We start from the raw sequence: 57,671 nt of genomic DNA on the forward strand, positions 1-57,671 counted from the left end.
GTTTCCATTACGTAAGTGCATATCAAATACTCCGGATAAAGCATTATTATATTCTGCCGGGGAAGCACCATTATAAAAATCAGAATTACCTATCACTTGTGTACTTAATGCCGACAAGAAACCACCTCCCAAACCCGATAGATCGGCAAAATGAGTTGGATTAGGAATCTCTATGCCTTCCAATCGCCATTGAGTAAACTGCGGAGCATTTCCCCTGATAGCAATAGCATTGGTTCCTACATCTCCAGCTACTCCGGCAAATGCAGAACTCAATCTTGCCGGATCGTCAAAACCATTGGCAAATCTACTTGCTTCTTCCATACTAATCATACGTCCACCGCCAATAGCCATGGGATTTAAAGGTCTGTCTTTCTTTACTTCCGGTTGTACAACAACTTCATTCAAAGTATGAACGTCTTCATCAATCGGTATTTCTATATAAACCTCTTTAGAAGAAGTGACCAATACTTCCCTTACAATCTTCGGATAATACCCCATAAAAGAGATACGGATGTTATAACGTCCCACTGGAATGTTACGAATCTGAAAGCGCCCCAGACTATCAGTGACAGCATACAGAGATGGCTCTCCCAATATATTGACTGAAGCATATTCTAGCGGTACATTGGTCTTAGAATCTATTACAATCCCTCTGATCGTTTGAGTCGGTTTCTGTGCAAGTTTGTCTGCAGATTTTTCCTTTTCATCGGATAATGAAATGATAATGTGACGTCCTTTTATTTTGTAAACCAGTTCTGTATTCTTCAAAATCCGGTTAAGAGCAGTTTTTAGATCCACTCCTTTCACATCAATGGTAATCTTCTGCTCAACATCCAGTTGTTTTCTACTATAAGCAATTGTATATTTGCTTTGTGCTTCAATTTGCTCAAAAGCTTGTTTCATGGTAATGTCCTGCCCCGAAATTGTAACTTTCGTGTTTTGTGCGTTTGATGTGACTGACAGGATAAGGATGATTATCAAACAAACAATTTTATAATTCAAATTATTATTCGTACCTTTGATTTTAAACAAAAACATATTTTAAAAATATTGAAAAGTTAAATACTTGTTTTATTCTGAACTTGTTTGGCTTTTCTGAACCGGAAATGGCTTCGAAACAGTTTCCGGTTCTCTTTTTTATCTATTTTTATTTACCTCCTTTTTTATTAATGTGACTTGATTGGTTTGTATTGCATACGTAAAATCTCCCATAACATCCTGTAATACATGAAGAATATCTTCCAGAGTTTCATGATTAATGAATTTAATCGTATAGGGATCATTCGCGAATTTCTGTTTATCATATCTGATAGTCACATTGAACCGACGTTGAAGAGTGTGAACAATATCATTGAACGTTGCATCCTGAAATATCAGCAAACCATCTTTCCATCCGACACTTTCGTCAGTAACAGTATTCACTAATACAGATTTATCTATTTTATCATACACTATTTGCTGACTCGGTTTTAAAATATATTGGCTGTCACTCTCTCCGGATTCTATATGAACTTGTATGCTACCGCTATTTAAGGTAGTAATAACCCGATCATCCATCGGATAAGCAGATAAATTGAATTTTGTTCCGAGCACCCTGACCGAAAGTTTGTGGGTAGTGACAATAAACGGTTGAGAGGAATTACTGATTACTGAAAAGTAAGCTTCTCCCTCTAAAGTAACTACACGTGTAGCATCCTTAAACGTCGAAGGATAAGTAAGCTTAGTATCCGAATTCAGCAAGACAGTTGTACCATCCGGCAGCGTACATTGTCTCTGTTCATTGTTAGCAGTCACAATCTCAATCGTTTTTAGGTTCTGACTATTATATAAATACCATCCTACTAATAAAAAAAGAGGAATAACTGCCGCCGCATATTTTAACCAGCGACGATTGTGTTTTAAAAGCAACTTGGGCTTTTCTTCTAGTCCGATAGTCTTTTTTACCTTATCAAGAGAGTGATAGGTCTTCGCATTGGGAGCCACCTGTATCTCATTCCAGATAGTAGACAAAGCATTCTCTTTTTCCTCGCTCCACCTGTCATTAACGATCCATTTTTGTACTTTCTCTTCCATCTCAGATGGATACGAATAAGTGAAGAATTGATTAAGAATCCGATAAATATAATTATCTTTCATACACTGTATTTTGTATTATTAAAAACCAACAGTAACCTTTCCGCTTGACTCAAGTCCCCATTTCTGTGTCTTTTTATCATATTGATATTCTGCTTCTACTTTTATCGCTGCATTTTCCTTTAAATCAAATGACAAAGAACCACCTATACCAGTATGTGGAAACAAGGATTGATAAGCCGGATATGAAAAAGATTGATCAGAAAAGATATCTTGTCCCCAGACTTCCAATCGTATGTTATTAGTCAAAGCATATTGTCCTTTTATATTCATACCCATCATGTCTTGCCGGGAGATAGGCGCAGAGAAATAAAACTGCCGGCTAAACAAACCTCCTACATCTAAAGACAGCCTTTCCGAAGCTAGCCAATGTATTGAACCATTCACAGAGATATATTTGCCCATTCCCAGATAAGTAACGTTCTGACCATTTCCTATAAAGATAAGTTTCCGGGAAATAGCTTTCTGCTGAAATCTGCTGAAATCTGTCAGAGCAGAAACCTTATGAATGCTTAGCTTACTTATTTCATACTGTATATCCATCTCCTTTTCAGGAATATTTAATAATAACTGTTCATTTATATGCCCTACACTTTCTGTCTTTGCATCTACCTTCTTCTCTTTCTCCATATTTTGTGAGAATATGGAGGAGATGCACATAAACATTAAAAGAAGTAATGTCGCGATTTTCCTTTTCATGATATATCACTTTTAATTGGTCACTATATGATTAATACAACTATGTCATCAGTAACTCCCGACCTAAAAGTTTTTTTTCAAATAAAAAAGAGATGCATGGCAGAAACAACCCGCCTGATTTCCTGTAAAGCCAAACTAAGTTGATTCTCAACTGTCTTTTTTGAAAGACTTAATTTCTGGGCTATATCATCATTGGAACAACCGTTGTTTCTACTCATTTGATAGATCTTTTTTCTTTGAACCGGCATCCGGCACACAGTCATTTCTACCAGAATATTAATTTCTTTGGCAAACAGTATCTCATCTGAACTATCAGCTTCCTTCAAACTTAAATCATTGCAATTATCTATAAATGCCTCTTCCACCAATTTATGTTTTAAATAATTCAGGGCAGTGTTGCGTGCAATAGTATAAATATAAGTATTAAATGATTTCTGCGGATCAACGGTTTTCCGGTTTATCCATAAGTTTACAAAAATATCTTGTGCCAACTCTTCCGCATCGCTTTCCGATCTTAAAATTCCTTTTAAAAAATACTTAACCTTATCAAAATAAGTAATGAAAATATCTTCAAAGGCTTTATGATCTCCCTGCTGCAATGCTTTGACTGTTTCAATATCCATATAATTTTGGTATTTATGGTATGAAAAATATGAATTTCCGTCTATTAATACAACTTCATCTCCATTTTCTCCCGACTTATTTAGGCTTTTTATGCAATTCATACTTTTTATTCATTTTAAAGATTCGTCTTATTCTATCAGATTTGCATTTTTAGGATTATGCAGAGATCTTAGTTGGTCATACCTTTCTTATCTATGCTTATTTTATTCGGCAAACTACCTGGTAGTAATGGTTCAATTACTTAGTAGTAATGACTCAACTACCCAGTAGTAATTCGGCCACTACTACTGGGTAAATGAAAGTGATATTTGGATCAGGTTGAAAGAAGAAACCATTGAAATATTCCTGTTAATCTCAAAATAGGTTTATAACAGCAAATAAGCAATGCGCAATTCAAACATTGGGAAGAAAAATAAAAAGACAGACGGTCTTTTGATAAAACATTGAGAAGTTTGTATTCAATCATTGGGAAGATTAAAACAAAGACAGATGTATCAAAAGCCCTTTATTACCAAAATCAGCCCACTACACTGTTGTGTTTCCATTTTTTAAGGGGCTATTCAAGGACCATCTCAAACTGATCACATGCTCCCGTTCGATGAGCCAGATGTTTGGTTGAAGGGGAGAATCCAAATAATGGCGAATAGGTTTTTACTTTGACCGTTTTACCGTCAGGCATAAATTCAAGTATACGGAGCCAACCATCTCCTCCGTTGCCTTCCCAACCGCCACCTGATATTTGTACATTAAACATCATTTGGTGAACCTTATTTCCTGCTTTATTCCGGTCTACCCGGTAGGCGACTGCATCTTCAAATTCACCGGGTTCACCCGTATGTCCACATACAACTAAGTCAATATTTGAAGAAGGATAAATTAGTTTGTCCCAAACTCCTTGCCCCCAATTTCGGGGAGTTATTTTATAATGTTCGTTGTCTGTACGTTCTGCACTGCGCTCCTGAAGGAAAGAGTGAGTTATAAATATAACTTTATGGTTGATATATTCTTTCTTAGCAACTAAGTTCCGGGCCCATTCAAGTACTTCATCACGCGGGGCAAATTCGGATGTTATAACTAGTATTTTATCCCAATTAGGCACTTTGAACTCAAAAGCAGCATTCTCTAAAGATACCACTCCATTACGATTCGGAAAGTCCGCCACAAGGCAATCCCTCCAAGTAGAGTTTCGTTTGAAAGGGAAATATTCAGGAAAATGTGTAATACCACATTCTGAACTTTTATAGCCATAATCATGATTACCGCAAGATATTATATAAGGAACCTTGTTATCAAGACGCGCAAAGGAACGTGAAGCGGATTCCCACATTTCTTCACTTGTCTGATTAAGCATCTTCCGATTCATTGTAATGTTTTCGTTTTGTTCTACCAGATCTCCTGTGCAGAGTACAGCCTTTATGTTTAGATTGTCAATATTGTCGGCAATCCATGCTGTACAGAGTTCGAATATCGGTTGGTTAATATCGTATTTTGTATATCCTTGAGGATCTCCCAATACAATCATTGAAAATGATTCATTATTTTCAAGATGTTGTTGATCTGCGCGCTGTTGTGCTAGCGTGGGAAGTATGAATGTAAATACTGCCCAAAAGAATAAAAGTGGTTTCTTCATATTATTAGATACAATAGTTGAGAACTTAATTATTGGAATCAAAAATACGAAAAATATATTGCATTAATACTCCTATTGATGTTTTTTTCTTCAAACAACATACTGCTTAGATTTCTCAAATCCCGCATTACCAAGACATTTTTTAAGTAACTGTTCTGCTTTTAAAACTACTTTATTGACTTCAATAGATTCTGCCCGATGAGAATCATCGGGCACTTTACCTTCACAAAAGTTCCGTTTAAAGAAAAGCTTCTAAAGTCATCTAAATGAAAAATATCTCCATCTGATAAGACTTGTTCTATCCCTTCCAATACCAAGGAAAGGCCTTTTAATTAGAAATGCGTTATATTTATCCGATTTACAGATTATTATATTTTGTACTACCAAGACAAATGCTTAGTAACGTACTACTGGCATCACATCAATTCTTCACTTATTTATTCATCATTCACATCATCATCAGAATCATCATCTATATCTATCATTATATCGGGCAAGTTTTCAACGGTATAATGTGGCAATTGATGCTCAATGCCATTCTTATCAAGTTCGTTAATATATCTATTAAGTTCGTCAGCAATCACCTGTTTTTTCCCGTCAAGACTTGCCAACTGAACTCTACTTATGGAAACAAAGAAATCCGATATTTCCAATTGACATTCTACAAACTCGATTAATAATAATTGTAGACTTTCATCCTCTATACCTTCTGCTATATCTAATAATTTATTCCAATCGCACAAGTTTATTATAATCATTTGTTTCTTGTCTTTGAATAAATGAATTACAGAAAGTAAACATTTCATTATTTGCATATTGTAGGTCTGAACTCTGACTGGCGAGGCATAAGGCACAAGTATACTAAAATCAAAATCATCAATCTGCTGCTTACAGACACTTTTATTTTCATTACAAATATTATTGTATGAATAAATAAAATTCGTTATTGCTTTGTCTAAATCACCTGTATTTACAATCTTCCCATTCTTTAATGCAATAACTTTGGAAAGTGAAATATCATCGTTCATCGGTTGGTAAATATCAGATAAATTGAAGTCTGTGACATATTCATCACCCTGCAAATTAGTATGTGCAGCATAAAACAGTTTAAAATTCTGTTCATTCGAAAAATCTCCCTTGGTTATTGTTTCAGGATTATATTCTGGGAACAATATGTCATAATGATCTTTAAGTCTTCTCAGATAACCTAAACCATCTATATAATTATCAATTAAAACCTTACGAAAATATGTAATATACTCATCGTTTATGGTCATCTGACCTTTTTTCTGAAGGTTGAATGCGTAGTTAGCGAGAGCAAACGAAGACCAACATTCTTCCTCCCTGTCATGATTAAGAAAACTTGATATATAATCAGTCATATCGTTCAGTTTATTAACTTGAGCATGCTTTAGCACCAATTCTACATGATCGATATTATTCAAATAATCCTTTGTTTTCACATAAACGTTATTATAAACAGCAAATGTAGACCATTCTTTCAGTTTTTCTTCATCCTTTCTATCTTGATAACATGTCAATAAATAATCAATGGCTTCTACATTTCCACTTTGAGCTGTTTTTTCCATTACCTCTACACTTTGATAAGGATTGTAATAAGCCTCTTCTTCCGACATAAGCCTTGCATAGAGAATTTTTAATTCATCATCTCCCTGTTCAGCTCCCAATTTAATATATTCATGTGCTTTAGGAATGTTCTTAAGAATTTTATAATCCAGCCCATTTTTCTTTTTATTTAGTTCGTATACCATAATTTTCAATAGACATTTGATAGCTTCTACTGAAAGATTTCTTACAGATACTTCTAATTTTTTTTTCAGTTCATCTATGCTGACGTTAGCAGGTAAATAATGATAGTTTAGATATAGATTCCCTAAATTTTCAGCTCCAATCCCAAATTTATCCATTTGCAATTGATAGTTCTTCCACGCTTCTGCATAATTTTCATCATATTCATAAAAGTAGCCCAACATGAAAAGCGAGCTACTGTCATTCTCCCTTTTGCCTCTTTTTGCCATTTGATAAGCAGCCTGATGATCTCCATTATTCCAGTAAATGGAAGCAAGCATTCCACAAGCCCCTGCTTCGTTATGGTTAAGGGCTTCACGATACCATTTAATAGCAGTATTTATATCGCGTTCCTTTTCAGGTACAACATAATAATAATAGTCTCCCATTTCGCAATATCCTCCCTTTATTCCATCATCTATCATGCGTTGAGCTATTTGAAGTGCTTTTTCCGGTTCCTTATCGCTGTAAAGACTGGAAAGTTGTTTATAACTACGACTGTCACCCACTTCTATTCCTTTGAGTAAATATTCTTCTGCTTTCTTTATATCTTTTTCTATCTTATCCCACCCTAGTCTATATGCCTGTCCAAGATATCCATATGCTTCATTGCAACCATGTTTGAGTGCTTTCTGATAATAATGTACTCCTAATATATGATTTGTATTTACACCAGATCCCCAATTATAGCATATACCCATTTGAAGAAAGGCGTAAGGTGAAACCTGCTTATCCATCGCTCGCTTAAGGTATTTCATTGCAATATCTGCTTGAATTCCCATACCATAATATTTATAGTACATTAATAAATCTGCATAGCCTATTCCTTCATCTGAAAGTTCTTCAATATGCTCCCATGTATCCTCATCAACAAAAGTAATATCCTTGTTATTCTGGTGCATTAGCCTAAACAAATGTTCTTGTGCCTTTGTATTACCATTCTCTGCAGAACGTAAAAATGCACAAAATGCATCTTTATTCTCTCCCATTTCCAAAAGAGCTATACCCTCTTCAAAATCAAAGTCATCCTGTTGTTGTGAAGGTTTTAATTCAGGATTTCTTATTTCTGTTTTATCAACCGTAATTTTTCTGTCATCCAATATCAATTTGACATTCTTCAGCAATAGAGAAAATTTTTGCTCTGGATTAGGGTAAGCATCAATCCAGTGCTTATTTTCCAAACGCATACGTAAACCGTTATCTGTAGAAAGTTCAGAAATCACATACGGAATAACAAATTTATCTTGTTTCTCTGCCTGACTGATTTCACGTTTGACCCATTTTGATCTCAACGCATCATCCGTCAATACCACTACAACAGCATGGGAATCACGAATAGCACTAACTATTTCGTCATCATAGTCTTTCCCCGCACCTGAATTGTCTAGATTTCTAGGTGCATACCAACATCTTATTCCATTACTTTCGAGTAGGTGAGCTAATGCCATCACCACATTAACCGATTCACTTTTATAGCTGATAAATATATCATATTTCATAAGATTACTTTATTATGGTAATAGAATTAATGTATTAACCTTAACCCCAACTAAACTTTTGTTCTTTTATTATATATTCCCAAAGATAAGAAAATTAGAAGATAAAAATAACATTTATTTCTACAAATATTAAATTTGTAGAAATAAATGTAGATCCAAGCAGATTGAAGAAAACGAATTACCCGAAGGAAAAGGAATATTAAACAAAAAATGCGAACAACAATTCTGCCTTATGAATTGGTAAAACACCTTTTATTATCATTGGACTAGAAAGATAATCTTTTATTGCGATTTACTCTTTTTATATCGGGATTCACTTATATAAATAATTCCATAAATATTTAATAAATATCCTGTCAGACATATTACAGGAGCTGCACATATACGTAAATCACTGAATATATCCGGATTATAAGCGGTAAGGGTACTCCCCTCGCCGCTCATCAATATATATCCTACAATAATCAGTATTGAACCAACCAATAAAATTATATAGTTTACCTTTCCAAATAGATTTTCTGTTTCCTGTTGTTTTATTTCTCTTGTTTTCATATGTCTTTGATTATTAATTTCCGATATTCAAGATTCGAGAGAACTGGGCGTATTTCTCTTCAAAACGCTGAAAATTCTCTTTATACTTGTTCGAATCTATTTCTTTCATTAAGTCATTATAAAGATTCCACTGCCAGAATTTAGTCATGCAATCTTTTTGAGCAATTCTTATATCGCTATCATTCAGCGAAAAAATCCAATGAATAGATGATTCTGCTTCTGCCGTTAGATAGTCCAGTATAGAAACGGCCTTTTTATTTTCACTCAAAGCGGCATAGGCAGTTGCCATATCAAAGGAACCGCTTTCATATACTTCAGGCACATTGTAATTAGGGATAGCCTTTTCAGCATACGAAAGCACTTCTTTAGCTCGTGAATGTTCCCCCTTTTCTATCAATTTCAAAGCAAGCAGAGCAAATAATCTTCGATGAGAATAACAAAGTCGCATAGTTGTTTCATCTATATATAATCCGGAAGTATTCAGACCACCATATTTATACTTTCGCATCACATTCTCGTAAAGCCTCTCAACATCTACTGCAAATTTATTTTCCTCTACCACATCTCCCCACTGCTTGTAATCAAACGGAGTGAAACGATAAGCTAACCCCTCCATTACAAAATAATTGTCCAGTTTCAAGTTGCTAGCTTCACCTACGGAAATGGCCATATAAAGTGGTCGTTCCCAATTACAGTTAGCAATCATTTCCAGCAACAGTAAATCAACTTTAGTCAGCATACGCATTCCTTTCAATGAAATTTCCATTTTATCCGGCAACGCGTTTCTTAGTTCTTCCCCTTTCAAATGCCTGATGGATTGAGGAAGCATTATTCCCGAACGAAGAATGGCTTCCTTATCAAGACGAATGTGGACGGTGTCCGCAGGTATGACATGAAAATCGGCCTTTTCTGATAATACCCAATGTTTGAGGATGTTCTTTATTTCATAAGGATCTTCTCCAAAACTATCACGAGCTTCCTGCGGATGCTTTTGATAAAGTTCTTCTATCTGTTTCTTCAATTCAGGACGGATAGCGACATATTCGTTTTTACCTTCCTGATATTGATTCTTTTCCCAAGATATGGGCAATCCGGGAGCGTCATACAAAGGACATTGCTGCTGATAAATATACCAATCCGTCTGTGCGTAGCTAAGATTGCAAATACGAACATCTTGGCGTATGCCCTCCGTATCCTGATTATACCACAAAGGAAAAGTATCGTTATCACCGTTACAAAAAATAATAGGATTACCTCGATCTGGAAGAGTCATCAAATAATTGGCTCCAAAGTCACGACAAGTATAACGGTTACTTCGATCATGATCGTCCCAAGTTTGACTTGCCATTTGTATAGGAACGAATAAACAACCTATCATCAATACACTGACCGGAATAATGGAAGATTTTTTTTTGCACAATGTATCACATAAACCAGCGGCTCCCATACCAATCCAAATAGCAAAAGCATAGAAAGAACCCGCATAAGCATAATCTCTCTCACGAGGCTGGTTGGGTGCTTGATTCAAATAAAGCACAATGGCTAATCCTGTCATAAAGAAAAGAAAAAAAAGAACGCTAAACTGTTGTAATCCCTTTGGTCCACGGTTTAATTGCCAATAAATTCCAATGATTCCCAATAACAATGGTAAAGCATAAAAAACATTGTGACCTTTATTTTGACGCAAAGACTCCGGCAAAAGTTCCTGATTGCCAAGTCGCAGGTTGTCAAGCCAAGAAATACCTGTAATCCAGTTTCCGTGTTCCAAGTCTCCACGACCTTGCATATCATTCTGCCGTCCTACAAAATTCCATAGAAAGTAACGCCAATACATATAATTGAGCTGATAAGTCGCAAAATAAGTCAGGTTTTCTTTTTGTGTGGGAACTCCTTCTGCTCCTCCCGACCAACTTTTATAGAGTGCCGCCGTTCTTTCATTCCACATTCTGGGAAAAAGCATATTTTGAGTATAACATATATCCTCTTTTTCCCGGATCAGCTTATATTTGCCCTCTTCTTTGTCAGTACGATATACTTTACCCCCTTTTTGGGTTTTTACTCTATAGTACTCTCCATCGGCAATATATTCCGGCTCTGAAGCATAACTCTTTCCATAAAGTAACGGAACACTTTCATATTGATCACGGTTCAGATAGCTTTTCAGAGTAAAGATATGGTCCGGAGCATTTTCGTTGAGTGGAGTATTAGCATTAGCCCGAATCAATATGACAGCATAAGTCGTATAACCTATTGTAAGCATCAGAAGACACCATAATACAGTACGTGTCACGCGCTTTCTAAATCGGTAAATAGCTCCTATTAACAACATGAATACCAAAGCCACAAATACAATTAAGCCTGATTGAAAGGGCAAACCAAATGTATTGGTGAAAAGTAATTCAAACCAACCTCCTATTTCAGCCAATCCGGGTATGTATAGGAAGAGTATGAATGCTATTATACCACCGGATAGGGCAATCGCTGCAATAACTCCTTTTAGGGAAACCGAACCATATTTCTGATAATAGAAAACCAATACAATAGCCGAAATACAAAGTAAATTGAGCAAATGTACCCCAATAGAAAGCCCGATAATATATGCGATTAAAATAATCCAGCGGTCACCCGAAACTGATCCTGACTCGTCTTGCCAACGAAGAATCATCCAAAAAACCAAAGCTGTGAGGAAGGAAGAAAATGCATATACCTCTCCTTCTACTGCACTAAACCAGAAAGTATCACTAAATGTATAGGCGAACGCTCCAACGACTCCCGAACCCAAAATGATCATGCTATCTATCACTGACAGATTTTGCTGTTTATCTGCGATCAAGTTTCTCACCAGTCTCGTAATACTCCAGAATAGGAACAAAATACAACCGGCACTTAATAAGGCGTTCAACAGATTGACCATCCGCGATACCTGTGAAGCATCTGAGGCAAACTGAGTAAAAAGATTTCCTACAAGCATATAAAACGGTGCGCCGGGCGGATGACCGACCTGTAACTTTTCAGCACAGGAAATAAACTCGGGACAATCCCAAAAACTCGCCGTCGGCTCAATCGTCAATCCATAAACTAAAGCGGATATAAGAAAGACAAACCAACCTCCAAAATCATTCCATCTTTTGAATACTAAATCACTCATTGTTCTGTAACTTTTTTATTTGCAAAGTTACAGATCCAGTTCAACAAAGACGACTTTTTTAGCGGACGGATACAGACAATAGCTATCTACAACTATTTGATTTACAACAAATAGGCAGACAGTATTACAGACAAAATCAGACTAAAGAGATTTCACTATATCTTCCAATGATTCTTTGGAGTTCATAAGCATCAATTTCTCCGTTTTTATTCTGGAGATTCTGCGATTCAGTGTTTCTACCGTTAATTTCATCAGATCGGCAAAGTAGGAAGGTTGAACGCCTTCACGTAAAAAAGCACAGACTCTCACATCTTCCTCCGTCATCTTTGGTCCTATTTCTTTCAACTTAGAGACAAGGCCATAGACTCCCTCTTGAAGTCGTAATAATTCATTCCAATCTTTCTCTGAAAATGAAGGAATTTTGGCTGATAGAAGATTTCTTTCTTTCAACTGACGAACTTTTGAAATAACTGGAGATGTCTCGTAAATCTGCAACTGAAGAGATTGATATTTATCCTCTAAGTGATTACATTGAAGAAGTAATTTATCTGATTCAGCATTCTTGCATTGAATCTCTTCTCTGAAAGAATTTAATAAGGAATGTACATTTTGATTCTTTTTCCAAAGCAACCCTAATAATAAAGACATAACCCCGAAAACTCCCAAAGCTGAAGAAAGGATAGTTGTTGAATAGTCCTTGCTATCGTACACCATCAGTTGGCTCGCATAAGCCTTTCTCTCCATCTCTAAGGCTTCATCAAAGTTGCCGTTCTTTTGGTAGTAAAGGCTACACCGTCTGCATATTTTTGCCATCTGGTCATATTCTTCAGTAAGAGCAGCCAGTTTAATAGCTTCCTTAAAGTGAATTTCAGCTTCCTCCTTCTGTTCCAGATCACTCTCTACACAGGCCAAATAATAATATGCTTTTGATTTTTGAAGTTCGTCGCCATGCTTTTCAAAATAAGATACAGCCTGACGTATTTGTTGATCGGACGAATGACGCACATTCTTATCTTCATTGACTTGGGTACACAACAAATTATATTCGGCAAGTTGTTCTTGATTCAACTGACTCGTTTGAATATTTTCAAGAATTATGAATGCGGTATCAGGGTCCTGTTCCATCATCTGCGCAGCCCTGTTTAACCCTTGTTTTACGTTTGCTCCTTCAGGGTGACAAGCTACCAAAAAGAGTGCAAACACGTAGAGTAACATTCGGAAGTGATTCATAATAGTATTTTATCAAGTTGATTATACATTGCAAATATAAAAATAAACAGAATATCTTATTCATTATATTAGATTTGTTTTAGATAAAAGATAGCCAATCCATACATAAAAAAGCCCCTCGACTTACATATATTACTGATTCCTTTACCATTATTACTGACATACGAAGTATTTATAGAAAAAAGAATTAAATTTGTGTCATTATCCCAAATTTAGAAGAGTATGGAAGAAATAATTAGAATGGATCATATTTATCAGTACAACGATCGGGTAGGTAATGAGACAATGCACCCTTTAGTGAGTATAGTAGACTTCTCTAAGTGTAAACCCATACGACATTCACGTCAAATGATGGGTTTCTATACTGTATTTCTGAAAGAAGTGAAGTGTGGAGATATACATTATGGACGTCAAAATTATGACTATCAGGAAGGAACAATGGTCTTTCTTGCTCCGGGGCAAGTTGTTGGATTCGAGGACAATGGAAAAGTCTTTCAACCCAAAGGCTGGGGGTTGTTATTCCATCCGGATTTACTTCGAGGAACGTCATTGGCACACACTATCAAGAATTATAGCTTCTTCTCCTATGAGTCCAATGAAGCTCTTCATTTGTCCGAACAGGAACGAGGAGTGATTCTTGAATGTTTCCACAATATAAATACAGAACTGCAACGTGCTATTGATAAGCACAGCCAGACAATCATTGTTGCCAATATTGAATTGCTATTGAATTATTGTATGCGTTTTTACGAACGCCAATTCATTACACGCGCCAATGTAAACAAAGATATTCTGAGTCGATTTGAACATCTTCTGCACAATTATTTCCAGTCGGATAAGCCACAAGATATTGGTCTGCCTTCAGTGCAATATTGTGCCGACTATCTAAATCTCTCTGCTAATTATTTTGGAGATTTGATAAAAAAAGAAACAGGTAAGTCACCACAAGAGCATATACAACTCACATTGATATCAACTGCCAAAGAAAAAGTATTTGATACGAGCAAGTCTATCAGCGAGGTAGCATACGAATTAGGGTTTAAATACCCTCAACATTTTACCCGGCTATTCAAAAAGCATGTAGGTTGTTCGCCTAATGAATACCGCCAGAGCAGAAACTGATACAATAAAAATAAAAGTGTATCAAAGACAGTTGGATGTTTCATAAAAAGTATCAAACGACCTCTGACACATTAGCAATATCTCTTTTATTCTATTTAAATCGTTTCAAATCTCTCTTATCAAAAGTCCATTCCTGAGTGTAAAGCTTACCTTCGTCCGTTTCTACCAACTCATACCACGGAGCAAAATTACGGCTAATGGGATTGACTAAAATATGAATTTGCTGAGCAGGCATATAACTTTGAGCCAATAAAAAAACTTTTTTCTTTGTCTTTGGATGGGTAGCCACATCTACCACAATGACAGCATGCCCCGGAGAACCTCCTTTAATAAAGACATCACCGGGCTGTAAAGATTTATAGGAAACAGTTTGCAGTTCTTTCGAGAGAGATGCTGTACCAGCATACATAAATACTATATCCAGATATTTACGAAAGGTTTTATATGAATAATCTTTTCCTCCGGCAACATACCATTGTACATTATTACCGCTTACTTTTATCCGGTTTCCTTCCGCCCACTTCTTATATTCAGCTGGAAAACCATTAGTAAAGTTAAACTTGATTTCATCGTATTTCTTTTGTGCCCACAAATATTCCGCTCTCAAGCGTATCACTGCATCCGCACATTGTTGCAAATCCCGATTGCCTATCTCCATATCAATTATAGCATAAGCTGCCGATTGATTACGTTTTTCTTGTCCATTATATAGTTTTACTTTACTTCCTTCAGGAAATAAAGGTAATTGGCGCAAGTAGGTTGCAAAAGAATTCTCCGTATAGTTTGCACGCATATATCCGGCAGGGGAAGTAATTCTTTTTTCTATCGTTTGCGCTGATACATTCAAAAAGATCAGATAGATTATGCAACATAAATATATTCTTTTCATATTGTTTTACTTTATTCGAAGATAGAATTTATTTTCTTAATAATCAAGTATTATGCAATGAATTCTACATTTTTACTCATCAGAATACTTATTTGTATAAAATGAATTTTCCGATATTCTCCTTATATTTGCAGGAAATAACAAGAATATGCATCCACAAATTATACTGATTACCGGAGCATCATCCGGATTTGGAAAGTTCACGGCACAGATGTTATCAGAACAAGGTCACATTGTTTATGGAACGAGCAGAAAACCCTCAGAGAACATCGGAAATATAAAAATGTTAGCAGTCGATGTCACTAATATCCAGTCTATACAATACGCCATCGATAAGATAATATGGGAACAAGGACGAATTGATGTATTAATCAATAATGCCGGAATAGGTATTGGAGGTGCATTAGAATTAGCCACGGAACAGGAAGTATCTATGCAGATGAACACTAATTTTGGGGGTGTGGTAAATATGTGCAAAGCAGTACTACCATTCATGCGCAAAGCCCGTAACGGAAAAATTATCAACATAAGTTCTATTGGTGGCGTAATGGGCATCCCATATCAAGGGTTTTATTCCGCCTCCAAGTTTGCCGTAGAAGGCTATAGTGAATCATTAGCTGTAGAAGTTCACCCTTTTGGCATAAAGGTATGTATAGTAGAACCAGGAGATTTCAATACAGGTTTTACAGCAAACCGAAACATATCAGAAGTAACTATGAAGGATATGGATTATGGGCAAAGTTTTGCCAAATCTCTAAAGATTATCGAAAAAGAGGAACAGAATGGTTGTCATCCTCGCAAACTGGGCACTACTATCTGTAAAATCGTGTCTCGTAAGAATCCGGCTTTTCGAACTAAAGTAGGACCATGGGTGCAAGTCTTGTTTGCCAAAAGCAAATGCTGGCTACCAGATAAAGTAATGCTATTCGCACTACGCATATTTTATTCTATTCAATAGTTCCCCATATATACAGATAATCCTCTCATTTTCTCTTATCGAGAAAATGAGAGGATTATCTGTATATACTTAATTTATGGTTATACTTTAGGAATCAACTCTAGAAACATAGTAGAAGTCAATAAGACAGCCAATCCCACACAGACCGAAATCAATAGCCAATTAATATATTTAGCTTTCGGCTTAGTATCTGCATGTAAATTGCTAAGAAAGTATTCGCGGAAGAATAAATACAATCCCGGAATCGTCGCACTTGCCAACAAAAAATCTTCAGGAATTTGAAAGAAATAGGTTTTGGATAATCCAATTAATGACCAATGGCAAAGAAAAAGTACCAAGAACATATTTACTTTACGTGCAAATAGCAATAATAATCCAATAGTGAATACTACTACAGAGCAAGGCATTACTGGAGAAGTCATTTCCGGGAAAGTCAATCCGCGAGCCAGTGAAACAAGAGGATAAACAAATGGCATTGCTAACAATACATAAGAAAGTATATCATACTTATGAGTACGTTCAAAAGTTGTATATCCTGTAATTATATCCCAAACCCATATAACAGCCATTACTCCCCAGAACATGGCCATCACTCCGTTATAACTACGTTCCTCACAACAAATATAATAGTAAACTACCGAAATCCAGGTATAAAGCCCTATCATATAGAACTTCATAGCTAACTTCTTCCATGGGCATGGTTTACTAACAAGCAATACTGTCAGTACAATCCCGATCAAGATGATTGCTATCTGATATATCCAAGTAACAGAATTATAATATCCGATTGTTCTCCAAAAAATCTCCATATATGTAGTTTTATTGATGTCTTGTTAATGAAAAAGCCCTACCGGGAAATACAAACATCGGGAAAGTTGCTCCTACTGCCAACATAAAAATAACAGTACTGGCTATCAAAGAATTGGAAAACAGTGTTTCCATATAACCACCAAATTTATCCGGCTCGTTTACCGTCTGCAAACACATAATCAGTGAAAACACCATATTGTACGCAAATTTGCCGGGAATCATCGGAAGCAATGCAGGAATATATAGCACAGTCATCGGACAATATACCTTCTTACCCAACCACAAACTACCAAAACCAATCACCAAACCTCCAAACAATGAAGCCGTAGCAATATCTACCCCTAAATACGTCATCAGACAAAAACGGCACGCATGTCCTAAAGCTGCCAATATCGCAATCATTTTAAAGGCACGCAAAGGAGGATCGGAAATGGCTCCAAAACCAATACCCGCCACCGCTGCGAAAAATCCATCGGTTAAAATATCAAATGCTATCATATCAAACTATTTTTTACCATTAACAATGTAAACGAAAGCCCAATGGCAATACTTACTATCAAAAGTGAAGCTTCTGTCAGACGAGCAAAACCGGTTAATACATACCCTTCTACCACGTCAATCACTCCATTAATTAAAGGAACTCCCGGAACAAGATACAACACGCTGGTTGCCATAGCGATCTCCGAAGTCGTGTCGAAAATCAACGCTGTTGATGCACAAAGTGAAGCTACAAATGCCGAAACTATAAACGTAATATAATGATTGATTTTTTTCTTTTGCATCTGCTGTTTCAAGAAAAACCCCGTGATAGTAGCAGAAAAAACAATACTCATGGAACACAAGTCACCACCAAACAATTTACAGAATGAAGCATTGGCAAAACCTACCAGAATCAGAACAAATAATGGATGAATCTTGGGAGCATTAATAATCTTATTATATTTTTCGCTTAGTTCCTCCAGAGATAAACGCTTATCAACCGCTTCCCAACTCAATGCGCTCAATTCGGAGTTATGTTCAAAACTAATTGGATGTGCAGAAATATCAATAACCTCGTTACACGCCTCCTGTGTTTCTTTATCAATGATGGTAAGGATAATATTTTTGTGAAAAACACTCAACTTTACATTTACATCGAAAGCCTCTCCAATACGTTTAGAGTTGCGTACAACCCGGGAAGTATGCACTCCGGCTCCCATTAAATGAGCTGAATATTCTGCAATAAATTTACCTATGGATAATAAAGATTCGCTTGTCTTCATATAGTGATATTTTTAAATCGGGCACAAAAGTACAAAAAAAACAGATACCTTTGCCACTGCATAAAAATAAAAAACTTATGAATATTCAATTTATGCGTTAGATAAATCACACAAATAATAGAAAACGTATCTAACAAGATGATGCAGACTTATATAGAAACACCCCGATTAATTCTTCGCGATTGGAAAGAAGACGATATTTCCGCTTTTGCTCAAATGAACGCCGATCCTCAAGTAATGGAGTTTTTCCTCCAATCATTGACAGAAGAAGAAACTCTCGCTTTTTACCGGCGTATTCAAGATGAATTTCAAAATAGCGGTTTCGGGCTATATGCGCTAGAACGTAAGAAAGACCATGCTTTTATGGGTTATACCGGATTACATCAATTTAGATTTGACACGGATTTTGCTCCGGGAATAGAAATCGGTTGGCGACTAGCGCATGAATATTGGGGACATGGATATGCGCCCGAAGCAGCGGCAGCTTGCTTAGAATATGCACGTACACACTTAAACATAAAGGAACTTTATTCATTTACCTCCTTTCCCAATTACCGTTCGGAACGTGTAATGCAGAAAATCGGAATGCAACGCCTGAAAGAGTTCGGTCATCCGCTTGTGCCACCGGAACATCCTTTATATCTACATATATTATACTATATTCATTTATAGTTTGGGGCTGAACAAAAAGAAGGATTTTTCTATAATAATCTTATCTACAGACTACTTTAGCAGGGATGAAATCAATTTTTCGACCTTTTTAAGCAGCCCCAAAGAAAACACTTTATTCTGTTTTTATAATCTCCGCCGGATTGATTCGTGCCGCTTTATTCACTTGCCATAGCAACGTGCCCAGAGAAATAGCTATCACAATCAATAAAGCGATCACATAAATGAATATACTTATGGGTGCCTTTACAACAAAGTCACTTGTATAGGTATGAATCAGAAAATAAGATAAAGGCACAGTGAGGATTATTGCTCCTGCCATAATCCATATATATTTTCGCAGTAAAATCAGATACAGATTACTAAGCCTTGCACCATTCACTTTCCGAATAGCTATTTCCCGGTAACGTTGGCGGATGTCAAACAAAGAAAGTCCAAAAAGCCCCAAAACTGAAACAAAAATGGAAATAGTAGCAAAAAGTGAAAAGACAATGGCTATACGGCGGTCTTCTTTGTAAAGCCTTGCTATATCATCTTTCAACCAACGGTAATCAAGTTCCTGAGTCCGATAAATATCTTCGCGGCTTTTCTTCAGATAGTTAATCAATTCTTTCTCTTTTCCGGGTTTGCTGGCTATTTGGCAGAAAGGATTGACTCCTTCGTTGGATATCATATATACAATCGGCTTTTTACCCGCAGTCAGATGTCCCGAATAGTAATCTTTTACAATAGCTTGTACTGGCATCAACGACAATCCGCCTTCGGCTGTCCCACCATTTTCAGAAGCATACCACCAAAGTGCCGTTTCTCCTCTTACAAAAGCATCTTCCCGGCGACTATAACCAAAAGCCTTCAATGCGGTTTCATTCATGGCCACCTGATAATCCACTTCTTGATCGTTATTCGGCAATGTACCATCAATGACGGTCAGTCCATATACTCTAAAGAAGTCGGATGGTACCCACATCATTGTTATATTCAACGATGTTCCTTTATCATTAATTAAAGTAGAGATACCACCTGTAGAAAAAATCCCATCTCTGTTTACATCTCCTGCAAACCAACGTTCAATGTATGGACATTCATTCAGTTTCTGCACCATCGCATCACACTTATTTTTGCTATCTTCTCTTTCTTGGTAAGTACTATTGTCAAAATAGAGAATTTTCGACATCATATTGACATATAGGATTCCTTCAGTTCTGAATCCCGGAGATGTATTCAGCAAGAAACGAAGATGACTACTGAAATACAACGACAAGATGATAAGTAAAAGAGTAATGCTATATTGTACAAACAAGAAAAAAGTACGAGTTGCAACAGACTGCCGTGATGTTCCAATCGTGCGTATAGAAACAATGGGAGGTAGATAATTATATTTAAAATACGGATAAGCCGTTGTCAGCAATGGAAGCAATAAAAAAATAGCCAGTGAAAGTTGCCAATCAAAGTCTGTATAAGATACATTACTTTCGAGCAAACGATTAGCATATCCTGAAAACATCTCGATAAAGAACCATGCAAGAAACAGAGCGGCGACCACCATTAAAACATTTTCTGTCCATAATTGAAAAAAAAGTGTACGTCCCCGTATGCCAAATACTTTCCTGATGCCGTATTCTTTCGAACGTTTCAGCATAAAGACCAGATAAATGTTGATGAAATTGAGAATACCTGCCAACATAAGCAATAGACATACGCCGGAAAGTATCCACAAATGAGAACGACTACCATAATGCCACATTTCCGGATTTTCCCCTTTCGCAGCCAATACCTTATTCCAATAAAGCTCGCTGACGGGAATAAAATCATAGCGGATACGATATTTATCTGTCTGACGATAAATAGTACTAAAAGTATTGATTGCACTTACATCCACTCCCGGCATGAAACGTAAAAGATCAATACACATCCGTCCCCACCCAGCATCATTTTTCTTAAGTTCAAAGTTCAGGACAAGGTCAAATGTCAGCGAAGATTTACAAGCCGATTCATCCAAGATACCACAAACCGTAAGCACATGGCCACCGGCATAGTTTATCTTCTTCCCAATCGGATTATCTTTTCCAAAAGCACGTTCTGCAAATTTTCGGGTAACAAGCACGTCATTAGGTGTTTGCATCATTGTACCACTAAGAGGATAAGTAAAAAAATGAAAGAAGGTAGTATCGGTAGCCAACAATTGTACGATATAAGGTCTATCATTTATAGTAACATTATCATTATTCAAAGTAACAAAACGAGCCTGTTCTTTAACAGATTCCGGAGAATAGTAAACCGTATCCGCCCCACTATTAATCGATGCATTACCCGCATACACATTTCCATCAATATCCCGAAGCGGAATAAACACATTAGCCGCATCCACACAATGACTATTGACTATTTTTTCCTGATGTATATAGCGTACCAATATAATGGTACACGCCAAACTCAATGCCAAACCAACAATATTGATAACAGTGTACGATTTAGTACGCATAAGGAAACGCCAAGCATATTTCAATGTTTTCATCTTTTATTTTTATCGTAAGTACTTCAAATCCTATGCCAAGTTATTAAACGACTAAATACCAATATATTAAATATGAATGCTCAAATTTATATCTGTGCAAATACGCACAAAATGAGTGCGTATTTGCACAGATATTCAATAAACTACGTCATAAAAATCTTAAGGGAAACTATGCAGAGAACCTGCGAAACTTGAGTAATAAGAGGTATTACTATCTATCTTTTTGAAATCTGATCTCTCTTTCCTTTTTTATTTATAACAGACGGATTACCTCCGTATTCAATATCACCGCTACCATTAACTGTTGCGTCAAGTTGTTTGGAAACATTGCATACTATATCTCCTGAACCTGATACAGTTGCAACAACATTAACACCAACCAATTTCTCCGCATCAATATCGCCAGATCCATTAACAGCCAGAACCGCCCGTTGTGCCATACCTTTCATTTCTATATCACCAGAGCCAAAGACCTCAGCATTCAAATTAGAAACTTTCAGGTTATTCAATACGATATCTCCACTTCCTTTCACTACAGCCGAAACATTTGCATACTTCAGATTCTCTGTATCGATATCTCCGGATCCCACTATATTCAACTTTATATCAGTCCCTTGAATAAGCCCTTTCAAATCCACATCCCCTGACCCTTGAATATCGACATTTATCAATGAAGGGGAAGAAGCAATCACCTTCAAACGCCATTCTCCTCCTTGAATATTGACATTATTCTTCATATTCACTTGTAGCACTCCATCCACAGTAGATACCTCCAGCAAATCGACCAGATTATCCGATCCATAAATTGAAACAGTCGTTTGAGAACCAATACTCTGACGGTATTCAACATCCGGACTGCCAAGTACTTTAATAGAATTAAAGTTACTCACATTTTTCACCTCCCGCGTAATGTAATTTTTACTAGGAGTAACGGTCTGTGCTTTTACTCCTGTTACAGACAGCAACATAACTGCTATCCACATGAACGTAATCTTCAGTTTCTTCATCTTTTCTTTTATTAAATAGATTAATAACAAATATACGTTATATATTTCAACTCTCAATAAAATAACATGCTATTATTCCATTGCAAAACACATATAAATATACTACTTTTGTTTTAAGAACGAAAAAATAAAAATTATGGCTGATAATTATATAGAAAAACAACAAGAACAGTACGAAGCTAGAAAAGCTGCATGGAAACAAACACAGAAATATGGTAAGAAGAAAGTCGAAACTTCTCCCCAAATCAAAATAGAACAATCGTCTGAAACAACCTCAAAAACTGATATACAAAGAAAAAGAGTATTTGTAACAGGAGGAGCAGCAGGGATTGGTAAAGCCATCGTATCAATGTTCTGTCAATCACGTCATCTAGTTGCATTCTGCGATAATAATGAGGTGGCAGGAAAAAAAATAGCCAGAGAAACCGGAGCTATTTTCTATCGGGTAGATGTAAGTGATAAAGAAGCGTTGGAAAAATGTTTTTTACACATATTAAAAGAATGGAAAGATATAGATATAATAATCAATAATGCAGGCATTAGTTCCTTCTCACCTATTACAGAAACGAGTGTGGAAGATTTCGACAAAATTCTGTCCATTAACTTACGCCCTGTATTCATCCTTCCACATCTGTTAGCCATTCATCGTAAAGCACAGACCATCCCTAACCTTTACGGAAGGGTAATTAATATCTGCTCAACACGTTATTTAATGAGTGAACCTGGTAGCGAAGCATACGCAGCGTCCAAAGGTGGTATCTATTCACTAACTCACGCATTAGCAATTTCTCTTTCCGAATGGCATATCACAGTCAATTCGATTGCACCGGGATGGATACAAACACACGATTATGATCAGCTCCGACAAGATGACCATCTGCAACATCCTACCAGGCGAGTTGGTAAACCGGAAGATATTGCTCGTATGTGCCTGTTTCTTTGTCAGGAAGAGAACGATTTTATTAATGGCGAAAATATCACAGTGGATGGAGGTATGACCAAAAAGATGATTTATGTAGAGTGATTATCATACCTATATATATAAACTATGACTCATTCACTGATATACCCAAAGCATATCAGTAAATGAGTCAGAAATACATCTCCAATGCTCAAAAATACAACCTTTAGATTCTATGATAAACTGCATCAAACGGCACTCTGCCCCGCTCTCCCCATATTCCTTTATTTCCATTTCGTATTCCACAAGCTATTACCATATTTATCTCAGCACCATGAGGCAATTTTAATAATCTTTTAATTCGTCTACTATCAAAACCTTCTAATGGGCAAGTATCATATCCTTCATTAGCCATAGCAATCATAAATGTTTGAGCAGCTAACGCACAAGATTTATGAACAGTAACGCGCAAATCACCCTCAGAAACTTGAAGCATCATAGGACGAAAGATGCTTATAATATTAGCCAATATAACTCTCAAGAATCCTAATATTCCAAAAAATCGGGCATAGACAAATGGCATCAGTTTCCCATAATACAGTTCCCTGTCCTTAATACGCTTTTCCTGACGTTCTTTCGGACTATTGCGTAATACATTTCCTCTTTCAAAATCAAGAACAAAATTAGCCCGTTTTTTATACAAATCCTGACGAGTAGCAAAAACTACCAACTCTGAAGCCGTCGAAGTAGCGGGTTGGTCAAGACATGCATTTGATATTTTTGCCAACAATTCAGGTTGTGTAATGTGATAAAACTCCCACAACTGCATATTTGAACTATTGGGAGCCAATGTTGCCAATTCCAAACAATGTTTTACCTTTCCCGCATCTATTGGTTTGTCCTTATCAAATACTCGTACAGAACGACGATAGTTTAAAACTTCCTCTAAATTCATATTCTATTCATATTTATATATAACATTTTCTATTTTTCACTTAATTGTTGTACCACCACTTTCGCCATCTCTTTTGAGCTAAACGGATTCTCTCCTGTTATTAAACGACTGTCAGCAAAGACTTTCGAAGTCATCGGAATCAATGCCTTTTGATAATCAGCTCCTCTTTCTTTTAGTGCTGCCTCAAGATCAAAAGGTACTTCCTTTTTTCGTCCAACTATACTTTCTTCACACCATGTAAATCCAGTAAGCTTTTTATCTTTGATCAAAAAATCTCCATTAGATAGTTTGACATTCAATAACCCTCCTACTCCATGACAGATTGCAGCTACTATTTTATTGTTTTCATAATGGTCTTTTATGATCTTTTGTAGAACCATATTATCAGGAAAATCATACATTGTACCATGCCCGCCCGCTAAATAAACACAGTCAAACATCAATCCGGAAACTTCATCTAAACTTTTTGTACGTTGCAACATTTCTCTAAATTCAGAATCATTCCAATAATATTTAGAAAGTTTATCTAAAACCATTGGTTTTAAACTCTCAGGATCTATGGGCGTATTACCACCTTTAGGGCTAGCTATGATAAATTCATATCCCTGTTCTTTTGCGCTATGATATATGTGGGTAAGCTCACTAAGCCATAACCCTGTTTTTATATTTCCGCTAGCATACATACTAGTTCCAGTTACTATTGCCAACATCTTCAAGTTATCCATACTATATACTTTTTACAGTAATACAACAATAATACCCACTACTTTGATAGAATATTTCATATTTTTTATCTGTTTAGAACATTTTTGGAAATTCTAGTGCATTTCCCCAATCTGCAAATCTTTAGAAAACAAACTAGCACCAATGAAATTTTAGATTGTAATTCTACAAAGCGATTGTATGATAAGGTCTTAGGAAAATCATCCTTCATGTGCTTACAAACATAATGAAGATAAAAATATTTCAAAAAGCGATAACCACCAACACTAGAATGGTATCAACTTTACTTTCAGACATTTTGCAAGCTTTATTGCAGTGAGGTTTACCATCTGAAAGAAACTTTTCTTTAAACTTAGAATCAAATACTCCGGAAAACTCATCAATAGCAAAGAATATTTTTGTAATTTTGAAACTAGGTAGCATAGCGTAATAGGTTGTAAATGTTATAATTCGACACTATAAATTCACGAATATTATCGCTATCTACCTAATTTTAATAAACTATATTTAATAAAATTAGGTAGAACTTAGGTTAGATAATATGCATCATTAAACTATTTTAATTCAAAAAGTATCTTTTGACCATGGACAAGTTCATCGTGAGTTATACGATACTTATTAATTTTCTTACCATTTAATAATACTTTATCAATATAAAAAGCTCCTGCTTCGCTACGATTACTTTCAATTACCAGTTCTTTCTCTTTATACCATTTAGGATCTAACCGAATCGTCACCTTATTAAATACAGGAGTAGTCAATGTATATTCCGGTAATCCGGGACAATCAGGATAAAAGCCGATCATATTGAAGATAGCCCAAGCTGACATTGTACCTGTATCGTCATTCCCGGGAATGCCGTCTGGTCTCGTTGTAAAATACTTATCCAAAAGGCGTTGCGTTTCTTTTTGCGTACGCCATTCCTCTCCTTTGAAGTAAGAAAATAAATGAGCATAAGCAATATCCGGTTCATTAGCAGGATCATAAAGACCCTCATCAAATATCATTTGCAACTTATTAATAAACGGTTTCTTTCCTCCCATCAACTTAGCAAGACCATAAACATCATGTGGAATATAGAACGTATAATTCCAGGAATTACCTTCATGGAAACCCGGACTTGGTTCAAAATTCTCACCTTGTTTTGGATTAAAAGGAGTATAAAACGTTCCATCCGGAAGAATTGGGCGAAGCGTACCAAACTCTTTACTATAGTAGTGCTTATATCCTAAAGAACGCTTATAAAACATTTCCGCATCCTTCTTTTTCCCAAGTGCCGCAGCCATACGGGAAAGTGCAAAGTCTGCAATATAATATTCCAATGCATGAGACACTGAATTATCATATTGCTCACGAAGCGGAACGTATCCTTTCTCCATATAGTCATCATTATCAGGTCGCATCAGATTCTCTGTTCCGGGCATTGTCGCCGATTTATACATAGCTTCATAAGCCAGATCCACATCAAAGTCACGCAGCCCCTTCATCCATGTATCCACGATAACCGGAATACTCGGATCACCTTCCATAGTGAGTGTTTCTCTTCCATATAGTTCCCATTTAGGCAGCCAACCATGTTCCCGATACATATCAAGCATCGTACGCACCATCTCTATTTGACGCTCCGGATAAACCAGAGTCAGCAATTGATGCACATTCCGGTACGTATCCCAAAGAGAAAATACAGTATAGCGATCACCTTTTGTTGTCAGAATCTTATCACTCTCCATTGCCGGATATTCTCCATTCACATCCTGCAAAATATTCGGATGAATCAACAAATGATAAAGTGCCGTATAGAAAACAGTCTTCTGATCATCCGTTCCTCCTTCCACAGTTATTCGGGATAAATCATCATTCCATTTGGCACGGGCTTCTGCATGAACTACCTCGAAATTCTTTCCAGCCTGTTCTTTATCCAGATTCAATCGGGCATTTTCGATACTTACAAAAGAAACACCCATCTGCACCTCTACTTGTTCGCCTTCTTCGGTATCAAACGAAAAGTAAGTACCAATATCATCCCCTGCTATATCTTTTCCATAACGGGTATATAGTTTATATTTCCCATTATCCGAGTCCCATTGGGCCTCAACACCTGTCATCGGGCGTTGCTTCTTCCAATATCCCGTTGTAGTAGGCACTTTATTCACACGCATCACAAAATAAATAGGAAATACCGCCTGAGGATTATAGCAAAAAGTACCTAACAATTTCATTCCTTGCACCTCACATTCATTCACACGGTGAAGCATAGCACCTGTCTCATTCGTCAATCCTTCCCCTAAATTCAATAATATATGGCTTTTACCTTTCGGAAAAGTAAAACGTGTAATCCCGGAACGCGGTGTAGCCGAAACTTCCGTCTTCACATTATACTTTGTCAGATAGTTAGAATAATATCCGGGAGAAGCTTGTTCATCTTTATACTTACTTCCATATTCTTTATAATCCACATTTAGTTCTCCGGTAGTAGGCATCAGCAATAGAGAACCCAATTCCGGACAGCCGACACCACTCAGATTGACATGAGCATATCCAGTAAAAAAACAATTGGTATATTCATAAGGAGTAGACCACCAGCGAGCATCTTTATCATACTTATTGTCAGAAGAGCCTATTACGTTGAAAGGTACGACAGACATCATCCCATTCGGGCAGACGGCCCCCGGATTAGTTGTCCCGAAATTAGTTGTTCCAATAAAAGGATCTACATAATCTATCAACAAATTCTTTTTATCACTGGGTGAAGGGTCTCCCCCCTCTTTTCCATAAATAGGAAGAAGGGAGAGAGCAAGTGTGTAAGTTAATAGTATGCGTTTCATATTTAAATAATACTCGTTCGTTTAGTAAATTCAATGATATCCTTAATATACCCGAAAGCTATTCCGACAACAGTATCCGCCGCACCATAATAAACAGCTACCCGTTCACCATCTTGCAAAGCTGCACAAGGGAATACCACATTAGGCACATCACCCTGAAGTTCATAAGGAGCAGCAGGACCAAGCAAATATTCACGAGTCCGATACAATACTTTCTCCGGATGATCCTTATCAAGAATAGCAGCACCCATGGAGTAACGGAAACCGTTGCAAGTCGTGATCACACCGTGATAAAACAGCAACCAGCCTTCATCTGTGAGGAATGGAACAGAACCAGCTCCAATCTTAGTACACTGCCAGGCACTTTCAGGGAAAGGAGTTACTTTCATCACACAACGATGTTCACCCCAATATTTCATATCCGGGCTAAAGCTGATATATATATCACCAAATGGTGTATGTCCATTGTCACTAGGACGACTCAGCATAGCATACTTACCATCTATTTTCTGAGGAAAAAGCACCCCATTGCGATTAAAAGGTAAAAATGCATTTTCGCATTGAAAGAACTCTTTAAAATCAAATGTATATGCAATACCGATCGTCGGACCATGATAACCATTACACCAAGTCACCCAATAACGATCCTCAATCCAAGTAACACGAGGGTCATATTTATACTCCGACTCAATCATTTCTGTATTGCCCGCCTGGAAGCGGATTGGTTCATGATTGATATCCCAATGAATGCCATCCTTACTGAATCCTGCAAAGATATTCATCTGCACAGCTTTATTATCACAACGGAATACTCCTGCAAATCCCTCCTTAAAAGGAACAACAGCACTATTAAAAATACTATTTGATGAAGGAATATGGTAACGCCCGATAACCGGATTTTGTGAATAACGCCACATAACATCGGTACATCCTACCGGACGATCTTCCCAAGGTATTTGAATTTTGCTCATAATTATATTTTTATATTAGTTATTTTTTAGAATCATCATAAGTGAAAGGAATAAAATAAGTGATCAGGAAAGCCGGAATAGTAGCAAGCAAGACATAGATAAAGAAGTCACGGTAGCCAAGCAAATCACTCAGATAACCACTCGCCATTCCTGGTAGCATGACTCCCAGGTTCATAATTGCCGAAGCAAATGCATAATGGGACATCTGGTATCTGCCGGGAGCAATCTGTTGCATCATGAATAACATCAACCCAACAAAACCAAAACCATAACCAAAATATTCCATCGTAATACAGCTACCTATCAAATAAAGATTATCCGGTCGTACAACAGCCAGAAAAGTATAAGCCATGAAAGGAAGATTGAAAATGCAACAGAGTGAGAAAAGAGTCTTCTTCAGTCCAAACTTAGATATATAAAAACCTGCCAACAAAGAACCGAGCACAAAAGCTGCAGAACCAAATATTCCAACCAAGGCACCTATCTCTGTTGTTGTCAGTCCCAGTCCGCCAACTTCTCTTGACGAACGTAGGAACAGAGGAGCAACCTTCATGATAAATCCTTCGCCCAACCGATATAAGATAATAAAGAAAATATAGTAAATAATATGCTTCTTAGTAAAAAAGTTACGAATGACCACAATCAATTCTCTTCCAACTTCGGAAACCTTTTTTCTCTCAGTCAAATGTACCGGAACTTGCGTAGATGGTAACATTTTTATATGATAAATTCCTAATAGAACGAGTATTAACCCTATTATGCCGAAAATAATCATCCAAGAGAATGAATAAGCATCCCTATTGATTTCGAAAGAAGCTCCTTCCACAGCCCCAAAGTACTCCGACAACATACCGGCAAGAGCTACCAAACCTCCATTAGCTACCAACTTAGCTACATTGTAAAATGCTCCCTGAACTCCAATATACTTAGTCTGATCAAGTTTACTCAACTCAGCCATATATACACCATCACAGGCAACATCATGTGTAGCTCCACTAAATGCAATTACAGCCATAGTAGAAATACTAATTGCAAAAAAATAATCAAAGCATAAAGAGAATGCGACAACTCCGAAAAGCAGTCCACTTAACAATTCAGTCAGCAACACGAAAAATTTCTTCGTCCGATACATTTCCATAAAAGGACTCCATAAAAATTTCAAAGTCCAAGGCAATATTAATAGAGAAGTCCAAAATGTAATTTGTGTATCCGAAATACCCATTTCTTTATACATATATAAAGATACGAGATTAACAGCAATGAAAGGAAGTCCCATTGCAAAATAAGCTGTAGGAACCCAGTAAACCGGATTGATTCTTTTTGATTGGAAATCATTTTTTTTATGTCGCATAAACCATAGTATATAGATAAAATATTATTTTTTTAGATCATGTTTATATATTATACAACTAAGATAGTAAAACTACTAATACCAATTCCTACTTTTTTTAGAATTTTTCCCTTTTTGTTTCTATTAAAATAAAAAAGACCCTATCTTTGTCTTATAAGCTAATTTCAATAACAAAATACTTTCTTTAAACTAAAGCATGAGTGAGCTCCTAGTATATAAAGCCTCCGCAGGTTCCGGAAAAACATTTACCTTAGCTGTGGAATACATTAAATTATTGATTCTCAGCCCACGCGCTTACCGGCACATCCTTGCCGTAACTTTTACCAATAAAGCAACGGCAGAGATGAAAGAACGTATTTTAAGCCAACTATATGGTATCCAGACGAGTGACAAAGATTCCGAAGCTTACCTCGATCGTATCAAGGAAGAAACCGGAAAGACAGAGCAAGAAATACGTAAAGCAGCAGAAATAGCTTTAGGCTATATGTTGCATGATTATAGCCGTTTCCGCGTAGAAACAATCGACTCATTCTTCCAGTCCGTCATGCGTAACCTGGCACGTGAACTCGAACTGAGCCCGAACCTCAACATTGAACTAAACAATGCCGAAGTACTCAGTGACGCAGTAAACAGTATGATAGAGAAACTGGGTCCCACCTCTCCTGTTTTGGCTTGGTTGCTGGATTATATTAATGAACGGATTGCCGACGATAAGCGTTGGAATATATCCGACGAAGTAAAAAACTTTGGGCGTAATATATTCGACGAAGGTTATATTGAAAAAGGAGAAGGACTTCGCCAACGGCTTCATAGACCTGAAACAATAAAAGAATACCGTAAACAACTAAAGGCTCTGGAAACTGAGATTCTGGAGCAGATGAAAGGATTCTATGACCAATTTGAAGGGGAGTTGGATAGCCATGCGCTAAACGCTGACGACCTGAAAAATGGTTCACGGGGAATCGGAAGTTATTTTCGTAAACTGAATAACGGAATTCTAAATAATGATATCCACAATACAACTGTTGAGAAATGTTTGGAAGATGCAAAGAACTGGGCAACTAAGACATCTCCCCGTTATGCAGATATTATTGCATTAGCAAATTCTAGCCTGATGCAGATATTAAAAGATGCAGAAAAACTACGTCCTAAGAATAATCTTTTATTAAATAGTTGCCGCCTTTCTCTACAACATCTCAATAAAGTACAATTACTTGCCAATATAGACGAAGAAGTACGTCAATTGAACCATGAAAATAATCGCTTTTTATTATCGGATACCAATGCTTTGCTCCATCAACTGGTAAAAGACGGTGACTCTTCTTTTGTATTCGAAAAGATAGGAACGAATATCCGCAACGTGATGATTGATGAATTTCAGGACACTAGCCGAATGCAATGGGGAAACTTCAAACTTTTACTACTCGAAGGTCTGTCACAAGGAGCCGACAGCCTGATTGTAGGAGATGTCAAGCAGTCCATTTATCGTTGGCGAAACGGGGATTGGGGCATCTTGAACGGATTGAACAATCATATTGAACACTTCAAAGTGCGCGTCAAAACATTGGCCACGAATCGGCGGAGTGAAACAAGCATTATTCGGTTCAACAACCACATCTTTACCGCTGCTGCCGATTACCTGAACAGTATCTACAAGCAGCAGCTGGAAAAAGACTGTGAAGACTTGCAAAAAGCCTATGCTGACGTTGTACAAGAATCACCGCGAACCACGGAAAAAGGATATGTCAAAGTCTCTTTTCTCGAACCTAATGAAGAATACGATTATATCGAACAGACACTTATTAGCCTGGGTGAAGAAGTGAAACGATTACTTGCTTCCGGCATACACCTAAATGATATTACTATTCTGGTGCGAAAAAATAAAAATATTCCCCGAATTGCTAATTATTTCGATAAAGAGCTGCATTACAAAATAGTGTCGGACGAAGCTTTTCGTCTGAATGCTTCTCTTGCTATTTGTATGATGATAGATGCTTTACAATATTTATCCAATGAAAATAATCGTATTGCCAGCGCGCAACTAGCCATAACTTACCAAAATGAAGTCTTGCAAAAAGGACTGGATATAAATACTCTCTTATTAAACCCTGTAGAAGATTATCTTCCTCCTGTTTTCATTGAAAAACTAAGCGAATTACGGTTGATGCCTCTATATGAGTTATTAGAAGAACTATTCAGCATCTTCAAAATGAATCGCATCCAGCAGCAAGATGCTTATATCTTTGCTTTCTTTGATGCTGTGACCAACTATTTGGAAAGTAATTCTTCCGAACTTGACAGTTTCCTCCGTCATTGGAACGACACATTATCCAGCCAAACGATTCCTAGTGGCGAAGTGGAAGGTATCCGTATCTTCTCTATTCATAAATCCAAAGGATTAGAGTTTCATACTGTACTTCTTCCCTTTTGTGATTGGAAACTTGAAAACGAAACGAATAATCAATTAGTATGGTGTACTCCTCAGGAAGCCCCATTTAATGCTTTGGATATTCTTCCAATCAACTATTCCACCCAAATGGCAGAATCTATTTATGGGAATGATTACCTACATGAAAGGCTTCAGCTGTGGGTAGACAATCTTAACTTGCTCTATGTAGCTTTCACTCGTGCAGGAAAGAATCTGATCATTTGGAGTAAAAAGAGCCAGAAAGGAACTATGTCCGAACTATTGGCAAATACATTGCCAATTGTAGCCTTCAAGGAAGGAATCGAATGGGAAGAAAATTTTTATGAACAAGGAGAACTTTGTCCGTCAGAAGATAAAAAGGAAAAAACGTCTACCAACAAACTTACCCAGAAACCAAATAAGTTACCTATCCACATGGAATCTATGCGCCATGATATTGAATTCCGTCAGTCCAATCGCTCTGCAGATTTCATACAAGGCATTGAAGAAGATGAATCCAACGACCGTTTCATTAATCGCGGACGTATGCTTCATACCCTGTTCTCGGCTATCGAGACTGCTGATGATATTGAGCCGGCCATCGAACGTCTAATATTTGAAGGAGTTATTAGGGACGAAGAAAAGGAAGAAATGATACGGGAAGTAGCACACAAAGCCTTCTCTCTTCCAGAAATACAAGAATGGTATTCTGGAAAATGGAGGTTGTTCAATGAATGTGCTATCATATACAAAGAGAAAGGCGTACTTCAAACCCGTCGTCCGGATCGTGTCATGATGAAAGAAGGACAAGTCGTAGTCGTCGATTTCAAGTTTGGAAAAGAGAATCCTAAATATAATCAGCAAGTAAAAAGCTATATACAGTTACTCGCCAGAATGGGATATAAAAATATAACCGGATATCTATGGTATGTAGACGAAGAACGAATCGTAAAAGTATAACGGAAGAATATGGATCAAGTATATACAATAAAAAAAGTTCCTCTCATAGGAATTGCCCGCCATCGGCTTACCATTGACGGTGAAGGAGTGACTACTCTTGTAGCATTTCATGGTTGTCCATTACATTGCGAATATTGTCTCAATCCTACTTCTCTGCATCCAGATAGCATTTGGAAAAAATATGATTATCTGGAACTTTACAAAGAATTACGCCAAGACGAACTTTACTTCCTTGCCAGTGGTGGTGGGGTTACCTTCGGTGGTGGAGAACCACTATTACAAAGTGAATTTATCTATCAGTTCCGCCAGCTTTGTGGTCCTCAATGGAGAATCACAGTAGAAACATCACTCAATGTTCCTTCACATCATTTGGAGCTTCTTTTACCTGTCATCGATAACTACATTATTGATATCAAAGATACCAATAATGATATTTATCTTCAATACACCCAGAAAGAAAACACCTGTGTTTTTTCCAATCTTCGTTATTTAATTGAACATGGGAAAGCGGAACAAATGACTCTCCGTGTTCCGCTTATTCCGTCTTACAATACATTAGAAGACATAGATGCCAGTATTCAACTTTTAGAAAAAATGGGTATTACCCACTTTGACCGATTTACATATATAACACCTAATAACGAATAAAGCCATGAAACGAGGAAAGCAAACCTGTAAGATCTTAAAAGAGATTCGTAGGCAAATAGCCGAAGCCAATGACATTGAGTTCATCACTTCCGAATGCCAGTATCAAGGTGACTGCTTGGGTACCTGCCCTAAGTGTGAAGCAGAGGTACGTTATCTGGAGCAGCAATTAGAACGAAAACGAATAGCAGGTAAAGCAATCGCTGTTTTAGGAATATCTGCCGGAATACTTACGATGGTCCCTGTAAAGGCCGATGCACAACAGGTGAAAGACACAACAATAGAGGAAAAACAACGTATTACAGTTGCTGAGAAAGAGTGCGAATTACCGGGAGTTATCGAAACAGCGCCCGAATTTCCGGGAGGACAGGCTAAACTGTTAGAGTATATAAAGACAAATCTCCGTTATCCCGACCCTGAATGCTGTATATCAGGACGTGTAATTGTGCAATTTAAGGTAATGAAAGACGGTAGCATAGATGAAGTCAAAGTTGCACGGGGACTACATCCATTATTCGATCAGGAAGCATTAAAAGTAATCAGTGGTATGCCCAAATGGAATCCCGGGAAAATAATGAATCGCCCGGTAAACGTTCTGTATACTATACCAATTACATTTAAATATAAAACGAATGATTCAACCAAATTACCAAAGACTCATATATTAGAAACCGGAACAAAGGTATCTACAAAAGATAAGTTTATTAAAGTAAGAGGAAAAGTAGTTGATGTGAATGGTAATCCAATGGCAGGTGCAATGGTTTACGGAGATCAAGATAAACAATATGATAATAGTACGGATGCAAAAGGATATTTTGAATTAACAATATCCAGAGAACATTCATTACTTATCAGTTATATAGGTTATAAAAATCAAAAAATTAAACTAAATAAATACCAATCCCCTTACATTACAATTGTACTTCATGAGGCCGAAGCTGTAATAATGGGGGAAGTTGTTATTAAAAACGAGGAAAGAAAAATACCATGAAACGAGGAAAGAAAACCTGCAAGATATTAAAAGAGATCCGTCAGCAAATAGCCGAAGCCAACGACATTGAATTCGTCACTTCCGAATGTCAGTATCAAGGTGACTGCCTGGGTACGTGTCCTAAATGTGAAGCAGAAGTCCGCTTTCTAGAGCAACAGTTGGAACGCAGAAGAATTACAGGAAAAACCGTTTTTCTAATGGGTATATCGGCTAGTATAATGACTATGAATGCAAGCACTATTTCCTCGACTCCTTATGTCTCAAACTTAACAAAGCCAGTATCTAATACTGAGATATTTTCTAATTTCCCAGATTCATTAATCACCATAAAAGGAATAGTTGTTGATGAAAAATATAGACTAATGAACGGTGTGAACATCTATGAAAAGAAAAACCCTTTAAACAAAACCATGACAAATGAAAAGGGATATTTTCAGTTGAAAGTACCTTCCAAAAGTATTTTAGTTACAGAAGTTACAGGAATGCAAACACAGGAAATCAATGTGGACAAATTAGATTCCATATGTATCCGAATGACTACTGATTCTATAGAAATGATCACTGAAGAGGTACTTATGGGAGAAGTCGCGATAAATATGCCTGAATTTCCAGGTGGCCGTGCAGTCTGTATGGATTTTATACGTAAAAACTTGAAATATCCCAATCTTCATATATCAGGTCGTGTTATTGTTCAATTTACTGTAACGAAAGAAGGAAAAATTGCAAATGCTGAAGTTATACACAGTCTACATCCTCTTTTCGATAAAGAAGCATTAAGAGTCGTGAATATGATGCCACGTTGGGTCCCGGGAAAACAACTGGGAAAACCAGTTCAAGTAAAGTATAAGCTTCCAATCCTTTTTAGTAATAAATAAATAGTAACCATATATGCAATCATTTCTCCAACTAGTCGCTCACGACCTATACTCTAAAATAGGAAACGACCTCTCGCACACAGTACTTGTCTTTCCTAATAAACGTGCAAATCTATTCTTCAACGAATATCTGGCAAGTGAATCCGAACAACCCATTTGGTCACCTGCCACAATGAGTATCAGCGACCTGTTTCAGAAAATGTCCGTCCAGAAAGCGGGAGACCCGATTCGTCTGGTCTGTGAACTTTATAAAGTATTCCAGGAAGAAACACAAAGCGAAGAGACATTAGATGACTTCTACTTTTGGGGAGAACTACTTATCAGTGATTTCGACGATGTAGATAAAAATTTGGTCGATGCAAATAAATTATTTAGTAATCTGCAAGATCTGAAAAATTTGATGGACGACTATGATTTCCTTGATAAAGAACAGGAAGAAGCTATCCAACAATTTTTTCAGAACTTCTCCATCGAAAGACGTACTGAACTAAAAGAAAAATTCATTTCCTTATGGGATAAATTAGGGACTATTTACCTAAGATATCGCGAGAATCTGACTGAACTGGGTATTGCCTATGAAGGTATGCTTTATCGTAACGTCATCGAGCAACTGGATGCCGACCGACTAATATATGACAAATATATTTTTGTCGGTTTCAACGTACTTAACAAAGTCGAGCAGGCACTTTTCCAAAAGCTCAAAAATACCAATAAAGCAATGTTCTATTGGGATTATGATATCTTCTATACCCAACAGATAGCAAAACATGAAGCTGGAGAATTTATCAAACGGAATCTCAAAAACTTCCCGAACGAACTACCCGAAAGTTACTTCGATTCCCTGCGGAAACCTAAAAAGATACGTTATATCTCCGCCTCTACCGAAAATGCACAAGCACGCTTCCTCCCCGAATGGATACATACCATCTTCTCCAATGAATGTGAGGAAAAAGAAAATGCTGTCGTACTCTGTAATGAAGCATTGCTTTTACCTGTACTCCATTCTATACCGCAAGAAGTGAAGAATGTAAATATTACCATGGGATTCCCACTAGCACAAACTCCGGTATATAGCTTTATCAATGCTGCCATAGAACTACAAACCAATGGTTACCGTTCCGATACCGGACGATTCACGTACGAAGCAGTATCTGCCATACTAAAGCACCCCTATACCCGCCAGCTCTCCATATATGCCGAACCTTTGGAATGGGAACTGACAAAAACAAACCGCTTCTATCCATTACCATCAGAATTAAAGAAAGACAATTTTCTGGCAAACCTCTTCACTCCCCGTAGCGGTATTAAAGACCTATGTAACTACCTCACGGAACTAATCAAGGACATCTCCGTTCTCTACCGTCAGGAAGGCGAATACAATGACATCTTCAATCAACTCTATCGGGAATCTCTTTTTCAGAGCTACACTAAAATCAACCGCATTTATAGTCTGATAGAGAGTGGTGAACTAGAAGTTCGTACCAATACTCTAAAGCGTTTGATAACCAAAGTTCTGACAGCCTCCAATATCCCTTTTCATGGTGAACCCGCTATCGGAATGCAAGTCATGGGAGTATTGGAAACACGTAATCTGGATTTCCGCAACCTTGTTATGCTTTCGCTCAACGAAGGACAATTGCCTAAGTCTGGAGGTGAATCTTCTTTTATTCCCTACAATCTCCGGAAAGCCTTTGGCATGACTACCATCGAACATAAAAATGCAGTGTATGCATACTATTTCTACCGTCTCATTCAGCGCGCAGAAAATATTACTTTATTATACAACACTTCATCCGATGGACTAAACCGTGGAGAATGGTCGCGTTTCATGCTGCAATATCTTATTGAAGGGCCTCACGAAATCACAAGAGAATATCTCGAAGCAGGACAATCTCCCCAAAGCTCGACAGATATTCAAATTGAAAAGACACCTGAAGTATTGAGACGTCTTTATCATACTTATGACAGTTCTAACCCTCATTCACTTATTCTTTCTCCATCAGCACTAAATACCTATCTCGATTGCCGCCTGAGATTCTATTACCGGTATGTAGTGCGACTAAAAGCCCCCGAAGAAGTCAGCGCAGAAATTGACTCCGCCCTGTTCGGAACCATCTTTCACCGTTCAGCACAACTTGCCTATACAGATCTTATTACTAATAGTCGAATGATACGAAAAGAAGATCTGGAACGACTACTACATGATGATATAAAATTACAGGACTATGTAGATCGTTCATTCAAAGAAGAACTCTTCCAAGTGTCTCTGAACGAGAAACCTGAATACAATGGCGTACAGCTTATTAACTCTAAAGTAATTGTCTCCTACCTGAAACAATTACTGAGAAACGACCTTCAATATACACCATTTGAAATGGTTGCAATGGAACGTAATGTAGAGGAGAAAATGAAAATCGAAACTTCACAAGGACCGTTAACTATCCGTTTGGGAGGAACAATAGACCGCATGGATGCCAAAGAAGACACCTTACGCATTGTGGACTATAAAACCGGAGGAAGTCCTAAAATACCTGCCAACATTGAACAACTATTTACACCGTCAGAGTCACGTCCCAACTATATCTTCCAGACTTTTCTGTACGCATCCATCATGAGCCGTCAGCAATCACTGAAAGTAGCCCCTGCCCTGCTCTATATCCACCGGGCCGCTTCCGAAAGTTACTCTCCTGTAATAGAGATGGGAGAACCCCGGAAACCGAAAATTCCCGTTAATAACTTCGCTTTTTTCGAAGATGAATTTCAGGCACGTCTGCAAGCATTATTAGAAGAAATTTACAATGAAAGAGAACCCTTCACCCAAACAGAAGATACAAAGAAATGCAGCTATTGCGACTTTAAATCAATATGCAAAAGAGGAACATAAAAAAGTAAAAACATAACAAGTTATTGAGATCTATAATATTTTTTAGACGCAGAAAACACAGATGACGCGGATTTTCAAGGTAAAAATAAGAAATATTTTTTTGAATCTACATCATCTGTGTTTTCTGCGTCTAAAAAATACCTACCTCTGCAATAAAGGTACCGAGAAACTAAATGTAGACCCTTCTCCTTGTACTGAAGTAAACCAAAGATCTCCTCCGTTTTTAACCACAAAGTCCTTACAAAGTAACAATCCAAGTCCTGAACCTTCTTCATTATTTGTACCGAAAGTACTGAAATGTGTATCCGTATGCAACAACTTCTTCTGATTCTCTTCATCAATACCACAACCAGAATCTTTCACGCTAACCACTGCCATACAATCTTCTTCAGTCAAAGAAACCACGATATTTGTTCCTTCATTACTGAACTTGATAGCATTACTAATCAGATTACGGATGACTGTTTTTATCATATCAATATCAGCGCGGACTTCCACCCGGTCAGACGAAATATCGAGTACAATCTTAATCTTCTTCAATCCAGCTACCATATTAAATATCTCGCTCACACCTTCTATTACTTCTACCAAGTTAATGTCTTGATAAACCACTTTCAGCTTGCCAATCTGGCTCTTTGTCCATTTTAACAAATTATCAAGCAGAGAAAACACATCCTCTGTGGTCTGATTAGCCATTGTCAGCAGTTCGTACATTTCATCACCAATTGTCTGAGTAGGCAGATTCAGAATCAGCATATTCAGCACCATCTTAATTGACCCCATTGGTGAACGCAAATCATGTGCAATTACAGAATAGAGTTTATCACGTCCCATAATTGTTTTGCGCAATTCTTCTGTTTGTGCAACAATTATCCTTTTAGCAGCTACCAAAGAAATCTGATGAGATACACGTATAATCAATTCCTCCTTATTAAAGGGCTTCGAAATAAAATCATTACCTCCCACCTGAAATCCCTTTACAATGTCTGCCGTACTGTTCAGTGCTGTAAGGAAAATAATAGGAATTTCACTCATTATAGAGTCTGCCTTCATTTTTGTAGCGACTTCAAAACCACTCATATCCGGCATCATTACATCCAATAATACCAAATCCGGATTTTCTTTTTCTACCTGTTCTAAAGCTTGTTGTCCGTTGTTTGCCGTTACGATGTTGAACTTCTCATTTGTCAAAAGCACTTTCAACAGAAGAACATTCGAAATTACATCATCCACAATAAGAATTTTATATTCGGACGGATTTATTTCCACATTCATATCTTCAATTTTTTAGATTACATCAAATTTGTTTAAAATACTCAATCATGTGTAGCAGTCCCTCTTCTAACTCGATTGTGGGTTGCCATCCTAATTTTTCTTTCGCCAATGTAATATCCGGCTGGCGCTGTCTCGGGTCATCGTGTGGTAAAGGTTTGAAAATGATTTTCGAATCTGATCCGACTAAATGAATCACTTTCTCTGCTAATTCGAGCATAGAGTACTCATGTGTGTTCCCAATATTCACAGGACCTGTAAAACCATCTTCGGTATTCATCATTCTCACCATTCCCTCCACCAAATCATCTATATACTGGAAACTACGTGTTTGCTTTCCATCACCATAAATAGTGATATTCTCATTTTTTAATGCTTGTATGATGAAATTAGAAACTACCCGTCCGTCATTTGGCAACATTCGTGGACCATACGTATTGAATATACGGATAATTTTGACGCGAACACTATTCTGCCGAAAGTAATCCATACATAAAGTCTCTGCACAACGCTTCCCTTCATCATAACAAGAACGATAACCGATGGGATTCACATTCCCCCAATAGCTCTCAGGTTGCGGATGTATTACTGGATCACCATACACTTCACTTGTAGAAGCCTGCAAAATTTTAGCATTCATTTTCTTTGCAAGCCCAAGCATATTCAAAGTTCCTATCACAGAAGTCTTAGTCGTCTGAATAGGGTCATATTGATAATGTATAGGAGATGCAGGACAAGCCAAATTATAAATTTCATCTACTTCAGCAAAGAAAGGAAAAGTCACATCATGCTCTACCAATCTAAAATGAGGTTCATTCATTAAATGCTTAATATTGTCCTTCGAACCTGTAAAAAAGTTATCCAGACAAATAATATAGTGACCTTCTTTTATAAGTCGTGTACAAAGATGAGAGCCTATAAAACCAGCTCCACCACTTACCAATATTCTCTTCATTTCTATTTTACTGCTTTTTAAATCTCCTGTTTTGTTTTATTGAATACAAATATAACCAGTTTACCCCTAATATGCAAATTATACAATTAAAAATAGTTGCGATTTTCGAAACGACACTTTTTAATAAAGTATTTATCAATAAAATAAAATATTTATCATACAAATTATGATGACAAATGAATTAAACAAGGGACTTATAGACGCGTAAGAGAAAAATTACCACTCAAAGAAAATACTGCCAAATTGCTGATGGATAGTCTATTTATTGAAAAAGAAGACATTTACAGACGGGTGCGTCGTGAAGTTCCTTTTACTTTTTAAAAAGCCACCCTTATTTTGTGAAAACTAGGTGTATAGTTAGATAATATTGTAAGAGTTAGCTTCAGTGCCAATGTCGTATTCGATATGAATATTATGAATCTTTATCAAATTTAGAAATAGCAAAAAAGTATATTTCTATCTCTCAAACATTGATTTTGAAGCTACATACAACCATATACAAAAAAGATTTCCAAATCAGCCTGTTGTGTGTGTATTTTACTCCATGGACTCCCAACATATCTGCCAGATACAACAAAAATGGATTCAGCCCTTAAAACGACATTCTATTCTAATCTCAGGTAGTAGGGAAGCACAATGCATCACCTTTTTCCAAAAACAACAGACTATTATCAATACGTTAAAATTGACATCGAAGTTTCATCTCTGACTATATAAACACTCCAAATACAATTTGCCACCGATGAAAAAAAAGAATCATCCGTTTCGCATTCTGTTATAAACTAATACGATTTCCGCTCGGTTTCAGTAGGAGCTACTTCATCGGGAATGCTGAATTCATTATTCGCAAACAAATCCGCTAAACCTGAAATCTGTTTCAGTCGCAACAATTCGTCACGGTCCATCCCGATATTCTTCATAATCCATTGGTCAGACATTCCCGCTTTGTCTAATTCAGCTACAATATGGCACATCAACTCAATATTATGCATCCCTCGGGCACGGTTATGCCGAATCGTCGAACTCATACGATTTGATAAATCTTTATCGATTACTACGATCGGGAGCAACCCGTTCTCACGTTGATAAATACGTTTCGAAGTTTTTAGTACTGTATAGCGGTGATAGCCATCCACCAGGATATAACGATCTTCCTCCTTATCATAATAACATACACAGGGCATCGTAAACCCATCTTCCCAGATAGACAGTTCCAGCAACTTCATTTCGGGGGGAGCAACCACATTAGGATTGTAATCGTTTGCAAATACTTTCTCTATAGGTACTGCTTTCACTCCGTAAACCGGACTCTTATCTACACTCATGATACTATAATTCTATATTGTTCCATTATTTGACTTCTCTTACTCATCTCTTCCTTTGTCGGAGAGAATCCCATATATTTGCAGGCATGGTCATTCTTAAGGATACAAATACACATTCGTTTGTATGTGGGTATCTCTCTGAATTCGGGAATATCAATATCTTCCTGATACTCCATTCGTACTGGCTTCTTTAGAGTCTTGTAATTACTGTTGTCCATCACAATAATAGGCACTTTAGCATCAATCAACTTTTGAATCGTCGCATCACTTAAGCAACCTCCCTTAGTCCGCCAGAAACTCACACTCACCGACAATTTCCGGAGATAATTCTTCCGCGCCCTTTCCGGCAAAGTGGACAATAGAAAATACATAAATTCACGCCAGGTATATCCTTCCGGTAATTTCACCGACTGCCATCCCATCGCATATGTACCGCCATACATACCAGTAAAATTCACACCATTCACACGCCCGATCATTTTTCCCCAGGTATTAGGATCAAGCACCCGATATAATGCAAGGCTCTCCTGAGCTTCATTGATAAATGGACTTGCCACACGCTGGCGTTCCAGATTGACTCCTGCACGATAGTAAAGATCGTATAATATATTATAATCCCATTGGAATTTTCCATTGGCAATCCACACATCAGTCGTTTTCCAATCAAAAATAGGATACGAGTTATAAATATCACACCCAACTTTCGACGTCCATTTGTATTTGTGATACATCTGGAATTTCCGACTCATATAAATACATCTCCAACGATTAAAACTCTCCTGTGTGCGAATACCGATCAGGCAGCAGGTACGTACTGCATCATTTTTATCATGTATCCATTGGGCAAAACGCATCTGAAATTCATAATCCCACATCGCTGTATTGTAAAAAGGGAAATCATCCTTAGTCATAGCCCCCTTGGGCATAGGACGTACCCATAAATCCTTTTTGCTTTCTTCCCACGGACGCCAGAAAGACTGATACATTGAAGTACAGGTAGCCACACGGAAAGGTACACACACCCGGTATACATCCAAAATGTCTTTATTAGCTTCCAATATCCGGTCCACATAATCAATTGTCATCTTATACTGGATCTCGTAATCCATATGAAAAACGCCCAAACGTATTTTCAGGTTATTCCTTCGAATATAATCAATGCACATATTGAGCAATATCCCGCTATCTTTTCCTCCGGAGAAAGAAACGTAAACATTATCAAACTCATTAAAGATCATTTTCAAACGCTCTTGCGCCAATTCATATACATTTTTTGTTCCGGCAATTTTTTTCTTCCCCATAATTTATTATCTAAACATTTTCACATAACGTGTCCATTTCTTGTCAATAGGAGCAAATTCAAACTTTTCGAAAATTTCCTTATCTTGTATCAATGTGACAGAGTTAAGCATCCAGCCTTCAGATACAAAGGCTTTCATTATGGCAGGCAACAGAAAAGATAATATCTCTTCCCGTCTTTTAGTTTCTGCAGCTATATAGTAATTATTGATTACAGCCTTTTTTCCACTCTTCTGTTCCACAGGAATAAAGCCAATCACTTCTCTACTTTCAAAGGCAACGAACCAGATAAAACTGTCGTTTGTCTTAAACGGATAATTGTTATTTGCGCGTATCACTTCCGGGTCCATCACCAGAGGTGCTAAAAGTCGATATAACTGTTTGTCTTTTCCTTTTAATTGTATCACCTGTATCATAGCATTCTGAATAGATACACAAAAGTAAAGAAAAAAATCTTTTTGTTAGCATAATTGTGAATAAAAACATTTATTTTAAGCAATTAATATTTCTATGCCATGACTATTCCGATTTCTCCAACCTGTTTGTGGTATGTTTATATTAAACCAAAATTACTGGTTAGAGATGTATTCATATCTAAAATGAAAATTTATTTAAGAACAATAAATCGACATAGCATATCAGTATAATACATTCAGAGAAAGATTATTATATTATTCAAAGGATTTTATATGTAAAGAAAAGATTTAAATAAATTTTAAAAAGATGGGGCACTTGATACATATGCAGTGACCCATTACTAACTGCAAACTTATTTCAAATATTCCGGATCAGTATCGAAAGCAAAAGAATTACGATGAACGAGTATGAAAACACCATAAATTACTGCAAGCACAACATTAAGCTGGAATGGAAACAAATCACTTTTTGAACCAATCAGATCGCGTATACCGTCAATAATAAATGGAGCAATAGTAATTGCGACATAATTCGTTGCAAGAATGATAGCAAGAGCCATTGTGTTTTTATCTGGAGAATTCACCGCACGAGTGGCTTTATCATAAATTGTCGGTTGAATAATTCCATATCCCCAGCCCATAAAAAATGCACCGGTACAAAGAAGAGGCATTGTATATCCTATACATAATAATCCTAATCCTAATGCAATCGAAAACATCGCAAAGAAAACAGTACGGCGTCGAAAAAGCTTTACTATCAAGGGAAGGATAAATCCTGGTAAGAATATAGCAAAGAAAAATATAGCTGTAATCGTTCCTACTTTTGATGCATCAATGCCATGTTTCGCTAAAAGAAATGGCAGATAATAGGAAAGAACAATTACAAAAAATGTAATTCCAAAATAAAGGAATACGATTGATACCATTCGGGGAACAATAAATCCTTTACCATTTTCTTTTTGTTTAGTAACAGGTGCTGGTAAATTGGCATATAAACGAATATAACCGAACATAGCCAAAGGTATTAACGGCAACAGGTAAACAATAAATGGTAAATGCCAGTTACCTTTTCCGAGCCAACCGACTACTAATGTAGCTATAATTAGAGCTAAATTGGCAACTCCCGATTTAATACCTAGCATCTGCATACGCACTTTCCCATCAAAATTATCAGTAACAAGACTTGCGGCAAGAGGTATCAACAGTCCGCAACCTACACCTAGCAAGCAACTAACTGCAATGAGTTGCCACATTTCATTAGTAAAGAGATATAATACTCCACTAGTAAGATAAAATCCCAATCCCCATAATAAAATGATTGATTTACTCGACGAAGAAGCTATTTGTCCTGAAAGCAATACGAAAGGGATAATAAAAAGATTCGGAAGAATGGTCAGCATTTGAATTTCAAGCTGAGAAGTATTCGGAAATATCTTATCCAAATTAGCCAATACTGGACTTATTGCTAGTCCTGGTAAATTCACCAGTAAAGAAACTGACAAAATCGCAATTAAGGAAATCAAAGGCATTGAGCCTTTTCCTGTCTTGATATTCATAAGGCGTAATCGTTTATTTTATGGTTAGCATATTTCATGTTACAATCTCACACAATATATTATCGTGAAAAACAATTATTAGATTGTACTTGTTCACAGCACCATAAAACTTATTATGAAGATATGTACTGTTCCCAATATTCAATGTAATATCAAGAAAATTGAGCTAACTATTTATTGGTAAAAGCTAATTTCGGGTAGTATAAACCATCTTTTTTCAATTGAAAAAAATAAGATTATATAAACAACTTCAATGAAGAATTTCCCACTGATTCATAAAAAACATTTTACTCATAAATATTCTTTATATTTTTTTGAGACCAAACGACTTCATAAATTAAAAAAATGGATCAAGAAAGAATCCTCGTTGAGGAAAATATCTCAGACTATAGATATAATATAATATAATTAAGAAAGAATATAAGATAAACCATTTTATCTTATATTCTTTCTTAATATTTATACACAAGAAATTTATATATTATAAAATGAATACAAAATAAGGACCGGACTCCATGCTTTATTGTTATATCTTAGTTTGTGCATTACTACCAACAGATATTTTCGATTGATCCTCTATAAAATAGTTGAAGAATTTTTCAGATAACTATTTTATAAAAGAAAAACTCCGAAATCCTAGGATTTCGGAGTTTTTCTTTTGCTTTAAGCGGTGCGCACGAGGCTCGAACTCGTGACCCCATGCGTGACAGGCATGTATTCTAACCAACTGAACTAGCGCACCAATACTTTTTTGTTTTACAAACAAACACTTTATCAGAATGTGGATGCAAAGGTAGATATTTTTTTGAAACCTACAAGAGCTTCTATATCTTTTTTCTGAAAAAGTGGGTTTATTAAGAAATATCCTGTACATTTGCAAGCATTACATCAAATATAAAATAGAATGAAAAATACACCAATTGAACGACAGGTGATTGATGAAACGATAAATGAGTTTCAAATTGTCGATTTTTCCAAGGCTACGATTCGTGAAGTGAAAGCTATTGCTTCAAAAGCAGAAGCTGTATCCGGCCTTGAATTTATAAAGATGGAAATGGGAGTTCCGGGACTTCCGCCTTCCGCTGTAGGAATAAAAGCAGAAATAGAAGCATTGCAGAATGGAATAGCAAGCCTATATCCTGATATTAACGGATTGCCGGAATTGAAAAAAGAGGCTTCAAAATTTATCAAATCATTTATTAATGTAGATCTGAGCCCGGAAGGTTGTGTACCCGTTACAGGATCTATGCAAGGGACTTTTGCTTCATTTTTGACTTGCAGTCAATGTAATGAAAAGAAAGACACAATTCTGTTTATTGATCCAGGCTTTCCGGTACAAAAACAACAATTAGTGGTCATGGGACAGAAATATGAAACCTTTGATGTCTATGACTATCGCGGAGAAAAGTTGAGATATAAGTTGGAAAGTTACCTGAAAAAAGGAAATATATCTGCTATTATTTACTCAAATCCTAATAATCCAAGTTGGATTTGCTTAAAAGAAGAAGAATTACAAATTATCGGTCAATTAGCGACTCAATATGATATTATTGTCTTGGAGGATTTAGCTTATTTTGCGATGGACTTTCGTAAAGATCTAAGTAAACCGAATCAGATTCCATTTCAGCCGACAGTTGCTCATTATACAGATAATTATGTACTGCTGATCTCTGGTTCTAAAGCATTCAGTTATGCGGGACAACGCATCGGTGTCAGCTGTATTTCGGACAAATTATACCACCGAAGCTATCCGGGATTAACAAAACGTTATGGGGGAGGTACATTCGGTACTGTCTTTATCCATCGAGTACTTTATGCACTTTCTTCCGGAACCAGCCATTCTGCACAGTTTGCAATGGCTGCTATGCTGAAAGCCGCGAACGAAGGTCGATACAATTTTCTGGATGAAGTAAAAGTATATGGTGAAAGAGCTAAAAAGCTGAAAGACATTTTTCTGCGTCATGGTTTCCATTTGGTTTATGACAAAGATCTGGATGTTCCGATTGCAGATGGATTTTATTTTACTATCGGATATCCGGGAATGACTAGTGGTGAACTTGCTAAAGAATTAATGTACTACGGAGTAAGTGCCATATCATTAGTCACAACAGGAAGCCATCAGGAAGGATTGCGTGCGTGTACATCCTTTATTCAGGATCATCAGTACAATCAGCTCGACGAACGAATGAAACTATTCGCCGAGAATCATCCCATTGCCTAATTTTAGATATAACGAATAATAAAATTCAAAAAAACGTGCCTTAATGATAAAAAAATAGGAAAAAAAGAATGATATTCCATTTTTTTCTTTAATTTAGTGGCATGAATATCAATTCCGACATATTTAAAATTGAGACTAATAATGTATTACCATCACGAGGAAAGATTCTAATATCAGAACCTTTCCTTCGTGGTACAACATTTGGGAGATCTGTAATTTTATTAATTGATCATACTAACGAAGGAAGTATGGGATTAATAATCAATAAACGGCTTCCATTATTGACCAATGATATTATTAAAGAGTTTAAATATATAGATGATATACCTTTATATAAAGGAGGTCCTGTGGCTACCGATACATTATTTTACCTTCATACGTTTAGTGAAATATCCGGTGCACTGACGATTGGCAAAGGACTCTACCTGAATGGAGATTTTGATGAAGTAAAAAAGTATATTTTACAAGAGAATAATGCTCTTGCAAATATTCGTTTCTTCCTTGGTTATTCCGGTTGGGATAGTGAACAGTTAGGCAATGAAATCAAAGAAAACACCTGGCTCGTTTCTGAAGAAGAGAATGACTACCTGCTAAATACGAACATTAAAGGAATGTGGAAGCAAGCATTAGAAAAACTAGGTAGTAAATACGAAACTTGGTCCAGATTCCCACAAGTGCCTACTCTCAATTAGAAAATTATTATTTCTAGCGTTTCGTATCATTTAAATATTGGAAAAGTATTGCATCTTTATAGCTCCCCCCAACTTGTAACCAGTTTTTCAACAAACCACATTGCACAAATCCACAAGACGTAAATAGCTTGATACAAACTTCATTATCGGCTGCCACATGAGAATACAACTGGCTCAGGGACAAAAAATCAAAAGCATATTTGCAAAGTAGCTTCAAAGCATCAGTTGCATATCCTTGCTGACGATAATCTTTATGAATAGCAATTCCAACTTCACCGCGCAGATGGAGAGGCACAAAGTCTGTGATATCTATTGTTCCCAATATACAATGATCGGATTTTCGCAAAATCATCAAGCGCAATTGTTTATCAGCAAACACATCACACTGAGAAGCTTCTATATATTGACGCAATACATAACGAGAGTAAGGTACGGTGAAATTACTGATATCCCACATCGAAGGATCATTCTCCATCTCATACATAATATCCATATCTTCCGGCTCTACGGCGCGAAGATAGATACGGTTGTTCATCAAAAAGGATTGTCGCATTCCGGTTTTTTATTCTTTGTTGATATGGAGTTCATTCCGAAGTCTCTTCTCACTTGGCAGACAAAAAAGAGAAGCAGTCAGACAGATAAGCATACAGAGATTTCCAGTATTGCTGAATGTCAGATAATAACATAATAGGTTCACAATAATAGCAAATTCGAGCAATCCTAACCGGGCATTGCTCAATTGCACATAACGCTTTAAGGCAAGATTTATAGTCATGTGATCTATTTTCTTTTTCAGTATCAGGCTGAATAATTTAAGAGAAAGAGGCACACATATAGCAGTCAGCAAAATACCAAAAGTTTCAAAATAATATCGGATACGCACATCATCAGCAAGAGTCCCTATAGGGAAAAGTTCAAACTCCCCCGCTCCCAACAGAAATGCAGGGAGTATCCAAAATAAAATATAACTGATATTTAAGTTTCTGACAGTACGTTTTATCTGTTCTTCCATATTCGTTCAAAAAATAATTAATAATTTATACAGTTCCGGTGAAAAGAGTCCTGTTTACAATACTACGTCCAAGAGTTATTTCGTCAGCATATTCGAGTTCATCTCCTACAGAGATTCCCCGTGCAATGACACTAAGCTTGACATTCATTTTTTCTAATTTACGGTAAATGTAGAAATTAGTGGTATCACCTTCCATGGTAGTACTCAATGCCAAAATAACTTCATTGATACCTCCTTCCACCACTCGCTTTACCAAGCTTTCGATCTGCAAATCACTCGGTCCTACTCCATCCATAGGAGAAATCACACCGCCCAATACATGATAAAGTCCCCGGTACTGCTGCGTCGCTTCCACTGCCATCACATCACGTATATTCTCAACCACGCAAACAACGGAAGCGTCCCGCTGAGAGTTGGCGCAAATCTGGCATATTTCTGTATCGGATATATTATGGCATACCTTACAATACTTTACTTCGCGTTTCAATGTTATGATGGAATTACCGAATACTTCAACAGTAGCCGTATCCTGACGGAGCAGATGCAACACAAGCCTCATTGCCGTCTTGCGGCCTATGCCTGGCAGTTTGGAAAATTCGCCTACTGCCTTTTCCAGCAGTATAGAAGGATATTGTTGGTTCATAGATTTTTATTGACGTTCTATCGATTACGGGCGCAAAGATACAGATATTGTTTTTAAATACCTATAAAAAATATTACCTTTGCAGCCAATATGATGATACTTGTTACTATTGTATGTTATTTTGCAGTATTACTGTTAATAGCCCGTATCACCGGATATAAAAGCGGATCAAATGCAGCGTTCTTTAAAGGAGAAAACAAATCACCCTGGTATGTAGTCTCCTTTGGCATGATTGGCGCTTCTATCTCCGGAGTGACATTCGTATCTGTGCCGGGTATGGTACGTGGAATGGATATGACGTATCTGCAAACTGTATTCGGATTCTTTTTTGGATATATGATCGTTGCCCATGTACTCCTTCCTCTATATTACAAATTGAATCTGATTAGTATCTATGGTTATCTCGGAACGCGTATAGGAGTACATTCCTATCGTACCGGTTCTTTCTTTTTCCTATTATCGCGTATGTTAGGAACAGCTGCGAAACTATATTTAGTCTGCCTCATTCTTTATACCTATGTATTTCAAGAAATACACGTACCTTTTTGGGCAATAGCAGTCGGCTCGGTAGCTTTGGTATGGATATACACTCATAAAAGTGGAATTAAAACAATTGTGTGGACAGATACTTTACAGACTTTCTGTCTGATTGCCGCATTAATTTTCATCATATATTTTACAATTCAGAAATTGGATTTCAGTTTCAATGGCATTATACAGACTATTCAAGAGAGCGAACACAGCCGTATTTTTGTTTTTGACAATTGGATCTCCCGCCAAAACTTTTTCAAACAATTTTTCAGTGGTATCTTCATCGTTATTGTAATGACTGGGCTAGATCAGGATATGATGCAAAAAAATCTCTCTTGCCGGAACTTACACGAAGCGAAGAAGAATATGTATTGCTACGGCTTTTCTTTCATTCCACTGAATTTTCTATTTTTATGTCTGGGAATTCTGCTATTGGCACTAGCCGGCAAAATGCAATTAGAATTACCAGTTATGAATGATGATATTTTGCCTATGTTTGCCACCCAAGGTTATTTGGGGCAATCCGTTTTAATACTGTTCACAATCGGTATCATTGCAGCAGCTTTCAGTAACTCGGATTCTGCCTTGACAGCTATGACTACAAGCGTATGTGTAGATCTGCTCAACACGGGAAAAGATACAGAAGAAGTTGCACTCCGTAAGAGAAAGAAAGTACATTTGTTGCTTTCAGTACTATTGGCATTCTTCATTTGCCTGGTAGAAATGCTGAATAATAAAAGTGTAATTGATGCGATATATATTATTGCATCTTACACCTACGGACCCTTACTCGGTATGTTTGCATTCGGATTATTCACCCGCAAGCAAACAAATGACCGCTTAGTTCCATTTATAGCAGTTGCCTCTCCATTATTTTGCTACGTAGCAGATTGGTGGGTAAACAAAGAATTTGGATATAAATTCGGTTATGAGTTGCTTATGTTGAACGGAGCACTTACCTTTGTAGGATTAATGGCTTTGTCCACAAAAAAGAATCGGTTGAAAGTGCCATAAACAGGGCATCCGTCGTTTATTAATAAAAGTGAGTGGAGTTTATGCATAAACGGCACTACAGTTTATTAATAAACGGTTAGTGAGTTTATTAATAAAAAAAAACAGGGAATTAATTGACAAAAAATATGGAAATAACAAGTGCAGAGTTTGTGATTAGTAACACGGATGTAAAAAAGTGTCCGGCAGGAATATTCCCCGAGTATGCTTTCATCGGTCGTTCCAATGTTGGTAAATCGAGTCTTATCAATATGCTGACTGCTCGTAAAGGATTAGCTATGACATCTTCAACTCCGGGAAAGACCATGCTAATCAATCACTTCCTGATAAACAACAGTTGGTATTTGGTAGACCTTCCGGGATATGGCTATGCAAAACGTGGACAAAAAGGTCAGGAGCAGATACAGAAGGTTATTGAAGACTATATACTGGAACGAGAACAAATGACTAATCTTTTCGTACTGATAGACAGCCGCCTGGAACCTCAGAAGATTGATCTAGAATTTATGGAATGGTTAGGTGAAAATGGTATCCCTTTCTCTATCGTATTTACTAAAACAGATAAATTGAAAGGCGGTCGTATGAAGACGAATATTAATTCCTATTTGCAAGAATTACGCAAACATTGGGAAGAACTTCCTCCTTATTTCATCTCTTCATCAGAAAACCGCATAGGTCGCACAGAAATTCTCGACTATATAGAAACCATAAATAAAGAGATAAATACAAAGCAAAAATGAAAAGAAACATTTTCTTTGCTGCATTTGTCGCAGCACTTTCAATGATGGCAAATGACAGTCAGGCACAGTCTTTAAAAGATCTATTTAACAAAGACAACATTTCTAAAGTTGTAAACGCCGTAACAGGTCAAACAGAAGCTATCAACATGACAGGAACATGGAGTTTTGATGGTTCCGCGGTAGAATTTGAATCAGAAAACCTACTAATGCAAGCCGGTGGTGTTGCCGCAGCATCCGTAGCAGAAAATAAATTGGATGAACAATTGGGAAAAGTAGGTATCAAAGCCGGACAAATGAATTTCACCTTCAATGCAGACAGTACCTTTACAAGCACCGTAGGTAAGCGCACTATGAATGGAACTTATTCGTATAATGCAGCAACCAAACAAGTATCACTTAAGTATCTCAAGCTAATAAACCTGACTGCAAAAGTAAACTGTACTACCGAGTCCATGGATCTGCTTTTCAAATCGGATAAACTCCTAAAAATCTTGGCATTTATCGGCAGCAAAAGTAATAGTACTGCATTAAAAACAGTGAGTTCGCTGGCTGATAGTTATGACGGTATGATGGTTGGATTCGAGTTAAAAAAACAGTAAAAAAAGTCCATTTAATACAATTTCTCCTAACAAAGAAACACACTTCAGGGAAAAAACATTATCTTTGTCTCCTATAATTAAAAAGAAGGAAAAATGAAAAAAATACTTTTTTTAGTGACTTTATTAGTAATGGGAGTTGGTTTTACATTCGCACAGGGATCAGAAGGAAAAGCTGCTGCCATTAAGTTTGATAAGACAACACATGACTTCGGTAAATTTTCTGAAAGTAAACCTGTAGTAAGTTGTGAATTCAAATTCACTAATATAGGTGATGCTCCTTTAGTGATTCATCAGGCAGTAGCTTCTTGCGGATGTACTGTACCCGAATACACCCAAGAACCGGTTATGCCGGGCAAAACAGGTACCATCAAAGTGACTTATAACGGAAAAGGCAAATATCCGGGACATTTTAAAAAATCTATTACTTTGCGTACCAATGCAAAAACAGAAATGATACGGATTTATATCGAGGGCAACATGGAGGCTACCGATAAAGATGGAGAAAGCGGTAAATAAGAAAAAATAGACCAGAAGGAAAAGGAGAATCTTTTGATTCTCCTTTTTTTTTGTTTACTTTGAAGTCTGGAAACATAAACTACTAAAAATAATATGAAAGAACAACAAGAAGAAGACAAATTCACCGGGCTACCCGAGAATGCGTTCAGAGAGTTGAAACCGGGAGAAGTGTATAACCCGTTAATGAATCCCTCTAAAAATTATCCGGAAGTTACTTTCTGGTCTGTAGCATGGGGTATCGCCATGGCAATCCTTTTCTCCGCAGCGGCAGCCTATCTGGGGCTAAAAGTAGGGCAAGTTTTTGAGGCTGCCATACCTATTGCTATCATTGCTGTAGGAGTTTCCGGTGCTGCAAAAAGAAAAAATGCGTTGGGAGAAAATGTAATCATTCAGTCTATCGGAGCTTGCTCCGGGGTGATTGTAGCCGGAGCTATCTTTACCCTACCCGCTCTATATATTCTCCAAGCGAAATATCCTGAAATGACTGTGACTTTTATGCAAGTGTTCATCAGTTCATTATTAGGTGGTATATTAGGTATTCTTTTCTTAATTCCATTCCGGAAATATTTTGTTAGCGATATGCATGGTAAATATCCTTTCCCAGAAGCCACAGCTACCACACAAGTATTAGTTTCGGGAGAAAAGAGTGGTAATCAGGCAAAACCATTATTAATCGCAGGATTGATTGGTGGATTGTACGATTTTATAGTAGCCACATTCGGTTGGTGGAATGAGAACTTTACTACTCGGATTTGTGGAGCCGGAGAAATGTTAGCAGAGAAAGCAAAACTTATATTTAAGGTAAATACAGGAGCAGCAGTACTCGGTCTGGGATATATTGTCGGATTAAAGTATGCTTCTATCATCTGTGCAGGTTCATTGGCAGTGTGGTGGATCATCATTCCAGGGATGTCGGCTATCTGGGGAGACAGTGTGCTAAATTCCTGGAACCCGGACATTACTTCTACGGTAGGGATGATGAGTCCGGAAGAAATCTTCAAATATTATGCAAAAAGTATTGGTATTGGTGGTATTGCTATGGCAGGTGTTATAGGCATTATTCGTTCATGGGGAATCATCAAAAGTGCCGTTGGACTTGCTGCAAAAGAAATACACGGTAAAGGTAATGTAGAAAAAAGTATTGTCCGTACTCAACGTGACCTTTCAATGAAGATTATTGCTATTGGTTCTATCATAACACTAATATTGATCACATTATTCTTCTATTTCGATGTGATGCAAGGCAATCTGGTGCACACATTGGTTGCAATTGTTCTGGTAGCAGGCATTTCCTTCCTTTTTACAACAGTAGCAGCAAATGCTATTGCAATTGTAGGAACGAATCCGGTATCCGGAATGACATTAATGACATTGATTCTAGCATCTGTTGTGATGGTATCTGTAGGACTAAAAGGTCCTTCCGGAATGGTTGCTTCTCTTGTCATGGGTGGTGTGGTATGTACCGCATTATCAATGGCGGGAGGTTTTATCACCGATTTAAAAATTGGTTATTGGTTGGGAAGTACACCTGCCAAGCAAGAAACCTGGAAATTTTTGGGAACTATTGTATCCGCAGCAACAGTAGGCGGGGTAATGATTATCCTGAACAAAACATATGGATTTACTAGTGGAGCTTTAGCTGCTCCTCAGGCAAACGCAATGGCAGCCGTAATCGAGCCACTGATGAGTGGTGTTGGTGCTCCCTGGTTACTCTATGGAATTGGTGCTGTTTTAGCAATTATTCTGACTTTTTGTAAAATTCCTGCATTGGCTTTTGCCTTGGGTATGTTTATTCCTTTAGAGCTGAATGTACCTCTGGTAGTCGGTGGAGCTATCAATTGGTATGTCACTACTCGCAGCAAAGATGTAATATTGAACACAGAAAGAGGTGAAAAAGGAACTTTGCTGGCTTCTGGTTTTATTGCTGGTGGTGCATTGATGGGAGTAGTCAGTGCAGCTATGCGTTTTGGTGGAATCAATCTGGTAAATGAAGCTTGGTTGAACAATACTTGGTCAGAAGTGTTGGCATTAGGAGCCTATGCTCTATTAATCCTTTATTTCATTAAAGCTTCAATGAAAGTAAAATAAGATGAAGAGACTTTTATCCTTCGTAGTATCTTTTATAACTGTAATGGCATTTGCACAACAGCCCGTCGAGCTACCCTTGTGGTCCGACGGTGCTTCCAATGCTAACAGCATGACTAGGAAGGAACAAGAGTTATCTCATTTACATCCGATGCTAAGAATCGGAAAATCCTTTCTGGGTACTAAATATACTGCTAATACACTTGATGAAAGTCTGGAAGAAAAGCTCGTTATCCTACCTCAGAAGGTAGACTGCCTGACATTCGTTGAATATGTGTTGGCACAGGCACTCAGTTCTGAATTTACCGAAAACTTACAGAATATACGGTATCGTGATGGTATTATCAACGGATATCCTTCACGGTTACATTATACTTCTGATTGGATTGAAAATGGTGTCCGTCATGGATTCCTCCAAGATATCACGGCTGAAAATAGTTTATATACTAATAAACTTTCACTTTCGTTTATGTCTACTCATCCGGAATTGTACAAACAGTTGGAAAATTCACCGAAGAATGTAAAACAAATAGCTGAATGCGAAAAGGCATTAACTGGAAAAACTGTGCATATCTTGCCAAAGAATAAACTTCCCGACACAGGGCTCCCTTGGATTGAAAATGGGGATATCATCGCAATTACTACTAGTCTGCGGGGTTTGGACATAGCTCATGTGGGAATAGCAAATTATATCAACGGTAATTTGCATCTGCTTCACGCATCTGCTTCATTAGGAAAAGTCGTGATCAGTGAAAAACCACTCAGAAATATGCTTGACAATCATAAAACATGGACAGGAATACGTGTTGTCCGGATGTCTCACCCTAAAAAATAATCAATTATGAAAAGAGTAAAACATTTCCTTCTTGTTTTTTCTCTACTACCTTCTCTATTAGTGGCACAGGGAGTACCAGACGTCACTTTTCTGGGACTAACTCCGGATGCTCAATCGGCAGGTATGGCAGGTACAGGACTGGCTATCACTGATAATGGAAGTACAGCTATCTTTCATAATGCTTCTACTATCGCTTTCTCTCAGGATGTAATGGGTGCCAGCTATTCATATGCTGGCATCAATAAAGACCGTGCATTGCAAAGTGCATCTCTTTTTTACCGTATCGGTCGGGAAGGAAAACATGGTTTCACGGTTGGTTTCCGTCACTATAAAGCATCCGATTATTATGTAAACGACGAAAAAGTAGATGGCATCTCAAATTTCCATCCTCGTGCCTGGAGTCTGGAAGCAGGATATTTCAGAAGTATAACACAGAATCTCTCTCTTTCATTAACACTCAGATATTTGCAAGCGAAAGGTTATCCAACTACTGATAGTAAAGGTACAGTTTGTCTGGACTTCGGAGCTACCTATCATCGGAATATGTCGATACTAGATGAAATGGCTTCGTGGTCTATAGGATTTCAAGCAGCCAATTTGGGAAGAAAGTTAGATGGACAAAAGTTACCTGCCCGATTAGGATTAGGAGGTGCTATTGATCTCCCTTTCAGTATGGAAAACCGCCTACAATTAGCTTTGGATTTAAATTACCTGCTTCCCTCCCACTACCGCCATCTTCAGGCTGGTGTGGGAGCTGAATACAATTTCCTGAAATATGGAGTGATCCGTGGAGGATACCACTTTGGAGATAAAGACAAAGGAGTAGGTAATTACGGAACTTTAGGTTGCGGAATTAACTTCTGGCCAATCCGCGCAGATTTTTCTTATGCGCTGGCTGATAAGGACTGTTTCATGTACA

General features: G+C 37.2%; 47 protein-coding genes, 1 tRNA gene and 1 pseudogene (2 of these 49 cut by a window edge). 19 read left to right on the top strand and 30 right to left on the bottom strand.

The window, feature by feature from the left end:
• The 9 genes from PHO71_RS07300 to PHO71_RS07340 form a co-directional block, all read right to left on the bottom strand.
• Nucleotides 1-990 carry the 5' portion of a carboxypeptidase-like regulatory domain-containing protein gene (locus PHO71_RS07300; protein WP_367279889.1) on the bottom strand. It extends 1,593 nt beyond the left edge of the window, so 990 of the gene's 2,583 nt are visible here — the first part of the coding sequence; its start codon is at nt 988-990; its stop codon lies off the left edge, out of view.
• A 147-nt stretch (nt 991-1,137) separates the two neighbouring features.
• Complete coding sequence (locus PHO71_RS07305; protein ID WP_300201051.1) at nt 1,138-2,136, bottom strand: FecR family protein; 999 nt, start codon at nt 2,134-2,136, stop codon at nt 1,138-1,140.
• A gap of 18 nt (nt 2,137-2,154) precedes the next feature.
• Nucleotides 2,155-2,832, bottom strand: a complete 678-nt coding sequence (locus PHO71_RS07310; RefSeq protein WP_300201054.1) for a hypothetical protein — start codon at nt 2,830-2,832, stop codon at nt 2,155-2,157.
• A 77-nt stretch (nt 2,833-2,909) separates the two neighbouring features.
• On the bottom strand, nt 2,910-3,455 hold the full coding sequence (locus PHO71_RS07315) for an RNA polymerase sigma-70 factor (protein WP_300201321.1): 546 nt from the start codon (nt 3,453-3,455) through the stop codon (nt 2,910-2,912).
• Between the two features lie 557 nt (nt 3,456-4,012).
• Nucleotides 4,013-5,086, bottom strand: coding sequence for a metallophosphoesterase (locus PHO71_RS07320; RefSeq protein ID WP_300201057.1), 1,074 nt, complete (start codon nt 5,084-5,086; stop codon nt 4,013-4,015).
• A 437-nt stretch (nt 5,087-5,523) separates the two neighbouring features.
• Nucleotides 5,524-8,394 carry a toll/interleukin-1 receptor domain-containing protein gene (locus PHO71_RS07325; RefSeq protein ID WP_300201060.1) on the bottom strand — a complete coding sequence of 957 codons (2,871 nt, stop codon included), beginning with the start codon at nt 8,392-8,394 and terminating at the stop codon, nt 5,524-5,526.
• A gap of 282 nt (nt 8,395-8,676) precedes the next feature.
• The gene (locus tag PHO71_RS07330; protein ID WP_300201063.1) at nt 8,677-8,946 is read right to left on the bottom strand and encodes a DUF3098 domain-containing protein; all 270 of its coding nucleotides are present in this window, start codon (nt 8,944-8,946) and stop codon (nt 8,677-8,679) included.
• A 13-nt stretch (nt 8,947-8,959) separates the two neighbouring features.
• Nucleotides 8,960-12,094 carry a DUF2723 domain-containing protein gene (locus PHO71_RS07335; protein ID WP_300201066.1) on the bottom strand — a complete coding sequence of 1,045 codons (3,135 nt, stop codon included), beginning with the start codon at nt 12,092-12,094 and terminating at the stop codon, nt 8,960-8,962.
• A 141-nt stretch (nt 12,095-12,235) separates the two neighbouring features.
• Nucleotides 12,236-13,324 carry a tetratricopeptide repeat protein gene (locus tag PHO71_RS07340; RefSeq protein ID WP_300201068.1) on the bottom strand — a complete coding sequence of 363 codons (1,089 nt, stop codon included), beginning with the start codon at nt 13,322-13,324 and terminating at the stop codon, nt 12,236-12,238.
• A 222-nt stretch (nt 13,325-13,546) separates the two neighbouring features.
• Between PHO71_RS07340 and PHO71_RS07345 the strand changes: the two genes are divergently transcribed.
• On the top strand, nt 13,547-14,446 hold the full coding sequence (locus PHO71_RS07345) for an AraC family transcriptional regulator (RefSeq protein ID WP_300201071.1): 900 nt from the start codon (nt 13,547-13,549) through the stop codon (nt 14,444-14,446).
• 91 nt (nt 14,447-14,537) lie between these two features.
• On the opposite strand, the gene PHO71_RS07350 is transcribed toward PHO71_RS07345, so the two are convergent.
• The gene (locus PHO71_RS07350) at nt 14,538-15,335 is read right to left on the bottom strand and encodes a DUF4846 domain-containing protein (RefSeq protein WP_300201074.1); all 798 of its coding nucleotides are present in this window, start codon (nt 15,333-15,335) and stop codon (nt 14,538-14,540) included.
• A 148-nt stretch (nt 15,336-15,483) separates the two neighbouring features.
• Here PHO71_RS07350 and PHO71_RS07355 point away from each other — a divergent pair, with 148 nt between their 5' ends.
• Nucleotides 15,484-16,293: an SDR family oxidoreductase gene (locus PHO71_RS07355; RefSeq protein ID WP_300201077.1), complete on the top strand. Its 810-nt coding sequence runs from the start codon at nt 15,484-15,486 to the stop codon at nt 16,291-16,293.
• 80 nt (nt 16,294-16,373) lie between these two features.
• Here the strand turns inward: PHO71_RS07355 and PHO71_RS07360 are convergent, their stop codons facing one another.
• The 3 genes from PHO71_RS07360 to PHO71_RS07370 are packed head-to-tail and all read right to left on the bottom strand — an operon-like array spanning nt 16,374 to nt 18,365.
• The gene (locus PHO71_RS07360) at nt 16,374-17,102 is read right to left on the bottom strand and encodes a DUF6064 family protein (RefSeq protein ID WP_300201080.1); all 729 of its coding nucleotides are present in this window, start codon (nt 17,100-17,102) and stop codon (nt 16,374-16,376) included.
• 10 nt (nt 17,103-17,112) lie between these two features.
• Nucleotides 17,113-17,601 (bottom strand): threonine/serine exporter family protein, encoded by a 489-nt coding sequence (locus PHO71_RS07365; RefSeq protein ID WP_300201083.1) that lies wholly within the window; start codon nt 17,599-17,601, stop codon nt 17,113-17,115.
• Nucleotides 17,598-18,365 carry a threonine/serine exporter ThrE family protein gene (locus PHO71_RS07370; RefSeq protein ID WP_300201085.1) on the bottom strand — a complete coding sequence of 256 codons (768 nt, stop codon included), beginning with the start codon at nt 18,363-18,365 and terminating at the stop codon, nt 17,598-17,600. The genes PHO71_RS07365 and PHO71_RS07370 overlap by 4 nt, the downstream gene beginning before the upstream one ends.
• A gap of 141 nt (nt 18,366-18,506) precedes the next feature.
• On the opposite strand from PHO71_RS07370, the gene PHO71_RS07375 reads away from it, so the two are divergent.
• A complete protein-coding gene (locus tag PHO71_RS07375; RefSeq protein WP_300201324.1) occupies nt 18,507-19,037 on the top strand; it encodes a GNAT family N-acetyltransferase in 531 nt (176 codons plus the stop codon).
• A gap of 112 nt (nt 19,038-19,149) precedes the next feature.
• Here PHO71_RS07375 and PHO71_RS07380 read toward each other — a convergent pair whose 3' ends face one another.
• Nucleotides 19,150-21,549 (bottom strand): ABC transporter permease, encoded by a 2,400-nt coding sequence (locus tag PHO71_RS07380; protein WP_300201087.1) that lies wholly within the window; start codon nt 21,547-21,549, stop codon nt 19,150-19,152.
• Between the two features lie 215 nt (nt 21,550-21,764).
• Nucleotides 21,765-22,556: a head GIN domain-containing protein gene (locus PHO71_RS07385; RefSeq protein ID WP_300201090.1), complete on the bottom strand. Its 792-nt coding sequence runs from the start codon at nt 22,554-22,556 to the stop codon at nt 21,765-21,767.
• Nucleotides 22,557-22,692: 136 nt separating this feature from the next.
• On the opposite strand from PHO71_RS07385, the gene PHO71_RS07390 reads away from it, so the two are divergent.
• Nucleotides 22,693-23,580, top strand: a complete 888-nt coding sequence (locus tag PHO71_RS07390) for an SDR family oxidoreductase (protein WP_300201092.1) — start codon at nt 22,693-22,695, stop codon at nt 23,578-23,580.
• A gap of 103 nt (nt 23,581-23,683) precedes the next feature.
• On the opposite strand, the gene PHO71_RS07395 is transcribed toward PHO71_RS07390, so the two are convergent.
• The 5 genes from PHO71_RS07395 to PHO71_RS07415 form a co-directional block, all read right to left on the bottom strand.
• On the bottom strand, nt 23,684-24,412 hold the full coding sequence (locus tag PHO71_RS07395) for a nitroreductase family protein (RefSeq protein ID WP_300201093.1): 729 nt from the start codon (nt 24,410-24,412) through the stop codon (nt 23,684-23,686).
• Between the two features lie 29 nt (nt 24,413-24,441).
• Nucleotides 24,442-25,137: a type 1 glutamine amidotransferase domain-containing protein gene (locus PHO71_RS07400; RefSeq protein WP_300201095.1), complete on the bottom strand. Its 696-nt coding sequence runs from the start codon at nt 25,135-25,137 to the stop codon at nt 24,442-24,444.
• A 552-nt stretch (nt 25,138-25,689) separates the two neighbouring features.
• The gene (locus PHO71_RS07405; RefSeq protein WP_300201097.1) at nt 25,690-27,960 is read right to left on the bottom strand and encodes a GH92 family glycosyl hydrolase; all 2,271 of its coding nucleotides are present in this window, start codon (nt 27,958-27,960) and stop codon (nt 25,690-25,692) included.
• A gap of 2 nt (nt 27,961-27,962) precedes the next feature.
• Nucleotides 27,963-28,931: a 1,4-beta-mannosyl-N-acetylglucosamine phosphorylase gene (locus tag PHO71_RS07410; protein WP_300201112.1), complete on the bottom strand. Its 969-nt coding sequence runs from the start codon at nt 28,929-28,931 to the stop codon at nt 27,963-27,965.
• A gap of 19 nt (nt 28,932-28,950) precedes the next feature.
• Nucleotides 28,951-30,282, bottom strand: coding sequence for an MFS transporter (locus PHO71_RS07415; RefSeq protein WP_300201115.1), 1,332 nt, complete (start codon nt 30,280-30,282; stop codon nt 28,951-28,953).
• Between the two features lie 196 nt (nt 30,283-30,478).
• Here PHO71_RS07415 and PHO71_RS07420 point away from each other — a divergent pair, with 196 nt between their 5' ends.
• The 5 genes from PHO71_RS07420 to PHO71_RS07440 are packed head-to-tail and all read left to right on the top strand — an operon-like array spanning nt 30,479 to nt 39,044.
• On the top strand, nt 30,479-33,649 hold the full coding sequence (locus PHO71_RS07420) for an exodeoxyribonuclease V subunit beta (protein WP_300201118.1): 3,171 nt from the start codon (nt 30,479-30,481) through the stop codon (nt 33,647-33,649).
• A 27-nt stretch (nt 33,650-33,676) separates the two neighbouring features.
• The gene (locus PHO71_RS07425) at nt 33,677-34,297 is read left to right on the top strand and encodes a radical SAM protein (protein WP_300201327.1); all 621 of its coding nucleotides are present in this window, start codon (nt 33,677-33,679) and stop codon (nt 34,295-34,297) included.
• Between the two features lie 4 nt (nt 34,298-34,301).
• Nucleotides 34,302-35,285: a TonB family protein gene (locus tag PHO71_RS07430; RefSeq protein WP_300201121.1), complete on the top strand. Its 984-nt coding sequence runs from the start codon at nt 34,302-34,304 to the stop codon at nt 35,283-35,285.
• On the top strand, nt 35,282-36,160 hold the full coding sequence (locus PHO71_RS07435; protein WP_300201123.1) for a TonB family protein: 879 nt from the start codon (nt 35,282-35,284) through the stop codon (nt 36,158-36,160). The genes PHO71_RS07430 and PHO71_RS07435 overlap by 4 nt, the downstream gene beginning before the upstream one ends.
• A gap of 13 nt (nt 36,161-36,173) precedes the next feature.
• Nucleotides 36,174-39,044: a PD-(D/E)XK nuclease family protein gene (locus PHO71_RS07440; protein ID WP_300201126.1), complete on the top strand. Its 2,871-nt coding sequence runs from the start codon at nt 36,174-36,176 to the stop codon at nt 39,042-39,044.
• A 141-nt stretch (nt 39,045-39,185) separates the two neighbouring features.
• Here the strand turns inward: PHO71_RS07440 and PHO71_RS07445 are convergent, their stop codons facing one another.
• Entirely contained in the window at nt 39,186-40,319 is a 1,134-nt protein-coding gene (locus tag PHO71_RS07445; protein WP_300201129.1) for a hybrid sensor histidine kinase/response regulator, read from the bottom strand.
• Nucleotides 40,320-40,341: 22 nt separating this feature from the next.
• On the bottom strand, nt 40,342-41,271 hold the full coding sequence (locus tag PHO71_RS07450) for a UDP-glucuronic acid decarboxylase family protein (RefSeq protein ID WP_300201131.1): 930 nt from the start codon (nt 41,269-41,271) through the stop codon (nt 40,342-40,344).
• 169 nt (nt 41,272-41,440) lie between these two features.
• Between PHO71_RS07450 and PHO71_RS07455 the strand changes: the two are divergent.
• Nucleotides 41,441-41,980 (top strand): annotated as a pseudogene (locus tag PHO71_RS07455) (hypothetical protein).
• Between the two features lie 73 nt (nt 41,981-42,053).
• Here the strand turns inward: PHO71_RS07455 and PHO71_RS07460 are convergent.
• The 5 genes from PHO71_RS07460 to PHO71_RS07480 all read right to left on the bottom strand — a co-directional run bounded on the left by PHO71_RS07460 (nt 42,054) and on the right by PHO71_RS07480 (nt 46,609).
• Nucleotides 42,054-42,596, bottom strand: a complete 543-nt coding sequence (locus tag PHO71_RS07460; RefSeq protein WP_300201133.1) for a ParB/RepB/Spo0J family partition protein — start codon at nt 42,594-42,596, stop codon at nt 42,054-42,056.
• Nucleotides 42,593-43,897 (bottom strand): DUF3440 domain-containing protein, encoded by a 1,305-nt coding sequence (locus PHO71_RS07465; RefSeq protein ID WP_300201136.1) that lies wholly within the window; start codon nt 43,895-43,897, stop codon nt 42,593-42,595. Before PHO71_RS07465 ends, PHO71_RS07460 begins: the two co-directional genes overlap by 4 nt.
• 6 nt (nt 43,898-43,903) lie before the next feature.
• Complete coding sequence (locus PHO71_RS07470; protein ID WP_300201139.1) at nt 43,904-44,311, bottom strand: hypothetical protein; 408 nt, start codon at nt 44,309-44,311, stop codon at nt 43,904-43,906.
• 353 nt (nt 44,312-44,664) lie between these two features.
• On the bottom strand, nt 44,665-45,867 hold the full coding sequence (locus PHO71_RS07475; RefSeq protein WP_300201141.1) for an MFS transporter: 1,203 nt from the start codon (nt 45,865-45,867) through the stop codon (nt 44,665-44,667).
• Nucleotides 45,868-46,535: 668 nt separating this feature from the next.
• Nucleotides 46,536-46,609, bottom strand: a tRNA-Asp gene (locus tag PHO71_RS07480).
• A gap of 162 nt (nt 46,610-46,771) precedes the next feature.
• On the opposite strand from PHO71_RS07480, the gene PHO71_RS07485 reads away from it, so the two are divergent.
• Entirely contained in the window at nt 46,772-48,088 is a 1,317-nt protein-coding gene (locus tag PHO71_RS07485) for a pyridoxal phosphate-dependent aminotransferase (RefSeq protein ID WP_300201144.1), read from the top strand.
• Nucleotides 48,089-48,189: 101 nt separating this feature from the next.
• Nucleotides 48,190-48,780 (top strand): YqgE/AlgH family protein, encoded by a 591-nt coding sequence (locus PHO71_RS07490; RefSeq protein WP_300201147.1) that lies wholly within the window; start codon nt 48,190-48,192, stop codon nt 48,778-48,780.
• 13 nt (nt 48,781-48,793) lie between these two features.
• Here PHO71_RS07490 and PHO71_RS07495 read toward each other — a convergent pair whose 3' ends face one another.
• The 3 genes from PHO71_RS07495 to recR are packed head-to-tail and all read right to left on the bottom strand — an operon-like array spanning nt 48,794 to nt 50,435.
• Nucleotides 48,794-49,333 carry a GNAT family N-acetyltransferase gene (locus PHO71_RS07495; protein WP_300201152.1) on the bottom strand — a complete coding sequence of 180 codons (540 nt, stop codon included), beginning with the start codon at nt 49,331-49,333 and terminating at the stop codon, nt 48,794-48,796.
• A gap of 9 nt (nt 49,334-49,342) precedes the next feature.
• Entirely contained in the window at nt 49,343-49,792 is a 450-nt protein-coding gene (locus PHO71_RS07500) for a hypothetical protein (RefSeq protein WP_300201155.1), read from the bottom strand.
• Nucleotides 49,793-49,817: 25 nt separating this feature from the next.
• Nucleotides 49,818-50,435, bottom strand: coding sequence for a recombination mediator RecR (recR, locus tag PHO71_RS07505; protein ID WP_300201158.1), 618 nt, complete (start codon nt 50,433-50,435; stop codon nt 49,818-49,820).
• A 90-nt stretch (nt 50,436-50,525) separates the two neighbouring features.
• On the opposite strand from recR, the gene PHO71_RS07510 reads away from it, so the two are divergent.
• The 7 genes from PHO71_RS07510 to PHO71_RS07540 all read left to right on the top strand — a co-directional run.
• A complete protein-coding gene (locus PHO71_RS07510; RefSeq protein WP_300201160.1) occupies nt 50,526-51,980 on the top strand; it encodes a sodium:solute symporter in 1,455 nt (484 codons plus the stop codon).
• A 125-nt stretch (nt 51,981-52,105) separates the two neighbouring features.
• Complete coding sequence (yihA, locus tag PHO71_RS07515) at nt 52,106-52,717, top strand: ribosome biogenesis GTP-binding protein YihA/YsxC (RefSeq protein WP_300201163.1); 612 nt, start codon at nt 52,106-52,108, stop codon at nt 52,715-52,717.
• Nucleotides 52,714-53,316 carry a DUF4923 family protein gene (locus PHO71_RS07520; RefSeq protein WP_300201166.1) on the top strand — a complete coding sequence of 201 codons (603 nt, stop codon included), beginning with the start codon at nt 52,714-52,716 and terminating at the stop codon, nt 53,314-53,316. The genes yihA and PHO71_RS07520 overlap by 4 nt, the downstream gene beginning before the upstream one ends.
• 93 nt (nt 53,317-53,409) lie before the next feature.
• On the top strand, nt 53,410-53,832 hold the full coding sequence (locus tag PHO71_RS07525; protein ID WP_300201169.1) for a DUF1573 domain-containing protein: 423 nt from the start codon (nt 53,410-53,412) through the stop codon (nt 53,830-53,832).
• A 93-nt stretch (nt 53,833-53,925) separates the two neighbouring features.
• Nucleotides 53,926-55,920, top strand: a complete 1,995-nt coding sequence (locus PHO71_RS07530) for an OPT family oligopeptide transporter (RefSeq protein ID WP_300201172.1) — start codon at nt 53,926-53,928, stop codon at nt 55,918-55,920.
• 109 nt (nt 55,921-56,029) lie between these two features.
• Nucleotides 56,030-56,752, top strand: coding sequence for an N-acetylmuramoyl-L-alanine amidase-like domain-containing protein (locus PHO71_RS07535; protein ID WP_300201330.1), 723 nt, complete (start codon nt 56,030-56,032; stop codon nt 56,750-56,752).
• Between the two features lie 6 nt (nt 56,753-56,758).
• Nucleotides 56,759-57,671, top strand: partial view of a PorV/PorQ family protein gene (locus tag PHO71_RS07540; protein ID WP_300201175.1) — the 5' portion only. It continues 35 nt past the right edge of the window; only the first 913 of its 948 coding nucleotides appear in the window; its start codon is at nt 56,759-56,761; its stop codon lies off the right edge, out of view.

This window comes from Bacteroides sp. (assembly GCF_028690125.1).
In the GTDB taxonomy this organism is placed as follows: Bacteria; Bacteroidota; Bacteroidia; order Bacteroidales; family Bacteroidaceae; genus Bacteroides.

What these genes read in the sequence shown, in the direction of transcription:
- PHO71_RS07405 (WP_300201097.1), bottom strand. Translation starts at nt 27,960, where the DNA reads ATGAAACGCATACTATTAACTTACACACTTGCTCTCTCCCTTCTTCCT.
- PHO71_RS07410 (WP_300201112.1), bottom strand. Translation starts at nt 28,931, where the DNA reads ATGAGCAAAATTCAAATACCTTGGGAAGATCGTCCGGTAGGATGTACC.
- recR (WP_300201158.1), bottom strand. Translation starts at nt 50,435, where the DNA reads ATGAACCAACAATATCCTTCTATACTGCTGGAAAAGGCAGTAGGCGAA.
- PHO71_RS07355 (WP_300201077.1), top strand. Translation starts at nt 15,484, where the DNA reads ATGCATCCACAAATTATACTGATTACCGGAGCATCATCCGGATTTGGA.
- PHO71_RS07440 (WP_300201126.1), top strand. Translation starts at nt 36,174, where the DNA reads ATGCAATCATTTCTCCAACTAGTCGCTCACGACCTATACTCTAAAATA.
- PHO71_RS07470 (WP_300201139.1), bottom strand. Translation starts at nt 44,311, where the DNA reads ATGATACAGGTGATACAATTAAAAGGAAAAGACAAACAGTTATATCGA.
- PHO71_RS07365 (WP_300201083.1), bottom strand. Translation starts at nt 17,601, where the DNA reads ATGATAGCATTTGATATTTTAACCGATGGATTTTTCGCAGCGGTGGCG.
- PHO71_RS07305 (WP_300201051.1), bottom strand. Translation starts at nt 2,136, where the DNA reads ATGAAAGATAATTATATTTATCGGATTCTTAATCAATTCTTCACTTAT.
- PHO71_RS07500 (WP_300201155.1), bottom strand. Translation starts at nt 49,792, where the DNA reads ATGGAAGAACAGATAAAACGTACTGTCAGAAACTTAAATATCAGTTAT.
- PHO71_RS07485 (WP_300201144.1), top strand. Translation starts at nt 46,772, where the DNA reads ATGAAAAATACACCAATTGAACGACAGGTGATTGATGAAACGATAAAT.
- PHO71_RS07475 (WP_300201141.1), bottom strand. Translation starts at nt 45,867, where the DNA reads ATGAATATCAAGACAGGAAAAGGCTCAATGCCTTTGATTTCCTTAATT.
- PHO71_RS07380 (WP_300201087.1), bottom strand. Translation starts at nt 21,549, where the DNA reads ATGAAAACATTGAAATATGCTTGGCGTTTCCTTATGCGTACTAAATCG.
- PHO71_RS07430 (WP_300201121.1), top strand. Translation starts at nt 34,302, where the DNA reads ATGAAACGAGGAAAGCAAACCTGTAAGATCTTAAAAGAGATTCGTAGG.
- PHO71_RS07370 (WP_300201085.1), bottom strand. Translation starts at nt 18,365, where the DNA reads ATGAAGACAAGCGAATCTTTATTATCCATAGGTAAATTTATTGCAGAA.
- PHO71_RS07465 (WP_300201136.1), bottom strand. Translation starts at nt 43,897, where the DNA reads ATGGGGAAGAAAAAAATTGCCGGAACAAAAAATGTATATGAATTGGCG.
- PHO71_RS07460 (WP_300201133.1), bottom strand. Translation starts at nt 42,596, where the DNA reads ATGAGTGTAGATAAGAGTCCGGTTTACGGAGTGAAAGCAGTACCTATA.
- PHO71_RS07420 (WP_300201118.1), top strand. Translation starts at nt 30,479, where the DNA reads ATGAGTGAGCTCCTAGTATATAAAGCCTCCGCAGGTTCCGGAAAAACA.
- PHO71_RS07315 (WP_300201321.1), bottom strand. Translation starts at nt 3,455, where the DNA reads ATGGATATTGAAACAGTCAAAGCATTGCAGCAGGGAGATCATAAAGCC.
- PHO71_RS07385 (WP_300201090.1), bottom strand. Translation starts at nt 22,556, where the DNA reads ATGAAGAAACTGAAGATTACGTTCATGTGGATAGCAGTTATGTTGCTG.
- PHO71_RS07535 (WP_300201330.1), top strand. Translation starts at nt 56,030, where the DNA reads ATGACTAGGAAGGAACAAGAGTTATCTCATTTACATCCGATGCTAAGA.
- yihA (WP_300201163.1), top strand. Translation starts at nt 52,106, where the DNA reads ATGGAAATAACAAGTGCAGAGTTTGTGATTAGTAACACGGATGTAAAA.
- PHO71_RS07530 (WP_300201172.1), top strand. Translation starts at nt 53,926, where the DNA reads ATGAAAGAACAACAAGAAGAAGACAAATTCACCGGGCTACCCGAGAAT.
- PHO71_RS07520 (WP_300201166.1), top strand. Translation starts at nt 52,714, where the DNA reads ATGAAAAGAAACATTTTCTTTGCTGCATTTGTCGCAGCACTTTCAATG.
- PHO71_RS07450 (WP_300201131.1), bottom strand. Translation starts at nt 41,271, where the DNA reads ATGAAGAGAATATTGGTAAGTGGTGGAGCTGGTTTTATAGGCTCTCAT.
- PHO71_RS07525 (WP_300201169.1), top strand. Translation starts at nt 53,410, where the DNA reads ATGAAAAAAATACTTTTTTTAGTGACTTTATTAGTAATGGGAGTTGGT.
- PHO71_RS07435 (WP_300201123.1), top strand. Translation starts at nt 35,282, where the DNA reads ATGAAACGAGGAAAGAAAACCTGCAAGATATTAAAAGAGATCCGTCAG.
- PHO71_RS07330 (WP_300201063.1), bottom strand. Translation starts at nt 8,946, where the DNA reads ATGAAAACAAGAGAAATAAAACAACAGGAAACAGAAAATCTATTTGGA.
- PHO71_RS07345 (WP_300201071.1), top strand. Translation starts at nt 13,547, where the DNA reads ATGGAAGAAATAATTAGAATGGATCATATTTATCAGTACAACGATCGG.
- PHO71_RS07415 (WP_300201115.1), bottom strand. Translation starts at nt 30,282, where the DNA reads ATGCGACATAAAAAAAATGATTTCCAATCAAAAAGAATCAATCCGGTT.
- PHO71_RS07350 (WP_300201074.1), bottom strand. Translation starts at nt 15,335, where the DNA reads ATGAAAAGAATATATTTATGTTGCATAATCTATCTGATCTTTTTGAAT.
- PHO71_RS07400 (WP_300201095.1), bottom strand. Translation starts at nt 25,137, where the DNA reads ATGGATAACTTGAAGATGTTGGCAATAGTAACTGGAACTAGTATGTAT.
- PHO71_RS07360 (WP_300201080.1), bottom strand. Translation starts at nt 17,102, where the DNA reads ATGGAGATTTTTTGGAGAACAATCGGATATTATAATTCTGTTACTTGG.
- PHO71_RS07335 (WP_300201066.1), bottom strand. Translation starts at nt 12,094, where the DNA reads ATGAGTGATTTAGTATTCAAAAGATGGAATGATTTTGGAGGTTGGTTT.
- PHO71_RS07390 (WP_300201092.1), top strand. Translation starts at nt 22,693, where the DNA reads ATGGCTGATAATTATATAGAAAAACAACAAGAACAGTACGAAGCTAGA.
- PHO71_RS07510 (WP_300201160.1), top strand. Translation starts at nt 50,526, where the DNA reads ATGATGATACTTGTTACTATTGTATGTTATTTTGCAGTATTACTGTTA.
- PHO71_RS07310 (WP_300201054.1), bottom strand. Translation starts at nt 2,832, where the DNA reads ATGAAAAGGAAAATCGCGACATTACTTCTTTTAATGTTTATGTGCATC.
- PHO71_RS07495 (WP_300201152.1), bottom strand. Translation starts at nt 49,333, where the DNA reads ATGCGACAATCCTTTTTGATGAACAACCGTATCTATCTTCGCGCCGTA.
- PHO71_RS07325 (WP_300201060.1), bottom strand. Translation starts at nt 8,394, where the DNA reads ATGAAATATGATATATTTATCAGCTATAAAAGTGAATCGGTTAATGTG.
- PHO71_RS07395 (WP_300201093.1), bottom strand. Translation starts at nt 24,412, where the DNA reads ATGAATTTAGAGGAAGTTTTAAACTATCGTCGTTCTGTACGAGTATTT.
- PHO71_RS07375 (WP_300201324.1), top strand. Translation starts at nt 18,507, where the DNA reads ATGCAGACTTATATAGAAACACCCCGATTAATTCTTCGCGATTGGAAA.
- PHO71_RS07490 (WP_300201147.1), top strand. Translation starts at nt 48,190, where the DNA reads ATGAATATCAATTCCGACATATTTAAAATTGAGACTAATAATGTATTA.
- PHO71_RS07445 (WP_300201129.1), bottom strand. Translation starts at nt 40,319, where the DNA reads ATGAATGTGGAAATAAATCCGTCCGAATATAAAATTCTTATTGTGGAT.
- PHO71_RS07320 (WP_300201057.1), bottom strand. Translation starts at nt 5,086, where the DNA reads ATGAAGAAACCACTTTTATTCTTTTGGGCAGTATTTACATTCATACTT.
- PHO71_RS07340 (WP_300201068.1), bottom strand. Translation starts at nt 13,324, where the DNA reads ATGAATCACTTCCGAATGTTACTCTACGTGTTTGCACTCTTTTTGGTA.